Annotated in this window: 49 protein-coding genes and 4 pseudogenes (2 of these 53 running past the window's edge); 34 read left to right on the forward strand and 19 right to left on the reverse strand. The window is 64.8% G+C overall.

Translation table 11 applies throughout. The annotated features are described in order from the left end of the window. Position 1 carries a 1-nt sliver of a glycosyltransferase family 4 protein gene (locus M2351_RS27505; protein WP_264659232.1) on the reverse strand. It extends 1,202 nt beyond the left edge of the window, so only 1 of the gene's 1,203 nt is visible here; the start codon is cut by the window's left edge — 1 of its three bases falls inside, at position 1; the stop codon falls past the left edge of the window. Between the two features lie 223 nt (positions 2-224). Between M2351_RS27505 and M2351_RS27510 the strand changes: the two genes are divergently transcribed. The 6 genes from M2351_RS27510 (at position 225) to M2351_RS27535 (ending at position 9,362) form a co-directional block, all read left to right on the forward strand. Next, on the forward strand, positions 225-1,535 hold the full coding sequence (locus M2351_RS27510; RefSeq protein ID WP_264659233.1) for a glycosyltransferase family 4 protein: 1,311 nt from the start codon (positions 225-227) through the stop codon (positions 1,533-1,535). After that, positions 1,507-3,726, forward strand: coding sequence for an XrtA/PEP-CTERM system histidine kinase PrsK (gene prsK / locus M2351_RS27515; protein ID WP_264659234.1), 2,220 nt, complete (start codon positions 1,507-1,509; stop codon positions 3,724-3,726). Before M2351_RS27510 ends, prsK begins: the two co-directional genes overlap by 29 nt. After that, positions 3,668-5,098, forward strand: a complete 1,431-nt coding sequence (prsR, locus tag M2351_RS27520) for a PEP-CTERM-box response regulator transcription factor (RefSeq protein WP_264659235.1) — start codon at positions 3,668-3,670, stop codon at positions 5,096-5,098. Before prsK ends, prsR begins: the two co-directional genes overlap by 59 nt. A 26-nt stretch (positions 5,099-5,124) precedes the next feature. After that, positions 5,125-7,890: an XrtA/PEP-CTERM system TPR-repeat protein PrsT gene (prsT, locus tag M2351_RS27525; protein ID WP_264659236.1), complete on the forward strand. Its 2,766-nt coding sequence runs from the start codon at positions 5,125-5,127 to the stop codon at positions 7,888-7,890. Next, the gene (locus M2351_RS27530) at positions 7,887-9,071 is read left to right on the forward strand and encodes a GNAT family N-acetyltransferase (protein ID WP_264659237.1); all 1,185 of its coding nucleotides are present in this window, start codon (positions 7,887-7,889) and stop codon (positions 9,069-9,071) included. The genes prsT and M2351_RS27530 overlap by 4 nt, the downstream gene beginning before the upstream one ends. A 144-nt stretch (positions 9,072-9,215) precedes the next feature. Then, positions 9,216-9,362, forward strand: coding sequence for a hypothetical protein (locus M2351_RS27535; protein ID WP_264659238.1), 147 nt, complete (start codon positions 9,216-9,218; stop codon positions 9,360-9,362). 78 nt (positions 9,363-9,440) lie between these two features. On the opposite strand, the gene M2351_RS27540 is transcribed toward M2351_RS27535, so the two are convergent. Both M2351_RS27540 and M2351_RS27545 read right to left on the reverse strand, forming a co-directional pair. Further along, positions 9,441-10,856, reverse strand: coding sequence for a transposase (locus tag M2351_RS27540; RefSeq protein ID WP_264659239.1), 1,416 nt, complete (start codon positions 10,854-10,856; stop codon positions 9,441-9,443). Positions 10,857-11,157: 301 nt separating this feature from the next. Next, positions 11,158-11,526, reverse strand: a complete 369-nt coding sequence (locus M2351_RS27545) for a PAS domain-containing protein (protein ID WP_264659240.1) — start codon at positions 11,524-11,526, stop codon at positions 11,158-11,160. A gap of 981 nt (positions 11,527-12,507) precedes the next feature. Between M2351_RS27545 and M2351_RS45010 the strand changes: the two genes are divergently transcribed. Beyond that, complete coding sequence (locus M2351_RS45010) at positions 12,508-14,034, forward strand: carbohydrate-binding domain-containing protein (RefSeq protein ID WP_319801933.1); 1,527 nt, start codon at positions 12,508-12,510, stop codon at positions 14,032-14,034. Positions 14,035-14,107: 73 nt separating this feature from the next. On the opposite strand, the gene M2351_RS27555 is transcribed toward M2351_RS45010, so the two are convergent. Both M2351_RS27555 and M2351_RS27560 read right to left on the reverse strand, forming a co-directional pair. Next, on the reverse strand, positions 14,108-14,761 hold the full coding sequence (locus tag M2351_RS27555) for a PEP-CTERM sorting domain-containing protein (RefSeq protein WP_264659241.1): 654 nt from the start codon (positions 14,759-14,761) through the stop codon (positions 14,108-14,110). Positions 14,762-14,844: 83 nt separating this feature from the next. Next, positions 14,845-15,243: a hypothetical protein gene (locus tag M2351_RS27560; RefSeq protein WP_264659242.1), complete on the reverse strand. Its 399-nt coding sequence runs from the start codon at positions 15,241-15,243 to the stop codon at positions 14,845-14,847. A gap of 218 nt (positions 15,244-15,461) precedes the next feature. On the opposite strand from M2351_RS27560, the gene M2351_RS27565 reads away from it, so the two are divergent. Then, complete coding sequence (locus M2351_RS27565; protein ID WP_264659243.1) at positions 15,462-15,593, forward strand: hypothetical protein; 132 nt, start codon at positions 15,462-15,464, stop codon at positions 15,591-15,593. 541 nt (positions 15,594-16,134) lie between these two features. On the opposite strand, the gene M2351_RS27570 is transcribed toward M2351_RS27565, so the two are convergent. Continuing rightward, a complete protein-coding gene (locus tag M2351_RS27570) occupies positions 16,135-16,437 on the reverse strand; it encodes a helix-turn-helix domain-containing protein (RefSeq protein ID WP_264659244.1) in 303 nt (100 codons plus the stop codon). 175 nt (positions 16,438-16,612) lie between these two features. Here M2351_RS27570 and M2351_RS45280 point away from each other — a divergent pair. Both M2351_RS45280 and M2351_RS27585 read left to right on the forward strand, forming a co-directional pair. Beyond that, positions 16,613-17,735, forward strand: a pseudogene (locus tag M2351_RS45280) (ISAs1 family transposase). Between the two features lie 385 nt (positions 17,736-18,120). Further along, the gene (locus M2351_RS27585) at positions 18,121-18,813 is read left to right on the forward strand and encodes a helix-turn-helix transcriptional regulator (RefSeq protein ID WP_264659247.1); all 693 of its coding nucleotides are present in this window, start codon (positions 18,121-18,123) and stop codon (positions 18,811-18,813) included. Positions 18,814-19,161: 348 nt separating this feature from the next. Here the strand turns inward: M2351_RS27585 and M2351_RS27590 are convergent, their stop codons facing one another. From M2351_RS27590 to M2351_RS27610, 5 genes are all read right to left on the reverse strand, one after another. Then, complete coding sequence (locus M2351_RS27590; protein WP_264659248.1) at positions 19,162-19,515, reverse strand: hypothetical protein; 354 nt, start codon at positions 19,513-19,515, stop codon at positions 19,162-19,164. A 58-nt stretch (positions 19,516-19,573) separates the two neighbouring features. Then, positions 19,574-20,056, reverse strand: a complete 483-nt coding sequence (locus tag M2351_RS27595; RefSeq protein WP_264659249.1) for a hypothetical protein — start codon at positions 20,054-20,056, stop codon at positions 19,574-19,576. A 332-nt stretch (positions 20,057-20,388) separates the two neighbouring features. Continuing rightward, complete coding sequence (locus tag M2351_RS27600) at positions 20,389-21,663, reverse strand: DEAD/DEAH box helicase (RefSeq protein WP_264659250.1); 1,275 nt, start codon at positions 21,661-21,663, stop codon at positions 20,389-20,391. Between the two features lie 439 nt (positions 21,664-22,102). Beyond that, positions 22,103-22,522, reverse strand: coding sequence for a DUF6481 family protein (locus M2351_RS27605; protein ID WP_264659251.1), 420 nt, complete (start codon positions 22,520-22,522; stop codon positions 22,103-22,105). Positions 22,523-22,655: 133 nt separating this feature from the next. Beyond that, the gene (locus M2351_RS27610) at positions 22,656-22,865 is read right to left on the reverse strand and encodes a cold-shock protein (RefSeq protein WP_264659252.1); all 210 of its coding nucleotides are present in this window, start codon (positions 22,863-22,865) and stop codon (positions 22,656-22,658) included. Positions 22,866-24,119: 1,254 nt separating this feature from the next. Here M2351_RS27610 and M2351_RS27615 point away from each other — a divergent pair. From M2351_RS27615 to M2351_RS27630, 4 genes and pseudogenes are all read left to right on the forward strand, one after another. Then, positions 24,120-24,380 (forward strand): type II toxin-antitoxin system RelE family toxin, encoded by a 261-nt coding sequence (locus tag M2351_RS27615; protein ID WP_264659253.1) that lies wholly within the window; start codon positions 24,120-24,122, stop codon positions 24,378-24,380. Further along, positions 24,373-24,699 (forward strand): helix-turn-helix domain-containing protein, encoded by a 327-nt coding sequence (locus M2351_RS27620; protein ID WP_264659254.1) that lies wholly within the window; start codon positions 24,373-24,375, stop codon positions 24,697-24,699. Before M2351_RS27615 ends, M2351_RS27620 begins: the two co-directional genes overlap by 8 nt. A gap of 46 nt (positions 24,700-24,745) precedes the next feature. Beyond that, a complete protein-coding gene (locus M2351_RS27625) occupies positions 24,746-25,645 on the forward strand; it encodes a recombinase family protein (RefSeq protein ID WP_264659255.1) in 900 nt (299 codons plus the stop codon). A 265-nt stretch (positions 25,646-25,910) separates the two neighbouring features. Beyond that, a pseudogene (locus M2351_RS27630) lies at positions 25,911-26,672 on the forward strand (IS256 family transposase); the annotation flags it as partial. Positions 26,673-27,170: 498 nt separating this feature from the next. Here M2351_RS27630 and M2351_RS27635 read toward each other — a convergent pair. Further along, positions 27,171-28,445, reverse strand: a pseudogene (locus M2351_RS27635) (recombinase family protein); the annotation flags it as partial. Between the two features lie 131 nt (positions 28,446-28,576). Here M2351_RS27635 and M2351_RS27640 point away from each other — a divergent pair. The 9 genes and pseudogenes from M2351_RS27640 to M2351_RS27675 all read left to right on the forward strand — a co-directional run. After that, positions 28,577-29,041 (forward strand): annotated as a pseudogene (locus M2351_RS27640) (transposase); the annotation flags it as partial. Between the two features lie 378 nt (positions 29,042-29,419). Beyond that, positions 29,420-30,040: a recombinase family protein gene (locus M2351_RS27645; RefSeq protein WP_319801938.1), complete on the forward strand. Its 621-nt coding sequence runs from the start codon at positions 29,420-29,422 to the stop codon at positions 30,038-30,040. Positions 30,041-30,091: 51 nt separating this feature from the next. Beyond that, the gene (locus M2351_RS45015; protein ID WP_319801934.1) at positions 30,092-30,334 is read left to right on the forward strand and encodes a hypothetical protein; all 243 of its coding nucleotides are present in this window, start codon (positions 30,092-30,094) and stop codon (positions 30,332-30,334) included. 130 nt (positions 30,335-30,464) lie between these two features. After that, complete coding sequence (locus tag M2351_RS27650; RefSeq protein ID WP_264659256.1) at positions 30,465-31,496, forward strand: IS110 family RNA-guided transposase; 1,032 nt, start codon at positions 30,465-30,467, stop codon at positions 31,494-31,496. Positions 31,497-32,323: 827 nt separating this feature from the next. After that, positions 32,324-32,767 carry a hypothetical protein gene (locus M2351_RS27655; RefSeq protein WP_264659257.1) on the forward strand — a complete coding sequence of 148 codons (444 nt, stop codon included), beginning with the start codon at positions 32,324-32,326 and terminating at the stop codon, positions 32,765-32,767. Between the two features lie 19 nt (positions 32,768-32,786). Beyond that, positions 32,787-33,230, forward strand: coding sequence for a hypothetical protein (locus M2351_RS27660; RefSeq protein WP_264659258.1), 444 nt, complete (start codon positions 32,787-32,789; stop codon positions 33,228-33,230). A gap of 117 nt (positions 33,231-33,347) precedes the next feature. Then, the gene (locus M2351_RS27665; RefSeq protein WP_264659259.1) at positions 33,348-33,587 is read left to right on the forward strand and encodes a hypothetical protein; all 240 of its coding nucleotides are present in this window, start codon (positions 33,348-33,350) and stop codon (positions 33,585-33,587) included. Between the two features lie 138 nt (positions 33,588-33,725). Beyond that, positions 33,726-34,433 (forward strand): Crp/Fnr family transcriptional regulator, encoded by a 708-nt coding sequence (locus tag M2351_RS27670; RefSeq protein WP_264659260.1) that lies wholly within the window; start codon positions 33,726-33,728, stop codon positions 34,431-34,433. A 646-nt stretch (positions 34,434-35,079) separates the two neighbouring features. Continuing rightward, the gene (locus M2351_RS27675; RefSeq protein WP_264659261.1) at positions 35,080-35,415 is read left to right on the forward strand and encodes a hypothetical protein; all 336 of its coding nucleotides are present in this window, start codon (positions 35,080-35,082) and stop codon (positions 35,413-35,415) included. 123 nt (positions 35,416-35,538) lie between these two features. On the opposite strand, the gene M2351_RS27680 is transcribed toward M2351_RS27675, so the two are convergent. Together M2351_RS27680 and M2351_RS27685 are read right to left on the reverse strand one after the other, a co-directional pair. After that, positions 35,539-35,748 (reverse strand): hypothetical protein, encoded by a 210-nt coding sequence (locus tag M2351_RS27680; protein ID WP_264659262.1) that lies wholly within the window; start codon positions 35,746-35,748, stop codon positions 35,539-35,541. A gap of 752 nt (positions 35,749-36,500) precedes the next feature. Further along, positions 36,501-37,610 carry an IS110 family RNA-guided transposase gene (locus M2351_RS27685; protein WP_264659263.1) on the reverse strand — a complete coding sequence of 370 codons (1,110 nt, stop codon included), beginning with the start codon at positions 37,608-37,610 and terminating at the stop codon, positions 36,501-36,503. A gap of 418 nt (positions 37,611-38,028) precedes the next feature. Here M2351_RS27685 and M2351_RS27690 point away from each other — a divergent pair, with 418 nt between their 5' ends. Then, the gene (locus M2351_RS27690) at positions 38,029-38,544 is read left to right on the forward strand and encodes a hypothetical protein (protein WP_264659264.1); all 516 of its coding nucleotides are present in this window, start codon (positions 38,029-38,031) and stop codon (positions 38,542-38,544) included. A 396-nt stretch (positions 38,545-38,940) separates the two neighbouring features. After that, positions 38,941-39,189 carry a hypothetical protein gene (locus M2351_RS27695; protein ID WP_264659265.1) on the forward strand — a complete coding sequence of 83 codons (249 nt, stop codon included), beginning with the start codon at positions 38,941-38,943 and terminating at the stop codon, positions 39,187-39,189. Between the two features lie 31 nt (positions 39,190-39,220). Here the strand turns inward: M2351_RS27695 and M2351_RS45020 are convergent, their stop codons facing one another. After that, positions 39,221-39,607: a recombinase family protein gene (locus M2351_RS45020; protein WP_319801935.1), complete on the reverse strand. Its 387-nt coding sequence runs from the start codon at positions 39,605-39,607 to the stop codon at positions 39,221-39,223. 411 nt (positions 39,608-40,018) lie between these two features. Next, entirely contained in the window at positions 40,019-41,188 is a 1,170-nt protein-coding gene (gene metK, locus M2351_RS27705) for a methionine adenosyltransferase (protein WP_264659266.1), read from the reverse strand. 264 nt (positions 41,189-41,452) lie between these two features. Between metK and M2351_RS27710 the strand changes: the two genes are divergently transcribed. The 3 genes from M2351_RS27710 to M2351_RS27720 all read left to right on the forward strand — a co-directional run bounded on the left by M2351_RS27710 (position 41,453) and on the right by M2351_RS27720 (position 44,068). Further along, positions 41,453-42,145, forward strand: a complete 693-nt coding sequence (locus M2351_RS27710; RefSeq protein ID WP_264659267.1) for a TVP38/TMEM64 family protein — start codon at positions 41,453-41,455, stop codon at positions 42,143-42,145. Positions 42,146-42,204: 59 nt separating this feature from the next. Continuing rightward, a complete protein-coding gene (locus M2351_RS27715) occupies positions 42,205-43,443 on the forward strand; it encodes a glycosyltransferase family 4 protein (protein WP_264659268.1) in 1,239 nt (412 codons plus the stop codon). Between the two features lie 265 nt (positions 43,444-43,708). Next, positions 43,709-44,068, forward strand: a complete 360-nt coding sequence (locus M2351_RS27720) for a hypothetical protein (RefSeq protein ID WP_264659269.1) — start codon at positions 43,709-43,711, stop codon at positions 44,066-44,068. Between the two features lie 4 nt (positions 44,069-44,072). Here M2351_RS27720 and M2351_RS27725 read toward each other — a convergent pair whose 3' ends face one another. The 3 genes from M2351_RS27725 to M2351_RS27735 all read right to left on the reverse strand — a co-directional run bounded on the left by M2351_RS27725 (position 44,073) and on the right by M2351_RS27735 (position 49,861). Further along, positions 44,073-47,387 (reverse strand): carbohydrate-binding domain-containing protein, encoded by a 3,315-nt coding sequence (locus tag M2351_RS27725; protein ID WP_264659270.1) that lies wholly within the window; start codon positions 47,385-47,387, stop codon positions 44,073-44,075. Positions 47,388-47,556: 169 nt separating this feature from the next. Beyond that, complete coding sequence (locus tag M2351_RS27730; RefSeq protein ID WP_264659271.1) at positions 47,557-47,886, reverse strand: ParM/StbA family protein; 330 nt, start codon at positions 47,884-47,886, stop codon at positions 47,557-47,559. A 619-nt stretch (positions 47,887-48,505) separates the two neighbouring features. Beyond that, the gene (locus M2351_RS27735; RefSeq protein ID WP_264657647.1) at positions 48,506-49,861 is read right to left on the reverse strand and encodes an IS701 family transposase; all 1,356 of its coding nucleotides are present in this window, start codon (positions 49,859-49,861) and stop codon (positions 48,506-48,508) included. A 62-nt stretch (positions 49,862-49,923) separates the two neighbouring features. Between M2351_RS27735 and M2351_RS27740 the strand changes: the two genes are divergently transcribed. From M2351_RS27740 to M2351_RS27765, 6 genes are all read left to right on the forward strand, one after another. Beyond that, a complete protein-coding gene (locus M2351_RS27740) occupies positions 49,924-50,202 on the forward strand; it encodes a hypothetical protein (protein WP_264657648.1) in 279 nt (92 codons plus the stop codon). An 885-nt stretch (positions 50,203-51,087) separates the two neighbouring features. Next, positions 51,088-51,270, forward strand: coding sequence for a transposase (locus tag M2351_RS27745; protein WP_264659272.1), 183 nt, complete (start codon positions 51,088-51,090; stop codon positions 51,268-51,270). A gap of 227 nt (positions 51,271-51,497) precedes the next feature. Then, positions 51,498-52,742 (forward strand): tetratricopeptide repeat protein, encoded by a 1,245-nt coding sequence (locus M2351_RS27750; RefSeq protein WP_264659273.1) that lies wholly within the window; start codon positions 51,498-51,500, stop codon positions 52,740-52,742. Between the two features lie 513 nt (positions 52,743-53,255). Further along, positions 53,256-55,073, forward strand: a complete 1,818-nt coding sequence (asnB, locus tag M2351_RS27755) for an asparagine synthase (glutamine-hydrolyzing) (RefSeq protein ID WP_264659274.1) — start codon at positions 53,256-53,258, stop codon at positions 55,071-55,073. Positions 55,074-55,101: 28 nt separating this feature from the next. Next, positions 55,102-55,311 carry a hypothetical protein gene (locus M2351_RS27760; RefSeq protein WP_264659275.1) on the forward strand — a complete coding sequence of 70 codons (210 nt, stop codon included), beginning with the start codon at positions 55,102-55,104 and terminating at the stop codon, positions 55,309-55,311. Positions 55,312-55,462: 151 nt separating this feature from the next. Continuing rightward, positions 55,463-57,671, forward strand: partial view of an HAD family hydrolase gene (locus M2351_RS27765; RefSeq protein WP_264659276.1) — the 5' portion only. It continues 278 nt past the right edge of the window; the window shows 2,209 of its 2,487 coding nt (coding positions 1-2,209); its start codon is at positions 55,463-55,465; its stop codon lies off the right edge, out of view.

Below are 57,671 nucleotides of genomic sequence, written 5' to 3' on the forward strand. Positions count from 1 at the left end.
TGCCCGGATCTCCGCACGCATCACGTCCGATCGAGCATTACCGCAGATAATCTTCCGGGGGGATGGCGTCATCCGGCGTACTATTTTCGGGTACATCCGGTTGCCAGAAGAGGCAAAGAACATTGCTCAAATAAGGGTTACCTTTAGCCCAGAAGCATCAGGGTTCTTCGCCCCCATCGCAGCGCACCGACCACGCGATGGAAACCAGGCGCTGAGGAGCATCCATGACGAACGACACATCGGCCCGGTCTTTGGCAGACCGGTCTTCGGCAACGGGCCGTCCTTTGCGCGTTTTAACCATCACCACGCTGTATCCCAACGCCGTCACGCCCAGCCATGGTGTCTTCGTCGAGAACCGCCTGCGGGCGCTGGCCGCCAGCGGGGCGGTGGACCTAAAGGTGGTGGCCCCGGTCCCCTGGTTTCCCTCGGCCAACCCTCTGTTTGGCCATTATGCGACGCACGCCCGCGTGCCCGCGGCGGAGATCCGGCACGGCATTGCGGTCAGCCACCCGCGCTATCCGGCAATCCCGCGGGTTGGGATGACCGTGGCCCCATCTTTGCTTTATGCCGCGCTGCGGCGCGCGCTCAAGCGGACCCCGCCAGGGCCGATCGATTTGATCGATGCTCATTACGTCTATCCGGACGGTGTGGCGGCGGCGATGCTGGGGCGCAAACTCGGCGTTCCGGTGGTCATCACCGCGCGTGGCACCGACGTCAACCTGATCCCGCGCCACGCTCTGCCGCGCCGGCAGATCCAATGGGCGGCGCGGCAGGCGGCGGGGCTGATCACCGTGTGCAGCGCTCTGAAGGACGCCCTGATCGATTTGGAGGTGGAGCCCGGCAAGATTCGCGTCATCCGCAACGGCGTGGATTTGCGGACCTTCCATCCGGCCCCGGAACCGGACGGCCGCGACGCGGCCCGCAACCGTTTCGGCGTGCGGCGCAAGCTGCTGCTGTCGGTCGGCCAGCTGATCGAGCGCAAGGGGCACCGCTACGCCATTGAGGCGCTGACCCGGCTGCCGGACTGGGAGCTGATCATCGCTGGCCATGGCCCCGACCACGCCATGCTGACCACCCTTGCCGAGCGGCTGGGCGTTGGCGAACGCGTGCGGTTGCTTGGCGCGGTGTCGCACGATGCCCTACCGGCCCTGTACACCGCCGCCGATGCGCTGGTCCTGGCTTCCAGCCGTGAGGGCTGGGCCAACGTCCTTCTGGAGGCCATGGCCTGCGGCACGCCGGTGATCGCCACCGCGGTCTGGGGAACGCCTGAGGTCGTCAGTGGCCCCGAGGCCGGCGTGTTGATGCGCGACCGCTCGGCCGACGCGGTGGTCGAGGCGCTCGAGCAGCTTGCGCAAACGCATCCGGGTCGTGCCGCCACGCGCGCTTATGCCGAGCGCTTCTCCTGGGACCAGACGACGCGCGACCAGATTGACCTGTTCACCCGAATTGTTCAGGCGGGAGAAACACCGGGGACAGGAGCGCGAACCCCATGGCCAGGGCAGGGGGATGCTGCCGACGCCGCATCGACCGGCTGACGGCACCATCATGGACTTCGGCGACGTCATCGCGTTCCTGGTCTATGCTTTGCTGATGCTCGCAACGGCAACGGGCGGCATCAGGGGAACCGGCTGGCTTTTCACCACGGCCGTGGTCGGCGGGGTTTGGGCGGCGGCGGCGGCTTTGATGCCGTTGCTCGGAGAGCCGGCTTTGTGGATCACGCTGCTGGCCGATCCGTTGCGCATGGCCGGCTGGACACTTGTGCTGCTGTCTCTGTTGTGGCGGCTGCACGACACCAGAGGGCGCGCGCGTTATTGGCACCCGCTGGTGCTGGCCGTGGCTGTCCTCACCATGGCGCAGGTGGCGATCCAGGTGGCGGGGCAGATGATCTCCACCAATCTTCCCGCCGCCACTGTATCCTCGGCCGACTTGACGATCGCTGATTTGGCCGTTAGCCGGCTGGCTGGCATCAAGGTGGACGTCATGATCCGTCTTGTGCTGGACGTCATCGGGCTGCTGATCGTGGACAACGTGTTCCGCCAGTCCGGCGAAGCCGTGCGGTGGGCCTGCAAGCACCTGCTGATTGGTGTTGGGGGCATTCTTTGCTACGACCTGTTCTTTTCCGCCCAGGTGTTGATGTTGCCCGCCGTGGACCCCGTGCTGTGGACGGCGCGACCGTTGGTGGATGGGGCGTCGGTGCCGTTGGTCCTGGTGTCACTGCCGCGCCTGAAGCGACAGGGCGTGACCGGGCGCGCGGCCGCCAGCCCGGCGCTGATCGTTCATTCCACCATGCTCCTCGGCAGCGGCGTCTACCTGATGTGCATGGCCGTGTTCGGCTATCTGCTGCGGGAGACTGGTCTGGCCTGGGGACCGGCGTTGCAAGTTGCGCTGCTGTTCGGTGCCCTGCTGCTGCTGGCAACGGTCCTGGCGTCCCGTCAGGTGCGGGTGTGGCTGCGGCTGACCATTTGCCGCAATTACCTGCCGCTGATGCACGATTACCGCCGCGAATGGCTGCGCTTCATCGCCACGATGAGCGCCTCCTCCGCGGACCGTGATGACCTCCATGAACGGGCCATCCGCGCCGTCGCCGACATTTTCGAATGCACCTCCGGCGCCCTGTTCCTGCGCAGTCGCGGCGATGTGTTCGCGTTGGTCCAGCGCTGGAACTGGCCGAGCGCGGCCGGCATGGTCTCGCTGCCCGAAGCGGTGGCCGCGCGGGTGAAGGGCGAGTGCAAAGCTCTGGAGGTGTCGGCCCTGAGCGGTGACGGGGTGCCGCATTTGGAAGCCGTGGATCGGCCTTGGCTGGTGGTGCCGCTGGCCGTCGGGGAGACGGTTCTGGGGGCCGTGTTGCTCGGCCGCCCGCGTGTGCCGCGCCGCCTCACCTGGGAAGACGAGGAGCTTCTGGCGGTGCTGTGCGTGCAGCTTGGCGGCTACATCGCCGAGCAGCAGACGACTCAGGCCCTCGGCGAGGCGCGCCGGTTTGAGCAGGTCACCAAGGGCGTCACGTTCATCGCCCACGATCTGAAGAACTTGGTCAGCCAGTTGCACCTGATCACACAACAGGCCGACCAGCACGCCGATGACCCGGAATTCCGCCGCGACCTGATCGCCATCGTTCGGCACAGCGCTGAGAAGATGCAGCGGATGCTGCAACGGTTGAATGAGCAGCGCAGTGGAACTGGTCGGGCAGCCGAACCGGTGGACCTTGCGGCCCTCGTGCGCGGCACCATCGACATCAAGCGGGCGCTGTTCCCCACCGTGACCATCACTGGCCTGGACGCGGGCCTGCCCGTTGCTGTGGAGCCGTTGGGCTTCTCCGCGGTTCTGGAGAACCTGGTGCAGAACGCGTTCGAGGCGGCGGGACCGACCGTGCCGGTGCGCATCCGCTGCGCGCGCGCCGGCGACCACGCTCTTCTGGAGATCCGCGACGATGGCCCGGGCATGAGCGACACCTTTGTCCGCAGCCGTCTGGCCACGCCGTTCCAGTCCGGCAAGCTCGGCGGCTACGGTATTGGGCTGTATCAGAGCCGTGACCTGGTGGAGCAAGCCGGCGGCCGCCTCATCATCGACAGCCGGCCGGGCGCCGGCACGACGATCCGGATCGAACTGCCGCTCGCTTGCGACGCTTCCCTCTCCTTGTCCTCTGCCGCAACCACCCAAGAGACGATCCATGACCAACAGCTGCGATCCGACGAGCGCCGAACCCGGAGTGTTGCTGATCGTCGATGACGATCCGGGCATCGTCACCGGCCTGCGTTGGCTGTTCAAGCCGTACCGGGTGGTGACCGCGCACTGCCGCGCCGCGGCGCTGGAGATGGTCGAGCGGCACAAGCCGGCCGTGGTGACGCTCGACCTCGGCCTGCCCCCCGATCCCGATGGCGCCACAGAAGGGCTGCGCACACTGGAGGAAATCCTGGCCCGCGCGCCAGAAACCAAGGTCATCATGGTGTCCGGCAACGGGGACCGCGCCAACGCCATAGCCGCCGTGGGCATGGGGGCCTACGATTTTTATCAGAAGCCCATCGAAAGCGAAACGCTGTCGCTGATCGTGCAACGGGCCTTCCACGTCCATCGGCTGGAAGAGGAAAACCGCGCGCTGCGCGCCGTCAGCCGCTCCGGTCTGTCCGGGATCGTGACGGCGAGCGCCGCCATGCGCCAGGCTTGCCGCACGGTGGAGAAGGTGGCCCCCACCGACGTCAACGTGCTTCTCCTGGGCGAGAGCGGCACCGGCAAGGAGCTGTTCGCCCGCGCCACGCACGAACTGAGCCGGCGCACGCGCAAACCCTTCATTGCGCTGAACTGTGCGGCCATTCCCGAGACTCTGCTGGAATCGGAGCTGTTCGGTCACGAGAGGGGCGCTTTCACCGGCGCGGTCCGGCAGGTCAAGGGCAAGGTCGAGCTGGCCAGCGGCGGCACCTTGTTCCTGGACGAGATCGGGGATATGCCGGCGTCGATCCAGGCAAAGTTGCTGCGCTTCCTTCAGGATCGGCGGATCGAGCGGCTGGGAGGGCGCGAGTCCATCGCGGTGGACGTGCGCGTCATCTCCGCCACCAATCGCGACCTGGAGGCGGCCATCAAACAGGGGCAGTTCCGAGAGGACCTGTATTTCCGTTTGCTGGGCATCGGCGTGCACATCCCGCCCCTGCGCGAGCGCGACGACGACCCGATCGTGCTCGCCAACTACTTCACCGAGCGGTTTTGCCGCGAACAGGGCCGCCCGCGCCTGCGCTTTACGCCGGATGCCGTCGCGGCGTTGCGCCGCCACGCCTGGCCCGGCAACGTACGAGAGTTGGAAAACCGCATGCAGCGGGCCGTCGTCCTCGCCGACGGCACCGGCATCACCGCCGAAGATTTGGGCCTCGCCATGGCGCCCACGGCCGAGTCAGGGCCGCGCACGCTGCGCGCGGCGCGCGACGCGGCGGAGCGCGCGGCACTCCAGGATGCCCTGCTGATGGCGCGCGGCAATCTATCGGAAGCGGCCAAGCTCTTGGGGATCAGCCGCCCGACCATTTACAGCCTGCTCAAGGAGCACGGCGTCGACCAGGCCGACGCGGAGGCTCCCAAGGACGCCACCCGAGTCACCCAAGGAGCTGCAGCATGAAGCACACCTCACTGGCGCGGGCCGGCTTGGGGGCCGCCCTGATCGCCTTGGCCGCCGCGGGGGATCCCGGCGCTGCTCACGCCGCGCGCGACACAGCGGCGGAGAAGTTCTTCATCGACGCCGGAAGCCAGCTGAAGGAAGGCAACGTCAACGCCGCTGTCATCCAACTTCGCAACGCGCTGCAGCGCGACCCTGACTTCGCGGAGGCGCGCGAGCTGCTGGGCGAGCTGGGCGTGCGGCAGGGCGATTTGGCGACCGCCGAGAAGGAACTGCGCCGCGCCCTGGAACTGCGGCGCACCGAGCGCACGGAGATTGCGCTTGGCCGTGTGCTGGTCCGCGAGGGCAAGCTGGAGGAGGCGTTGACCGTCGTCGGCATGGACGCCTCCACGGACGCTCTGCGGGGCGGGAAGCTGACCGTGCGCGCCCAAGCCCTGGTCGGGCTGAAGCGCGTGGACGAGGCTGAGCCGATGCTGACAGAAGCGATCCGGCTGGCCCCAAACGCTGACACCTATCTGGAAACCGCGCGCGTGGACCTTCTGCGCGACCGCCGGGACGCTGCCGCCAAGCACCTGGACATGGCGCTGGCCAGCGATTCCAGCTTGGCCGACGCCTGGTTGCTGAAGAGCGACCTGCTGTTCCGAAGTGGTGATGTTCCCGGCGGGCTTGGCGTTCTGGAGGAGGGCGGCAAGGCGGCCCCCAAAGACGCGCGCCTGCCGCTGGTTCGTGCCATGATGCTGATCCAGACCGGTCGGCAAGACGAGGCCGACGGTGACGTGCAGCGTGTCGTCGCCCTCGCGCCCAAGAGCCCCCTGACGGCTCTTTTGCAGGCGGCGCGGGCCTTCTCCCGGGGCAACCTCGAGGAGGCCGAGCGCTTGTATGGCTCGGCCGAGAGCCAGTTGCGGGGCAATGCCCACGCGGAGCTGATCGGCGGCTTGATCAAGGCGCAGCGCGGCCAAACCGCGCAGGCGGAAATCCTGCTGTCGCGCTTCATCAGCTCCAACCCGTGGCGTCAGGACATTCGCCGGCTCGTCGCCACGCTCCGGCTCACGATCGGCAATTACCAGGGGGCCATCGACCTGCTGACCGCCATGCTGGAGGTGGCACCGGACGACGCTGCGCTGCGGCGGCAACTCGCGAGCGCTTATTTGCAAGCCGGTGACCACGGCAAAGCCGCCACCGAGTTCCGATCTCTGACGCAACGGCCAGGCCAATTGGCGACGGAAGCGCGCCAGGCATTGTCGGTGCTGGAATTCGCATCGGTGTCCGGGACGGCGTCTTCCGACGGTGACAAGACCGTTCCCAACGCACTCGACACGCTGCTGGTCAATGACCTGCTGGTCTCGCACCACTACAAGGCGGCGTTGGAGAAAGCCCGCGCTCTGACCACCGCAGCGCCCGACAGCGCCGAGGCCGTCACTCTGCTGGCCTCGGTTCAGATGGCGCAGGGTGACGTGTCGGCGGCGGTCGAGAGCTTTAAGCGCGCGTTCCAGCTCTCGCCCGGTTCACCGCCGGCTACCTCCAATCTGGTCCGCGCCTATGTCCGCTTGGGCAAGCCCGGTGAAGCGGAAGCCTTTCTGAAGGAGCGGCTCGCCGCCGATCCGGACGTGAGGGCCCCAAACACGGAGATGATGGTTCGGCTTTACACCCAATTCCTGGTGGACCAGGGCCGGAGAGCGGAGGCCATCACCCAGCTTGAGCGTGCGGTCGCGGGCCCCACCGGAACCGCCACCACGACCCGCGATCTGTCGATCATCCTCGCCACCCAGTATCTGGCCGACAACCGCAAGATTGACGCCATCGCCCTGCTGGACGGGGTGCGGGCGCGCTACCCGCGCGATGCGGCGGCGCTGGACATGGTTGTGCGCGGCTTAGCCGAGGCCGGGGCTGAAGAGCGCGCGTTGGACGCAGCGCGGGCCTGGAGCGCCCTCGATGGCACCGACCTCCGGTCTCGTCTGTTGCTCGCCCGTCTGGCTGCCCGCCTGAAACGGACGGACGAGGCGCGCGCTGCATTCGCCGATGTGCTGCGTGTCGATGCGAAAAACGCGCCGGCGGCGAGGGGCCTTGTCGAACTGGAACTGAAAGCCGGTCGGGCGGAAGAGGCTCTGGCGGTGGCCCGGCGCATGGCGCTGGCCGCTCCGGTCACCGCGGCAATTCTGGAAGCAGAGGTTCTGGCTTCCACCGGCAAGCGCAAGGAGGCGGCCGCCTTTCTGAGCCAGGCCTTGGCGCGGACGCCCGATCCCGCGCTGCAGCTGGCCCGCTTCAACGTGCGCCGGGCCGATGGTGATCTGGTCCAGGGGAGGGCCGAGCTGACCGACTGGCTGAAGGTGCGGCCGGCCGACGCCCCGGTGCGCACCGCCCTCGCCGAACAGGCAATCGCTGAGGGCGACTTCCGGACGGCCGTGACTCATTACGAGCAATTGGTCCGTCAAGCGCCGGACGAGGCGATGCTCCTCAACAACTTGGCGTGGGCGAAATTCAAGCTGAAGGATCCCGACGCTCAAAGCGTGGCGCGCCAAGCCTTGGCGCTCGCGCCCACGTCGGTCGACATCACCGACACCGCGGGCTGGATCATCGCCAACTCTGGCAAGCTGGACGAGGGGCTGGACCTGTTGCGCCGCGCCGCCATGGCTGCACCAAAGCGGCCGGAAATCCAGTACCATCTGGCCACCGCTCTGGAAATGGCAGGGAGGAAGGGAGAGGCGCGTACGGTGCTGAAAGCCATTCTGGCCTCGGAAACGCCCTTTGCCGAACGGGATGAGGCGCGCGTTCTGCTGGCCAAAATCGGAGATTGACCCTGCTTCCCACACCTTTTGAGCCGGCACCGGGCGTTTTCACCCTGTCCACTCTGGACACGGTGCGGCCGGAACGCGTTGAGCCAACCATCACCCCCTTGCGGGATGTCGCGGCCCTGGAACGCGAATGGCGCGACTTGGAGGAACGGGCGAACGGCTCGTTCTTTCTGTCGTGGCTGTGGATCGGGACGTGGCTGGAAGGCTTGCCAACCGACACCACACCGCTGGTCCTACGGGGTGCGGTGGGTGGGCGAACCGTTGCGCTGGGCCTGTTCCTGCCGAAGCGAGGGGGAGGGCTGGCGGGCCGCCAGCTCTTCCTGCATGAAACGGGCGACACCGGATACGATGGCCTAACCATCGAATACAACGGCCTCCTCACCGACCGTCACTGGACTGGAGCGGCGTTGAGCACGTGCTTGTCCTGCTTGCTGCGCTGGATCGGTCCAGCGCGGGCGGTGCGGCTATCCAACTTGACCGAACCGATGGCCCGCGCCATGAGCGCCGCCACCGTTGGTGTTGGGGGTGGTGCGGTGACGCGCCGGACGGTGGTCGTCTACCAGGTTGATCTTCGCCCGTTCTGGCACGGCGCCGGACCGGCCTACCTGGCGACGCTTGGCACCAACACGCGTGCCGCCCTACGGCGGTCGCTGCGGCTGTACGCCGAGCGGGGCGCGCCAACTCTATACGAGGCCCAAACCGTCGCGGAGGCGATGGCTTTCTACGAAGCGCTGAAGGCGTGGCACACTGCCCGCTGGGTCGCGCGTGGCTGGCCAGGCGCCTTCACCATGCCGGCGATAGACGCTTTCCATCGGCGCCTGATCGCCCGAGGCGTGCCCACAGGTGCTGTGCGCCTGTGCCGTGTCTCAGCCGGAACAGAGATTATCGGCTATCTTTACAACTTCGCTTGGAAGGGCCGGGTATACAATTACCAAAGCGGCTTCCACTTCCCCACCGACAATCGCCTAAAGCCAGGCATGGTCAGCCACTATCTGGCCATTGAGAACGCGCTTGCCCGTGGCGACACGCTCTACGACTTTATGGCTGGCGAGAGCAGCCATAAGCCCCGCCTTGCCCAGCCCACGGACGCCATGGTTGATCTCCTTCTTCTGCCGAGGGCCTATCTTGCTCGCGCGGTCGAGCTCGTGCGGTACGTCAAAGCCGTTCTGCTGACGAGAAAGTGACACCCCCGCGCACGCGTGTCCGGCGCCTCCGTAACAGTGAAATCGGGGCACCTCTATCTGCCTTCCTCATTTGTTCCGTGAACAACAGGTCTGGCTGGCGCATTTACCGTAGTGACGGCATGCGTCCCCAGGAGCTATCCCTTGATGAATGATCTTGCGGCCAGGATTGTGACCAGCGACGCCTCCCGATCATCGGAGCCGCTGCGAGCGCCGACCTGCGTCACCGTCATCGTGGCCCTCAGCGTAACGCTGTGGGGGATGGTGTTCCTGTGCATTTTGGGGCTGTCCTAACGAATCCAATTCGTTCAGCCAATCTCCTGCTGGAGGCCGCGTTTTCAGCCTGATCTTTCCCAACGTATATTCTGAGCGTCACCGACGCCCCCTCAGGAAATCCCTAGCAGCCCGTCGATTTACCGACCTTAGATTGAGAAAGTACCGAGGAAGGCCGCCACGATCTGGACTGGTTCGTCGGAGCGCGTGGCGTCTGGTGCTTGGATGAGCAGAATCGCGCAGATCGCACACCCACCGGCCCAAGACTCGCGAAGGATGAGCCAAAAGGCCATTGTCGCCTGCCGTGGCGTGCCAACCCCGAAGCGGCGCCGGATCACCAATCCGAGATTGTCGGCGGCGACCTGAAGCGAGTAGCGTTTTTCCACGTTGGCCACACCGCGCAGCCAGGTCCGGCGCAGACCGCCGATGTCCAGGATGAGCGCGAAGCTGCGCTCCACCTTCTCGGCGCGCAGCTTGAAGGCGTGGTGGGCGACGCCGCTCAGCAGCCGGGCGCGATTGTTGTAGACGGCGCGCCGTGTCGCCATGCCAGCGGGCAAAGTCCGTGCTCCGCTTCTCCGCGATCCGGCTTTTCCAGGCGCTGTCCTCCAGCCCTTTGAGCACCTCGCGCGAATGGTAGCCTTTGTCGGCCACGACCTCGCTTGGCCGCTTCGGACTGGGCGCGGCGTCGAGCAGGCCGAGCATGACTTCGGCCTGCTCCAGCGTGCCCGCCAGTGTGCGCGTGTCGCCGTGGTCGGCGGCATGGATCTTGGCCGCGACGATCACCCCGCTGTCGAGATCGACCGCATGCTCCGGCTTGTAAGCGAGGTGCGTGGTGCCGTCCTTCATCTTGGCGATGCGGGCCTCAGGGTCGGTCGGCGACGCCCAGTCGGCGTTGGACAGGCACTTGCCCTTGCGGGTGCGATCGAGGCGGATGAGGTCCTCCGTCGTCGGCGTCGCGATGCCGCTCTCCCGGGCCAGGCGCTCCAGCATCCGCCGGTAATCCTCACCGGTGTCGCGGCGCACCAGACGGCGCAGCGCGGCGTTGGCTGCTTGGGTGGAGGCGTCGATGCCCAGCCGCTTGCCTTTCATCAGATCGTGCTTGTCGGCGATCTCCAGGATGAGGCCGAAGACGGCATGATGGATCTCCAGCGGCAGGCGCGAGCGCGTCAGGCTCAGCGTCGTATGGTCGGGCGCCGCCTCGTCCGTGCCCAGCCGCAAGAAGCGGTGCAGCGACAGTGAGGCGGCGCAACGCCAGGCGATCTCGCGTTCCGACGCCAGCCCCTCGAACTGGCCAACGAAGAGCATGCGGAAGTAGCGCCCGGGCGGGATCGACGGGCGGCCGACCCCGTCGGCGTAGTAGGGCTGGCAGAGCATCTCGACCGTTTCGTCGAACTCCGCCGCCGCCAGCACCTCGTTGCAGTGATCGTAGAAAGCATGCCGCGGAGCGAGCGCCACCGCCAAGCGGCTGCCCGTCCCACCGGAGGTCCGGCGATTGCTCAATCGCCCCATCGCCATGCCGCGCCTCCCCATCCACACACGACAGACGGGTAACGCTTCAGCCAAGCTTCAGTTTCTCAACGGACTGCTAGACACACGCCCGAAATCCGCCCGCCGGAAGCTGCCGAAAAATCAGCGGAATCAAAAGTGTCTGTCCAGACCACGAACTCACGTCGGGCGTTGGATCAATCCTCTTTCGTCCTCCATCCCTCGCATCTGGGAGCGGCGGTCACGAAGCGGGACCTATGTCATGGGCAGGGCAGCAGAGGTCGATGCGGTCTTTTTAGATCGCAAGAGCACTAAGCAATCCAGATTTCTCTTATTCATGAAAATGATTTTCTTTCATTGCGACCCCACCGATGTTTTCTGCGCCCAGAAATTCCAAAACAATCGCCCAATGCATTGCAGGAATTCTAAAGTTACTCAATGGGATACTCCTCGTGAGAAGCCAGTGGTATGTCCCATCATACTTCCTATATCGGTAAAATTCTTCATACACATTCTTGTATAAAACGGATTTGCGCCATTGCGTCTTGGCGAGAAGTCTATCCCTTGGATGGACTCCCCATAACCAGCCATCGCCAAGAAAGTCCGCTTGTTTCAGCCCAGAAAATTGTTCAGCCTTGGGATCGGCGAATACAATACTTCCATTTATGTCTGCGACGAGAATGATCCTAAATGGCTCCATTGGCACCTCCATCAAAAGACGCGCTCAGCGGGAGCGATGGTTGGGACGATATGTGTGCGGCATTTATTTGTACGCGAATAGCTGGCAACGCCAATTACGTCGGATATGATTGGCCATTCTCCTGAAAAATGTAATATTCCGATTATGAGTACTCCTTTTCGGCGCCCTGACCTCGTCGTGAACACTGCCCCGTCTGCAGTGGGTGCCGGTGGAACGAAGAAATTTGACCCAAGTCTGTCAAGGTGGCGCATGCGGACCACGAGTCCGGCACGTGATCCAATGGGCACGGCTGGTCGCCCTACCGATGGCCCGCCGGCTTCGCACCCCAAGGGCGCCAAGAGACCGCCCACATACTGGCGCGCCCCTCAGGTTAGCGTGCCTTTACGCGATTGAACCGTCGGGCACGCCGCTGCGCCAAATGGTCCAAACGGCACACCGCTCCGCTGCCTTCGCCCGTGTCGGTGCCGTTGGCATCCGCCACGGTCACCGGCTCATACGTTCGCATTCTAATAATTCTGCCCGTAGTAATAGCATCACTTGAATGCCGAATCGCACCAATGGGCAATCTCATATCACGATTATTGGAATAGACACGCTGCAGCGTTTTTGGGAATCTCCAGTCACAAGGCCGCAGGTCGCTCGTGAGGAGAATTTCGCATCCATCGATTTCCAAAGATCGTAATGTTTATGGATCCCTTGATCTCATGGCCGTCTCAGCATTGGGCGGCCATTTTCTTTCGGTATAAGAGGCTAGCTACGCCAAGAAAATTAGCATACAAACTATTGCGATGAGCCGCCGATGGGCTCACTGCGTCTCCACCTACCGTTGCGCCACGACACGCGGCAAGCTTCCGCGCGCACAGTATAATAAAAATTTATTAAATTTTATCATTGATTTGACTCTCATGCTTTTCCCGTGTGGGACCTAACGTGCGGCCGTTCGAAGGAATGTCACTAGTCTGAAGTGAGCATAGGAAAGCCATGAGCACTCTCACTGTCGGTTCCGGCAAGATGTACAGCCGGCTGAGCGACGCGATCGCCGCCTCCAAGGACGGCGACGTGATCCAGGTGCAGGCGGGCACCTACACCAACGATACGGCGACCATCAATCACAAACTGACCATCCAAGGCGTGGGTGGCATGGCGCACCTGCAGACGACGGGGAACATTGCCAACGGCAAAGGCATCCTGGTCGCCAACGCCGACCTGACGCTCGACCACATCGAGTTTTCTGGCGCCGCGGTGGCCGACGCCAACGGAGCGGGAGTCCGCTATCAGGCGGGCAATTTGTCGATCCAGAACTCCTATTTCCACGACAACCAGAACGGCATTCTGGCCAATCCGTCGGCCACCGGCACCATCACCATCAACGGGTCGGAGTTCGCCCACAACGGCAGCGGCTCGGGATACACGCACGGCATCTACGTCGGTGACATCGCGCGGCTGACGGTGACCAACTCCTACTTCCACGACACCGCGGTCGGCCACCACATCAAGAGCCGCGCCGAGGTCACCGACATCCAGAACAACCGCATCGTCGACGGCGACGGTGGCACCGCCAGCTACAGCATCGACGTGCCGAACGGCGGCGCCACCACGATCCGCGGCAACACCATCGTGCAGAGCGCCACGAGTCAGAACCCCGCGATCATCGCCTACGGCGAGGAAGGCGGCCTGCATGGCAACAGCACGCTCTCGGTGACCGGCAACACCATCGAAAACTTCCATTCCGGCGCCACCGGCGTGATGAACGCCAGCGGCGTGTCGGCGGTGGTCTCCGGCAACAGCACCTACAATCTGGGCACGCTGCTGTCGGGGCCCGGAAGCGTGTCGGGCACCAGCACCCTGAGCCAGCCGGTGACGCTCGACAGCTCCAGCCCGTGGCAATCCTCGTCGCTCGGCCATGCGGCCACGACAATCACGGTAAACGCCTCGGGCAGCCCGGCAGGCGGGGTGAACGCGCATTTCAAGCTTCTGGTGGACGGCCAGAAGATCGGCGAGGCGACCGTCGGCACGGCGTCGAAGGACTTCAGCTTCGCGACGAACCTGACGGCCGACCAGGCGCACAAGGTCCAAGTGCAGTACGACAACGACACGGTCATCAACGGCCAGGACCGCTCGCTCTATGTCAACAAGGTGACGATCAACGGCCACGCCGTGTCCCCGACCGACGGCATCGTCACCTACGACAAGGGTGCCTTGGACGGCAAGGACGTGGTCAAGGGCCAGTCCGGCCTGTGGTGGAACGGCACGCTTGTTGTCAGCGCCGACAAGAGCTTCTTCCCCGCCACGACCGCCACCGCGACGGCCCTTTCCCTCGACGGGCAGCAGGATGTCTATCAGCACCTGCTGGCGCGGCCGGCCGCCTCCGGTCATGCGGCGGAGATCGCCTTCGGCCCTACAGAGGACGTCCTGCCCCACACCGTTGCCCACACCCTCGCCCATACGTTGGACCTCGGCCACACAGACGTGGCGCTGACGCACCACGACTGGGCGGTAGTGGGCTGACCGGCCTTCCCGAAACGACGAGCGGTGGCTCTGCCGGACCGCCGCTCGTCGCGCGGTGCCTCGGAGGGCGCGCTCAGGCGGACTTACGCCGCCGCAGGAAGCCCAGGCCGATCAGGCCGGAGCCGAGCAGCGCCAGCGACGCGGGTTCCGGCACCTGGGTCGGCGGCGACGAGTAGTTGCCGCCGGTGAGCAGCAGGTGGGAGAGGGTCGGCTGCTGCCCACCGTTGTTCGTGAAATTGATGTCGAAGGTGCCGCTGCCGGTGTACGGGCCATTCGTCAGGAGCACGTCGTCGAACAGGTAGGCAGACGCGTTGTTGCCGCCGAACAGGCCGACGCCGAGGTCGATCAGGAGCGGCAGGTTGGGCGTGCCCGCCGCCTCGGCCCAGGTCACCGTCCATGTCCCGCTGTTCCCAGCGGACGCGGTGACGGTGAAGGTCACGCCGCCGATGCCGGTCGGCGTGCCGGAGTCGTCCGACTTGTCGAGATAGACAAACCCCGAGGTCCCCAGAATGGTGTTCATGCTGTCCGTCTCAGTGGTCGGCCCACCGCCTTGGGCAACACCGTCGCCGCACTTTGTGGGCGCGTATGTCGTTCCGTTGATCGTCAGGCTCACATCCGAGGTCATACACGCGGCGGCTTCGGCTTTTTCGGTCAGCAGCATCGGAGCCGCGACAACAAGAGCCGCCAGGGCCGCGGACCGCACACAGTTCAATTTCAGCGTGTTCATATTGATTCCCCCTTTTCCTGGATCCGTTCGGATAGGACAACGCCATCGCTGCCTGTCCTCAATATCAGCAATCCCCGTGCCAATTACTGCAAAAGTATGAAAACATTAACTTTTTTTCGCTTCGAAAAATCGATGTGTAAAGATCTCTGATCAACGAAGCGGGCACACCACCGGATGGTCAGCAGCCATTCTGTTTGAGAACCATTTTCATTTCTTTCAGCCGGCCCCAAATCAAAAGAGATCGCCACGCGCATGAATTGCCCCTGCTTGATTTCGGTAACATCAACATAGAAAACTTTTCGTTGTGGATGCGCCGAGGCACGCGGTGCGGTGTGCAGACCTGGATCGCATCGCGTTTCGGCTTGTGGCTGCAATGCAATATGATTTCGGCTATGGAATCGCTTAGAGATGACTGGCATGGAATGTGGAATAGGCGTGCGTGATACACCGAAACCGTTGATCGGCTTCAGCGCATCGAGCACATTTTGTCATGGATGGTCTTGCGTCGTCCAAGGAACGGCAAAAATCTGTGTCGTTCAGGCGAGCAGAAGACGGTTGATGTAGGGGCCAGCCCCTTTGGCCTGGCAATCAGCAAGGGACGGTAACGGATGGCGTCCACCGGCAGAAGGCTGTACTGAATTTGGAATGAGGCGTGGAGCGATCTCCGGCACACATCCTTTATGTCTCCAGGAGCAAAGCCATGGTGAACCGCCGCATGGCGCTCTTCGCCAACCTCCATGTCAATGATGACGCCCGCCCCGAAATGCATCGCCTTCCCAAGCATTGCCGTCCAACAAGCGGCAATCGCCTAAAGGCCAGCGTTACCGCGTGACACCCTCCTCAATCGCGGTGTACGACGGCGTTGCGGGCCGACGCTGCCTCACCTCCCGAATTCAAGGATCTTGGCAGTTCGACTGTTGTCCGCAACGCCGCCATTTTGTGCACCCACCATTCCGGCCGCACTCTGTTTCCCGCCCTCTTCCTCCGTCGGGACAGAGCTTGGTTTGCTCGGACCGGCCGGAAGCCCGCCATGCGAAGTCCGCACACTTTGGAGGTTGCATTCACGGCTTACAATTCGCACGTTGGACTCAAGGCTCGCAATTTCGGATAATTTCGGCCGGCATACCCCCCTATGACTGCACCACAGCGCAGCGCTCCTCAACGCCCCATCCGCGCCGGTCACCCTCAGGCACCGCGTCCGGTCGCTGTTGGTGCTTGCAATCATCCGCGGCCGTGCCCGTCATCGCCGCCGATACCTGCGCAGATTGATCGCGACTGGAAATGGACGGTCCAATTGCACCAGAGCCGGCGCGATCTGCCACGGAGCGACCGCTGAAGCCGAAGCAGCGCCATCGGCCATGGCGTTATAGACGTTATGAAAGTTCGGCTGTGACCAGAACAACACCAGGGCCGGGTTCATTAAGAAATCGAATGCCGGCCCTTTCCAACGCCATTTTGATTCCGAGCACGGTCTTCAAACGCGGCTTACACACCGCACGCTCAAAATAAACTACCGAGCATCGAGCAATACCTGCACGCTCAGCAAGATCCCCCTGATCCCATCCGAGAAGGGCTCGAGCCGCCAAGCACTGCTTTGGAAGTATCGCAAGGTTGGTCATGGAACGATTATAAGTGTGTTTCTCGAACAGCTCAACATGAGATTTTTCATTATCCATTTTGTCTTAGGACCGCCTGCATTCTTACGACGCAGGGCTGTTCAGCGCTCTGATGGAGCGGGTGAGTCGGATTTGCCACGCCTGACGCCGCCGTGATGGCGGGACGGATTTTCCGGATTCGCGCCGCCCCCTTTGCATGATTCTTTCCTCGGCAACCCAGCCAATCGGGGTTGCCATGACGACCTTCGCCCACCTGCTCGATCTGCTTGGAACCATCCCGGACCCGCGTCGTCGCCAAGGCCGGATGTACACGCTGCCACACCTCCTGTTGTTCTCCCTCCTGGCGGTGGTCGCGGGGGCGAACTCCTACCGGGGCATCCACTCCTTCATCGACGTCCATCTCGACCGCCTGAAGGCAGCGTTTGGCCTACGCTGGCGGCGGGCGCCCGCCTACACCTCGATCCGACTGGTGTTGCAGACCCTCGATCCGGCTGACGTCGAGCGTGTCTTCCGCATCCACGCCGCCGTTCTGGCTGATCAGATCGGTTGCGAAGGCGTGCGAGTCGTCGCCTTCGACGGCAAGACTCTGCGGGGAAGTTTCGACCACTTTGCCGACCGGGCCGCCGTCCACCTGGTGAGCGCGTTCGACGTGACCTCCGGCCTGATCCTCGGCCACATCGAGGTGGGGGAGAAGGAGAATGAGATCCCGGCGGTTCAGACCCTGCTCGCCGCCCTCGGCCTGACCAACCGGATCGTCACGGCCGATGCCATGCATTGTCAAAAAAACCTTTGAGAATGCTCGTGATGGTGGAGCGATCCTCATCGCCCAGGTGAAGGGCAACCAGCCCGGCCTGCTCACAGCGGTTCGGGCGCTGTGCGACAGCGTCGCCCCGACCGACGGCGTCGCGACGAGGGACCGTCACCGTGGACGGCAGGAAATCCGCACCGTGGAGATCTTCGCGTCGCCCGAAAACGCTCTCGACCCGGACTGGCAGGGCCTGTTGACCACCATCATCCGCGTTCGCCGCGAGCGGATGGACCGGTCGTCGCGCTCCGGTCTGTGGGCCTCGCCCGCCGACGAGACGGCATTCCATGTCAGCAGCGCTCCCGTCACGGCGTCCGTGGCCGCCGCCGCCATCCGCGGGCATTGGGGGATCGAGAACCGCGCCCACTATGTCCGCGATGTCTCCATGGCCGAGGACGCCTCCCGCGTTCGCAAAAACCCCGGCATCCTGGCGCGCATCCGGTCGTTCGCCACCAATATCCTGCGCGCCAACGGCGCCGAAAATGTTCGCGATGCGCGATACCGCCTCGCCATCGGCGGCCTGGACGCACTCCTACGATGCCGCGTCATGTAGCGTTGAACAGCCCTGTCTTACGACGGGGGCCGCGCCCATGGAGTGGAGCAGCCATGCCCAACGACGAAAGTTTGTGAACCGGGAAGTTTCGCATTCGGTCGACGACGAGCGGTTCCCGCATCCACCGACCTTTTGCTTGCCGAATTTCTTGCATTTATGCAAAATACCTATAACAGAAGTCACAAGCATAACGCGTGCCTTGTTAACTAAGCAATCGGGACAGCCATGAAAGGCCCAGCCACGAGCGCGCGGCTTGGCTCTGAGATAAAGAAGGCGCTAGAGCGCGCTACAAAGGACGACGACAGTCCATGTCGAACCTCGTTGAGCGGATTGCGCGGTCATGGCTAACCAAACGCGGTTACTTCTTGTTGAAGACTGAGCAACAATGACCCCTGAACAGTGCAAGACCGCGCGCAAGCTGCTGGGCTGGAGCAAGCGCGACCTCGCGCGGTTCTCGGGGGTCATGGCGCGTACCCTTGATTCTTGGGAATGCGGCACGCATCCCAGCCTGGAGCGCATGGTTTCAATGGTGCGGCGCGCTTTTGAAGAGGCCGGCGTCGTGTTGGTTCCAGACGGCGGTGAGCGGGCCGTCGTCATGCTACGCAACAACGACGGCACCCTCAGTGGGATTCCGGCGCCCGGCGGTCGTATAACACCGGAGAAGTGCAAAATCGCCCGGAAGCTCTTGGGACGGTCGCAGGCCCACCTCGCCCAATTGGCCTGCGTGGATGCAGCGACGGTGGCCGGGTATGAGACCGACAAAGGTCTGACATGGAACCGGACGGTTCGACGGATACAGGCCGCGCTGGAGGCGGATGGCATTGAGTTCCGAAAGAACGGATCAGTGCGGCGAACCGGTGACTGCGCCACAATCGCGATGCAGTGTAAGGCGGCACGGGCGAAGCTTGGATGGACCCAGGACAAGGTTGCGCGCGCTGCGGACGTCACTCAGTCGCTCGTCAGTGCGTTGGAGCGCGGTTCGTTCATCCATGGTGGTAAGGGCGCGCAGCGCATCATGTCTGTCCTTGAAATCGCTCTCGCCCGATTGGAAACGGATGATCCGTCGCGTTCACCGTAAGCGAGGCAAAGCGCGCGGCGTCTCGCTATGTTTATGACGAAGGCGGCCAATGGGCGGTTGGCGCCGTGTTGCGTCGGTTCTTACCGATGGTTGGGAACAACGCCAAGGGCGCAGACACCGCACTGCGCTTCCTCACCGGTTTGACATCGCGTGCAATCTGCCCGTTCGGGTGGGTGCCGTTTACTCAGCAGAGCGATCCGAGCGCAGGGCACCAGCTTCCGCGGGGTATTCCTGTTACTGACAAAATTCTCCAGCCGACATTGGTCGGAGCGAGCTTCAGGTCAATGATCCAGCGAGAGACATCCAAGCCCCTGCATGCGTGCCAACAGCCTTTGTAGAACGTGCCCCCTATCCAACGCCCCCCACTGACTTGTCCGAGAAACAGCCGCCCCTCATGTCGCTTCCTCCTGAAAATTTTCCCCACATCTGAGGAAAGTTGTATCGACAACCCATAGGGTTCCGCGAAAGGCTTTCGGCTGAAAACTTTCTTGCAGCCGAAAGCTTTCCCGGAAGGAGCCCGGCGCCATGGGCGATCGCGACGAGGATCCGCTCGGCAACGCGCGCTGGGTCGAGGCCGAACGGCTGGCCACGCACCTCGACCGCATCCTCGACTGCTCGGCCCCGCACAGCGCGGCGCGGGCCGCCGCCGCCGACGACCCGCTGGCCGCCGGTTTCACCGGGCACAGCCTGCGCGTCCTTCATTCTCGACATCAGCCGCGAAGGGGGGTGAGTCGAGGGTTGCAACGGCGGGGGCAAGACGTCACTGGTCAGCGCCATCGTGTGGGCCTTGACCGGCCACCAGCTCATTCCCCAGGCCGGCCCGGTCAAGGATGTCAACGACACCCATCCGCTTTATGAGCCGGCCGCCCCCGAAGGGCAACTCAAGGACACCCGCCTCAAGGTGGCGCGCCGCTGGCCGCCGGTAATCGCGTATCCATGGAACATCCCGTCCGAGGACATCACCGCGGTCAAAGGCCGAGCCGAGGTGATTGTGACCTTCACGGACGACGCCGGCAATACGACGGAACTCCACCGCTCTCTTTCCGAAGACGGCGTCATGGAAGAGCCGGACTTCACCGCACTGGGCGTCCCTGACATCGCCGTCGAGATCGCCGTGATGATGCCCAACCGCATCCCGTTCATCGGCGTGAACGCGAACGAGAACGAAATTGCCGCTCTGGTGAAGCTGCTTGGGCTTGAGCCCCTGGGCGGGCTCGCCGATCACGTCAGCGTCCTGATCCACGGCAACACCACCTTCATGAGGTCGCCGAGCGCCAGGGATATTACGGACGCGGAGCGGCGCTTTCAGAAGCATGTTGGACGAACCAACGAGGCACTGCGCGGGCTTTCGGTCACCGTTGCGCCGAAGGCTGCGCTGTACGTTGCGGCTCGCGATGCGCGGGATCGCAGGCACGGCAGTTCGCCCAGGAACTGGCCGGACAAGCCGCGAAGAGGCTTCAAGCCGTTGCCCTACAATTTCCGCAGATGGGCGCCCGGTGCCCGCTTGGGTTCCCCAAGAAAAAAGGCGCGGTCCCGAAGGGCCGCGCCTGATCTGGTTGTCTTGCCCGAACGCGTTTACCAGCGTCCGGCGCGGGCCTGCGGTCTGCCCTGGCCGCCGTCGCGCTGCCACGGCCTCGCTCCGCCGCGAATGGCCGGGCGGCCCGCCGGCCGTCCGGTGCCGCCGGAGAAGGAACGTTGCGGCTCCATGCCGGAGATCGTATGGATCGCCAGCGTCGCCCCGGTGAAGCGTTCGATGCGGGACAGGGTCTCGCGGTCGGCGCGGGAGGCGAAGGACACCGCGATGCCTGAGGCACCGGCCCGGCCGGTGCGGCCGATGCGGTGGACATAATCCTCGGCCGAGCGCGGCAGGTCGAAGTTGATGACGTGGGTGATGTCGCGCACGTCGATGCCGCGGGCGGCCACGTCGGTCGCGACCAGCAGACGGACCTGGCCGGTGCGCAGCCGCTGAAGGGTGCGGTTGCGCTTGGACTGGTCCATGTCGCCGTGCAGGGCGGCGGCGGCATGGCCGGCGGCGCTCAGCTCCTCCGCCAGTGCGTCGGCGTCGCGCTTGGTCGCGGCGAAGATGATCGCTTTGCCGACCTCATCCTGGCCGGCGAAGTGCATCAGCAGCCGGCGTTTGTGGTCCATATCGTCGGTGTGGTGCAGGCGCTGTTCGACGTTGATCGCGGTCGCCTGGCTTTGGACGGCGACGCGTTCCGGGTTGCGCAGCAGCTTGCCGGCGAGTTGGCTCATGCGGCGGTCCAGCGTGGCCGTGAACAGCAGCGTCTGGCGACTGGCCTTGCAGGCGTCGGCGATCCGCTCGACGTCATCGAGGAAGCCCATGTCCAGCATGCGATCCGCCTCGTCGAGGATCAGCACCTCGACGGCGCTGAGGTCGATGCGCTGGCGTTCGATGTGGTCGATCAGGCGGCCGGGGGTCGCCACCACGACGTGCACCGGGCGCGACAGCATGCGAAGCTGCTCGCCGTACGGCATGCCGCCGACCACATCGATGATGTTCATGCGCAGCGGCTTGGCGTATTTGCGCGCCGCTTGGGTGACCTGGCTGGCCAGTTCACGCGTCGGGGCAAGCACGAGGATGCGCGGAGCGGCGACGGCGGGAGGGGGCAGGTCGGCCACGCGGGTCAGGGCCGGCAGCATGAAGGCCGCTGTCTTGCCGGTGCCGGTTTCGGCGGTGGCGAGAATGTCGCGGCCGGCCAACGCCGGAGGGATGGCCGCCGCCTGAACGGGTGTCGGCGTGGTATAGCCATGCTCACCCAGAACCTGGGCGATTTTGGAATGAATGCCGAGATCAGCAAACGTCTGTTCGGAAACGAAATCTTCGGACAAGGAGTGGGACCTTCCACAAGCATGACGGCGCAAAGCGGACCACGCCCCCGGTTGGGGAACGGTCAAGCGCCGGCGATCTCGCCAGGAGGAGGTCGAAAGAGGGAGTTGCGACTTGCTGAGGAGCGCGGCAGGGTGCCACGCCAAGAAACCTACCGCGTCTCTCTCAAGAGACGTGTTAAGCCTCCAGCGATCAATGTCTATAGAATAAGACGTGACGCGATAATATCAAGATCATTCGGCAATCAGGCGCGAAACCAGACGCTTGTCAGCCATGCACAGGCTTTTCCGCATAGGTGGTGACGACTTGGAACCCGATGATCACGGCTTTCCTCATCGTCTGTTTTTCATCTCCCTCCATCCGGTCCGGAGCCGTTCGGCGTCTGGACCGGACGGCTTTGGCGGTGCCGCCTGGACACCGCCTTCTGGACACTGCGGACCGTCAGCGCTTCCTTGCCTTTCGGGCTGCATAGCGGGCGTCGCGGGCAGCCTTCGCCTCCACGGCCATGGCCACTTGGCGCGCGGCCTGCTCGGCGGTTTCCTGGGCCTCCAGCGCCTCGCGGGCGGCCCGCTCGGCCTGTTCCGCTTGCAGGGCCTCCTGCTCGGCAGCCTTGCGGGCGTCGCGCGCCGCGTTGCGCTCGGCCTCGCGAGCCTCACGGGCGATGCGCACGGCCCGCCGGGCCTCTTCCCGCTCCGCGAAGGCCAGATCGTTCACATTCGATTGCGCCTTGAACTTCTCGAGCAGGGCCTTTTTCGCGCCCGCAGCCGTGCTCAGACGCTCGGAAAGCCCTGCGTTTTTAAAGCCGTTCATGTTTTTCCATTTCGTGAATCCGGCCGCGCCCCGGGGCAGGCCGTCAGGCAAATCTTGTATCGGTCACGGTCGCCTAAGGCGGCGATGCTGCACCGGCTATGGGGAGGGGGCGGCGGCGTCGTTTCTGGATCCCGGTACAAAAAAGGGCGGCCGGAGCCACCCTTCTTTCCCGAACCTGCTGCACTCAGAGTGCGCGCAGGTTCTCGGCGGCAACCTTGCCACGGCGAGGGTCGCGAACCGCGTCGAAGGACAGCTTCTTGCCCTCTCCGAGGTTGCTGATCCCGGCGCGCTCGACGGCGGAGATGTGGACGAACACGTCAGCCGTGCCGTCTTCCGGCTGGATGAAGCCGTAGCCCTTGGTCGAATTGAAAAACTTGACTGTTCCGATGGCCATGGGTCAGTTCCCTTCCTGGCGTTGCCCTGCACAATATTGCGCAGGTCATCAATTTCACTTCGGGAAGAAACTCAAACCCTTGGACGGGATCGGAATAACAAAGCCCAGAGCAACGTCGACCAACCGAGAGTGGGGTGTGGCCTGATATCTTGCAAGCAAAAAATGCCGGTGGGCGGCCATGCGTAATTCGATTGCCGGACAATCGTCTCGATATGGGGCTTGTATTGGCGTTTTTCTCTGACGCCGAAACCACTTGCCGCATAGGGCCAACGCGAACCACCGCCACCATATTCCGAAGGCACGCAACGGAGTCGGTCGGGCGAGGTTGACGATGCCCTGATCGGTGCTGGAGCACCAGGACCGTCTGCATCCCGGCGGGGCTGGGCAGACCCTTTCCTGCGGGTGCGATTGCATCAACCAGCGTGCATGGTTTGCAGTTGGACGCTTTCCTCAAAAATATCTTTTCGTACCAGCAGCTTATGAATTCACTCCGATCGGTCACTCCTCGCAGAGTCGTCGAGTTTAACGTTCAAAACTTTCAAAGAAAGTTTTCAGGAGAAAGCGACACACGCGGCGCAAACGGCTGCGTAACGCCACCCGACGGACCGGGAAAAAAGGCCGATCTCCGGTGGAGGCCGGCCTTTTTCTTGCCCGCACCGACCGGAAGCGCCGCTTGGCCCAAGGCTTTGCCAACGATGATACCAAAGCCGGCGCTCCCTACCGACACAGGGCCTTTGCTCGTGGCGCTTCCGGTTTGTCCTTGTCGAATGGATCCGGATGGAAGCCTGCTCCGCACGGCTGTGGCCCTGCCGCCGGCGACTGGCCTTTTGTCGCGCGTCGGCATGCCTTCGTTCCGGGCGATGCCTCCATGTTCATCCGGGTGGATAAGGCTGACAGACATTTTGTACAAAGGGGGCGGGCGGGCACTTTTCCGCCGCTGTCGCTCCGGCTTTATGAGCGGACTCTCGCGGTTTTCGGCCGTTTTGGCCCGTCTTCCGGCTTTAAGACCGAACGTTTTTCCGGCTTCATGACCGGACTCCCACCCATCCCATGACCACCCTCTCGCCCCACCTTGCGAGCGACGCCGCCGTGCGCGTCCGGCTGTTCAGATGACCTGTACAGGTGGCCAAACGATCGTTTCCTGGCAACCAATAAAATTGTACAATGGCGGCGAGTGTACGCCAATAGAGAACAAGGCGCTTGACACAGCGTTCTCTTTAAGAGAACGTTGCGACCGTTCTCGCGGAGATGATGATGCAGGTTCAGATCCTGGCGAAAGCGGCGAAAGACCTCAAGGCGCTGACGCCGCCGGATCGCGCCCGCATTCTCAAGAAGGTCGAGCAATACGCCGCCGACCCGGCCTCGCAAGCCAACAACGTCAAAGCCCTGCAGGGCTCCGATCTGTTCCGGCTGCGCGTTGGCGACTACCGTGTGCTGTTCACCGTCGATGCCGCGGGCACTGTGACGATCATGCTGGTGCATCGCGTTCGCCATCGGAGAGAAGCCTATGACTGAGACCGTCACCATTCCCCGGGCTGAGTATGAGGCCCTCACCGCGCGGCTCGAAGACCTGGAGGACATCCTCACCGCCATGCAGGCGCGCGGCGGACAACCGATGCCGCTGGAGTGGGCCAAGCGCATTGTGGAGGGGGAGAACGCGGTCCGCGTGTGGCGCGAGTTTCGCGGGCTGTCCCTGCGGGCGCTCGCCGGGAAGGCCGGGGTGAGCGCGGGCTATGTGTCGGAGATCGAGGCGGGCAAAAAGCCCGGGTCGGTGGAGGCGTACAAGGCGCTTGCCGAGGCCCTGGACACCTCGGTCGACTGGTTGGTCCTCTGATGACGACCAAGCAGCACACGGGCGCGCCGGACCGACGAGGCCGGCGATGGCCCTGATCGGCTACGCCCGCGTGTCCACTGAGGATCAGGCCACCTTCAGTCAGCTCGACGAGCTGAAGGCCGCCGGCTGCGCGGTGATCTTCGAGGAGAAGGCATCGGGCGGCAGCCGGGCGCGGCCGGAACTGGCCAAGGCCATCGCCCAGGTGAGACGGGGCGACATCCTGGTGGTGGCGCGCATCGACCGCTTGGCCCGTTCGCTTTCCCATCTGCTCGCCGTGATTGAGGGCCTGGAGGCGGTTGGCGCCCACTTCAAGTCGCTGCGCGACCCGATCGACACCTCCACGCCGCAGGGCAAGTTCGCCTTGCAGGTGTTGGGGGCGGCGGCGGAGCTGGAGCGTGCCCTGATCCGCGAGCGGACCAAGGCCGGCTTGAACGCCGCCAAGGCGCGCGGGCGGGTGGGCGGCAATCCCGCCCTCAAGCGCCGCGATCCCGACGCCATCGCCCAGCTCGCCGCCATCCGCGACCGCCAGTATGTCGCCGACCTCTTGGCGACCATGGAGGCTTGGCTGCCCAAGGTGCGTGCCCTGCGCCCGGGGAACTCCTGGGGGAAGGTGGCCAAAGCGCTCGGTCGGCTTGGGTCGACCGACCGGCCCTGGACGGCGGACCGGCTGTCGCGGGCGGTCCACCGGCTCGTCGCGGAAGGGCTGGCCGAGCCGGACCTGATCGCGCCGGCGCCGCGCAAGCCGCCCAAGGACGACCTCCTGCTGGTCATTGCCGGTATCAGAGGGGCCGACCCGACCATCAGCCTGCGCGCCATCGCCGCGCGGCTGGAGGAGATGCGCATCCGCACGCCACGCCGTGGCACGACCTGGTCGGCGTCTTCGGTCAAAGCGCTGCTCGACCGCGCCGAGCGGTTCGGTCTCGTGATGCCGAAGGCCAACCGCTGACCCACCAGCAACGTGAAAACATGCTGCCGTTTTGTTCGCTCATGAAGCCGGAGGCGTTCGGGCGCGTTCGGTAACGTCCAGGGGCGTGGTGGAAAAAGCGCGCATGAAGGATCGGGCTGGGGCCGGGCGAAGCTCCCACACAGCGTAGCCCGGCCCCAGCCCGATCCTCCGCCTCGCAGGCGGTGTGTTCGGCGGCAGGAGGTGGTCATCGCGCATCTTTGGTAAGGTCGAGTTGCGACACGCGATCCCGACCAAGGACACGACGATGACCGACGACAGAATGGCACTGATCGAGCAAATCCAGAAGAGCACAGACGGCGATTTTCTGCGCGCCGTCGCCGAGCACACGTTACACCGGCTGATGGACTTCGAGGTCGAGGCGCTGATCGGCGCGGCGCGCCACGAGCGCAGCGACACGCGCACCACCTACCGCAACGGCTCGCGGCCGCGCCAGCTCGACACCCGGCTCGGCACGCTCGACCTGAAGATCCCCAAGCTGCGCCAGGGCTCCTACTTTCCGGCCTTTCTGGAGCCGCGCAAGACCGCCGAGAAGGCGCTCACCGCGGTCATCCAGGAAGCCTGGATTCAGGGCGTCTCCACGCGCAAGGTCGATGACCTGGTGCAGGCACTCGGCATGACCGGCATCTCCAAGTCCCAGGTCTCGGCGCTGTGCCAGGACATCGACACCCGCGTGCAGTCCTTCCTGGAGCGCCCGCTGGAGGGCGAGTGGCCGTACCTCTGGCTCGATGCCACCTACCTGAAGGTCCGCCAGGACGGCCGCATCGTCTCGATCGCCGCGATAATCGCCACCGGCGTCAATCAGGATGGCCGCCGTGAAATCCTCGGCCTCGGACTGGGGCAATCAGAGGCGGCGACCTTCTGGATCGCGTTCCTGCGCTCGCTGGTGCGCCGCGGGCTGAAGGGGGTGAAGCTGGTGATCTCCGATGCCCATGAGGGGCTGAAGGCGGCGATCAGTCAGGTGCTGAGCGCCACCTGGCAGAGGTGCCGTGTTCACACGATCCGAACGCAATCCACCAATCGGCTCAGCTGTCGGGTCCCGGCCGGGTGGCGGGCTGTGCAGCGGGATGACATGGCGGATCTCCAAGCTGTCGTCATGGACGATGATGCGCTCGATGACGAGTTGCAAGATGGCCTGCTTGTCAGCAAGAGAGGCGTCGTCCAGCCGTTCCCGAACACGCGCGCAGAAGGCCGTCAGCTCGCCCACGACCTCTTGCGCCTTGGCGCGTTGGCCACGTAGAACGCGCTGTTGCTGCTGTTGGTGTTCCAGCGCGCGCCGTTGGTCGGCGACCTGCTGGCGCCGCTCGGTCAACTCCTCCAAGCTGATCACCGCCGCCTGATAGGCATCAAGCAGGCGTTGGTCGGCGCGGGCAAGCCCGCCAAGGCGCCCGGCGATCCGCTGCTCGGCCCGCTGCTCCTGGGCTGCATGGTGGTCGGCCTCGTCAGCAAACTGCTGGAATTGGGCCACCAGCTGATCGGGCGCTTCGAGCAGGCCGCGGACATGCTCCCAGACCGCGCGTTCGAGATCGTCGGCGTTCACGCAGGCGCGCGGACAGGGCTGTGCACGGGCGGTTTCCAACCAGTCCTTGCCGGCGCACCGGTAGTAGCGGCGCCCGCCGGGGCGGACGGTGCCGAACATGGTGAGGCCGCAGGCGCTACACGTCAGCAAGCAGCGCAGAAGGTAAGTGTGCTTGGTGTTGTTGCGGAACGACAGCGTGGCATTGCGCGCCAACTGGGCTTGCGCCCGGTCCCAGGTCTCCTGGTCGATGAGGGCCGGCACGGCGATCGGAATCCACTCCTCCTTTGGCCGGAGCCGGCGGCACCCGACGCCTGAGTAACTGGGCTTGCGCGTGCGGGGTTTCGTGGCCGGCACGTACTCATAGCGGTTCGAGTAGGCGGTGCCCGTGTAGACCGGGTCGGACAGGATGTGATGAACGGTCGAGGGCGACCAGGGACGTCGGCCGCAGCGCGGAAACCAGGGACCGAAGTTCAGGCGCTTGAGGATCTGGCGCAGGCTCATCCGCTCCTCGGTCAGCCAGCCATAGAGCAGACGGACGAGGTCCGCTTCGGCGTCATCGATGACCAGACGCCCGGGCGCCCCCTCGTGCCGCGGCAGGTAGCGGTAGCCGTAGGGGGCACGGCCCCCGACGAATTGGCCAGCCCGCGCCTTCTGGAGCTTGCCGCGGCGGAACCGCTCGCCCAGCAGGGCGCGCTCATACTCGGCCACGGCGCCCTGGATCTGCAGGAGGAGCTGATCGCCGGGATCGTCGGAGATCGCATGGTTGAGAAAGGCCACCGCGCAGCCCGCCCGGCGGAACTCTTCCAGAAGCAGTGCCTGGTAGACATAGCGCCGGGCCAGACGATCCGGGGCCAGGACGGCCACGATCTCCACCTCGCCGTCGCGCACCGCATCGCGCAGAGCATCCAGCCCCGGCCGATCGAGGCGAGAGCCGCTGTAGCCTTCGTCGCGAAAGACGTGGCGGTCGCTCAAGTCATGATCGTTGGCGCCGGCCCAGGCGCGCAGGGCGGTGAGCTGGCTGTCGATGGTCTGCTGGCGTTCCTGACGCTCGGTGGAGACGCGGGCATAGATGGCGGCGCGCATGATGCTTCTCCCTCGGTCAAGCCGGCGGTCGCCGCTGGCCGTGATTCCGCAACGGGGACGAGAAGGCGGCGGTAGGTGTCGGCCAACCGATCCGGCCCGTCGCGGGTCCGGACGAAGACGGAGTGGATGGTCCAAATCGCTGGCGTCGGGGGCTGTCGATGATGCGGCATGGGCAGACATCTCCGTAGTGGAGGTGTCCGCCAAACAGTCGGCCCCGGTGGTCACTGGCGACGGTGTCGCGATTTGGCCAGGTGCGGCCAAGCAAACGCCAGCGTGACCGTGAAGTGGATTCGGTCGATTGCGTTCGGATCGTGCATTTCCTTCGTTCGCTGCTCTGCCACGTGCCCAAGGGGCAGCAGACCGTGGTGTCGGCCGCCGTGCGCCAAGTCTTCGTGCAGCCCGACCGCAAGAGCGCCGGGGAGGTCTGGCGCCATGTTGCCGATCAGCTGCGGGCGCGCTTTCCCAAGGTGGCAGCACTGCTCGACGACGCTGAGCACGACGTGCTCGCTTACATGGACTATCCCGAAGCGCACCGCACCAAACTACACTCGACGAATCCTCTTGAGCGTCTCAACAAGGAAGTGAAACGCCGCACCGATGTTGTTGGGATATTCCCGAACGAGGAAAGCGTGCGACGGTTGGCCGGTGCGATCTTGCTGGAGCAAAACGATGACTGGCAGCTCCAGCACCGTTACTTGACACTCGAAACCATGGCGGGGATCGCCGCATCCGACGAGCCCGCCATCACACCGCTTCCCTCAGCAAAGGCGGCCTGACCGACGGATGCACATGACCACCTTCCAATTTCCACCACCTTGACGGACGTGACCGAGCGTTTTTCGTCGGTCTTGAAGCCGGAGAGTCCACCCATCAAGCCGGAACCCCGCCGCAGAAATCCTCATTCCCGAGTCCAGTCATAAAGCCGGAGCGACAGCGGTGGTCCGGTTTCCTGAACGAACTCAGGGCCGGACGCGCTCATCAACAGCTTGTTCCCACGTGGATGGTTCTGCACTTTTCACCCGATCCACTCTCCGCTTTTCACCAGAATAGCTCTGCTTTTCGCACGAACTGCTCTGAGGAAAGAGCCGGAGATCCGCGGAATCCCTGACTCACTTTTCGCATGAACTACCCTGCGGCAACACACAGGATATCCCATAGCCCTTGTCGCCTACGCCCGCGTCTCCACCGAGGACCAGTCCACGGACTCGCAACTGCTCGTCCTACGGCAGGCTGGATGCGTGATTATCTTCGAGGAGCACGCTTCAGGCGGCGACCGCGACCGCCCGGTGCTGGCCAAGGCGCTCGCCAGCCTGAAGAAGGGCGACACGCTGGTGGTGGCGCGCATCGACCGGCTGGCGCGCTCGCTGTTCCACCTTCTGGAGGTGATCGACGGGCTGGAGCAGCGCGGCATCGCCTTCAAGTCGCTGGGCGACCCGATCGACACCACCAGCCCGCAAGGGCGCTTCGCCCTCCAGGTCCTCGGCGCGGCGGCCGAACTGGAGCGGGCGCTGATCCGCGAGCGTCCCATCGCCGGCCTCAAGGCGGCGGTGGCCCGGGGCAGGACGCCCGGCAATCCGGGGCTTCGGCGCCGCGACCCGGCGGCGCTGGAGAAGGCGCGGCGCGGCCGGGAAAGCGCCCGCGACGATTTGGTCATCGCACATGCCCAGAACTTCCTGCCGACCGTGGAAGCGCTGCGGCCGACGGCGCCGTGGGACCAGGTGGTGCGCGCGTTGAAAGGGCAGGGCAGGGACCGGCCCTGGGACGGCAAGCCGTAGACGCCCAATAGCCTAATCCGCGCCGTGCGCCGGCCGGCCGCGACAGGGCTGGTGCGTGGGGATGTGCTCGACCCGGCGCCCAAGCGGGTGGACAGCGACGACCTCGTCCTGATGGTCGCGGGGTTGGCACGCGCGGAGCCCGGCGTCACGCTGGACGCCATCGCGCGCCGGCTGCAGGACATGGGGCAGCGCACCCCGCGCGGCGGGCTGCGCTGGAGCCGCTCGTCGGTGAAGAACCTGCTCGACCGCGCCAAAGAACAGGGCTTGGTGTGTGGGCCCAAACCAGCCGGGTGATCGGGCTCCGCCGGAGCGCTTGGTAAAAGGCCCAGTGACATGGGGTAATCGCGGACGCGTGGGGCTTCCAACCAAAGCGGTGAGTTCTGCGTTACCCGCTTCAAGGAAAGGCACTGCAAGGAGAGCCGCCATGGAGCAGTTTGTCGGGTTGGACGTGTCGCTGAACGAGACCTCGGTGTGCGTTGTGACGGAAGCCGGCAAGGCGGTGTGGAAGGGGAAATGCGCCTCGACCCCGGAGGCCATTGCGGAAACGCTGCGCCGCCACGCCCCTCAGGCGGTTCGCATTGGTCTGGAGAGCGGCCCTCTGTCGACCTGGCATTGGCACGCTCTGCGCGACCTGGGCCTGCCGGTGGTTTGCCTCGATGCTCGGCAAGTCAAGGCGGCGTTATCGTTGCAGATCAACAAAACCGATGCCAACGACGCCCATGGCTTGGCCCAGGTCGTCCGCACCGGCTGGTTTCGCGCAGTCGAGGTCAAGAGCCTGGACAGCCATCTCGCGCGCGCCCAGTTGATGGTCCGCACCCAGCTGGTGGCCATGCGCCGGGACGTCGTCAACCAGATGCCCGGCATCCTGAAGACCTTCGGCCTGATCCTGGGCAAGGTCGGCGGGGCGGCGCTGCCCGCACGGGTTCGGGAGTTGACCACCGGTCAGGCCGGTGTGGCGGTCGTCACCGAGGCGCTGCTGGCCGTCTGGCAACGCCTCACCGAGCAGATCGAGGTGCTTGACCGGACGGTTCTGCGCCAGGCGCGGGACAACCTGGTCTGTCGGCGCTTGATGACCATCCCGGGGATCGGGCCGATCACCGCGCTGAGCTTCACCACGGTGATCGATGATCCCGCGCGGTTTGTCAAGTCTTCAAGCGTGGGCGCCTACTTGGGCCTGACCCCGCGGCAGTACCAGTCGGGCGAAGTGGACTGGGCGGGGCGGATCTCGAAGGCCGGCGACAAGCTGACGCGCGGTTATCTGTTCGAAGCCGCGGGAACCCTGCTGACCCGGGTGGAGAAATGGTGCGCTCTCAAGGCCTGGGGCGTTCGCCTGGCCAAACGCATCGGCCTGAAGAAGGCCAAGGTCGCGGTGGCTAGGAAACTGGCGGTGCTGATGCATCGGCTTTGGGTGGACGGCAGCGAGTTTCGCTGGGCGGGCCAGGAGGTGGCCGCCTGAACCACGTTTGAACGCGAGGTCGAAAGGGTTCCGCCCGCCGCGGAGCGAGGTCCCTGCCGGGACGAAGCGGCAGCCATCCCGTCTATGTGGATGCAAGATCGCTGGGGCATCCCGCCCGCGATCACTGCGTCAGTGACATTGGGAGGCTGCGCTCCTCACGCCATCATGCGGCGGCACCTGCCGACCGCGGAGACAACCATGGATCCGGCAGTGGTCTTGGTCCTCGGAACGGACTGCGACATCAACGAGCCTCGTCGTCTGGAACGGTCGCCCAGGTGGGTCCACAGGCCCGCCCCGTCATTGATGGAGGTGCGAGGCGGGCCTGTGGACTACCTGGACGACCTGGCACAGTGAAATGAAAACCCACATTGGGAAAGTGCTTGATCCTTGGCCCGCGATTAGACAACCACATAGCTGTAGCGGCCTGCAATCATCGGCGGCCCGACCCGATTTCATCGGGCTTTTCCGGCCCACATTCGGTGAGACTGTAAAGGGACGCAAACCCGAAATCAGTGAGATCCAGCCCAAGATATTCGAGACAGACCTGCAATCGTCGCCGCTGGCCCACATTCCTTGAGACCGCCGATTTCCACGCCACAGCAATAGCTTGGCAGAGCGCCTGTCAGACGACCAGAAAGATGATGGAAAGGGGGAATTCGGACGCTGATTTCGGAACGAGTTTTTGGTCGCCTGCTGCGCCCCCGCGGACACGGAACCCAACGGCAAAGAAAACGCTCGTTTTTTGTGAAGCCGATCCCCTGATCGCCATGGACCGTCCTCGGGACGACTGATGGGCGTGGCTTGTTGAACGGAGCAGGGAGGGCGAGATGGCCGAAATTCCACGCCGAGTTGACCAGCGCAGGTCCGACGTTGAAACGTCCGTGCAGCGCGGCGAGTCGCGACGCGGCCAGGCGGAGCAGAGGCGTGAGGCCGCGTTCCAGCGGCAGATGGCCGCTGAGGGTGACCGGGTGATTGCCGAGGAAGCGCGGCTTACGGACGAGGCGCAGAGGCAGCACAGGGAAGAGGTTCGTCAATCCACTGAGAAAGGGCGGCACGCCGCCGAAGAAGCGCGGCACGCCGCGGAGCGGACTCGTCAGGACGCGGAACTGGTTCGGCAACACCGCGAGGAAACCCGCAAGGCTGCCGAGGAAGCGCGGGGATGGGCCGAGCAAGCGCGGGCGGATGCGGAGCACATTCGCACCATGGCCGAAGAGCAGCGGCAAATCGTGGAGGAGATGCGGACAACCCTGCGGCGCGCCGAGGCCCGCTGACGTGAAACAGGACGGGGCTATGACGAACCTTTTGGACTCGGCTCAGGCGGCGTGCGAGCGGGCTCGCACTCTTCAGCAGCGGTCGCGCACTCTGAAAGCACGCTCGGTGGAGTTGCGCCTCGGCGCGGAGGAATTGTTCGCGCTCGTGCTGATGCAATGGGACAAGGCCGTCAAAGCGCGGGACGGGGTGATGAGGGTGCGCATTCATCAGCATTTCGCTTCAGCGTTATCGGCGCCCGTCCCCGAAGGATACCTGGACCGGACAAACTTGCTCCGGTTCATTGTGGGGATGGACGAGAACACCGAAGCCCTGCTCTGGCGCTCCCGCTGGCTCCGGCAGCGGGCGACGAAGACCCTTGCACGGATCGCCGACCTCCGGATGCGGATTGACCAACGGGCATCGTTCCCGGATCAGCCGGCGCCCAGTGGTCACCCCGATCCAGGACCAGAAAGGTCCGGCTGATCCATCGCCGCGCTCCGGTGGCGCGGAAAGCCCGCCCGGTGCATGTGCGCTGCCGTACAGACCGCCGCGCTCGGTTCGTTCATAGCTGCTCCCGCCGTCAGCGGAGGAGAATGGGTGATGGACGACGATCTTCGCGCGCTGCGGGCGCGGCGCCTGGCCCTGATCGAGTGGGCGCGGCGCACGGTCGAGCGATCCCGCCGCACGGTCGAACGGTCCCGGGCTTTGCAGGAGGCGATGGTGCTCAGACGCCAAACGGCGCCGGGTGAGCCGGACGGCCTTGCGCCGCAGCCCACATCCGAAACAGCCACCCAACCGGCCGCGGCGTTGGAGAGCGCTGTCGAGCGCAAGCCCGGCTGAGAGCCGCTGTGTCTCCTTCGTTGCTGCCCCTTGCCGGGGCCGTCCGCCGTCCCATGTTGGGTCCATTGCCCGCCACGATCCTGGCCGCGGACGACTGAGAGAGGCGTGTACTCCCGCTGAACAAGGGGGGCACGCATCATGCCTCAGATCGAGCAATCCGCCGTTCGCAACCGGCTTCTCGCCGCCTTGCCGGCCACCGACTTCGGGCGCTTGGCCGCGGCCCTCACCCCGGTCACCCTGTCGCTCAAGCAGTTCCTCGTGGAAGCGAACGAGCCCATCGCGGCCGCCTACTTCATCGAAACCGCCATGGTGTCCTATCTGGCCTATCTGGCCGACGGGGAGGCGCTGGAGGTCGGGCTGATTGGCTGCGAGGGGATGGTTGGTTTGCCGCTGGTCCTCGGCGTGGACCGCGCCGCGGTCGGGGCCATGGTGCAGATGAGCGGCACCGCCCTGCGGATCAGCCCGGCGGCGCTGCGGCAGGCGTGCAACGACAGTGAGGCGATCCGGACCCGGCTGTTGCGCTACATGCAGGCGCTGCACGCGCAGGTCTCGCAGACGGCGGTGTGCAACGGCTGTCACACGCTGCAAGAGCGGCTGGCCCGCTGGCTGCTCATGGCCCATGATCGGGCCAAGGCCAACCAATTCCCGATGACGCACGAGTTCATGGCGACGATGTTGGGGGTGCGGCGCTCCGGCGTGACCGTCACCGCGGGCGCCCTGAAGCAGGCCGGCCTGATCAGCTACACGAACGGCCACATGACCATCCTCGACCGCTCCGGCCTGGAGGCCGCCGCCTGCGAGTGCTATGGCGCGGTTCACCGGCAGTACGAGCAGTTGCTTGGATAGAATGGCTGCGCATTGGTGGAGGAACGACGAAAGCCGCTCCTCCGGTACGGTAACGTACCGACCCCCGCCGCGCCTTGCTCTTTCCTTCCAGGCGCTCCTGTTTTCAAACCGTATCCTCCCTGTCCTGATGGCCACCCCACAACCCCCGCGGGTGGCCATCTTTTTTCCCCAGACAGACATGGACCTTCCAGAGACCGCCGAGAGTTCCTCTGGTGATCAACTTTCGGCAAGTGACGAACAGCGACCAGCGTCGGTCGAAGCGTCTCACGGAATTCGGTCTGAGCCCGATGATTGCGGGTTCGTCTCACCGAGCACGGGTTCGATCTCACGTAATCCGGGTTTGCCGGGAGCGATCGTCTCACCGAATGTGGACCGGAAACGGCCGATGAAATCGGGTCGGGCCGCCGATGAGTGCAGGCCACTACACATAGCTGTGCAAAAATGGCCAAAGATGACGAGGGAATGGGCGCGACTGCCCGCCGTTTTCCAGAAAACCCGTTCTGCGGCCTACCGAGGGAAATGGCCATGCGTTTGTGAGGCGGCTCACAGTCGGCAACGGCGGCTTTGGATAGCTTCTAGGCATCGACAACGCCGGGGCATGAACCCTGGCCTCAAAAGCCCATCCTTTAGCCCCCAGGAGACGCTCATGATCCGTCATTCCCTGCTCGCCGGTTTCGCCACCCTGGCCCTGCTGTCCGCCCCGGCCATGGCCCAGAACGTCACCAGCCTGAACAACACCGCAGCTGGCATCGGCAACCTGGCGAAGCAGAATACCTTCACGATGCAGCAGGGTAGTGGCCCGAACTACATTGACATGAGCAATACGGCGGCCGGCATCGGCAACGTGGCGAAGCAGAAGGGTATGGTGTTCCAGCAGACCCCCTCAGGGCCATTCGGTGGCACGAACGCCTTCAATGCCAACAACCTGGCTGCCGGCATCGGCAACGTGGCCAAGCAGAAGGTATTTGCGATCCAGAAGTGATGCCGCGCCTTTAGCCCCGTTCCTCACCCTTGGAACCACTTAGCCTCGACCGGACATCCTCCGGTCGAGGCTTTCGTGTTTCTCCGGCCCGAAAAGAGAACGGATGAGCGTGGGCCAGCGACATCAGGCCGCCATGGTGACCGGCAAGGCGAACGCGGCGTAGCTGTCGCGCTGTTCGCGCAGGCTAGCCAGCAAATCGCTCAGGCTGTCGCGAGCAAAGACGTTCGGCGTCTCGTTCAGCTTTGTCTGCGCGATAGCAATGAAATCGTCCAGAACGCCCAGGTGAACCGTGGCAGCTTCAAGTACATCGTCAGAGAAAGAGACCGCCTTCATGATCGATAACTCCAGGTTTTCTCGTGTTCGGTGAGACTATTCAGCCACTCAGGCGGTTAATGAGATGTTAATATAGCCTTTTGTGCCTATGTCTCCTGGTGATTACCTCAGTAGTATTACATGGACGGACGCGACGACAGAGCGCCAGAAAAGAAAAGGCCGCGGCCAGTGCGGCGCGGCCTCGAAGTCTCAGGGAGGAGAAAACCAAGTGAACTTGGTGAATTCAGGTATAGCTTGCGGCAGTTAATGGATTATGAAGGGCAACCGTACACCGAAGGCATACTTCTTTTTTGCGCGAATGCTAAGGTCGGACTTGTTTGTAGAGAGACTGTTTATTCCAGGTCGGCAAGCGTGGCTTTCTGGCAAGACGTTCGAGATCAGCAAGGTAGACGTCCTGATTTCTGCGAAACCGCGTTCGGCACGCACAGGCTTGGCGCCGTACCTCCAGAGTCTTGCGCAAAGCCTACCATTGCCGGCGGTCAATAGCGGCGAGACGATGTCCGGAAAAGACGGTGATCACGCTCGCCGTCTCATCGTTGTGCTCCTCCATCCGACGCTCCACCGTACGCACGAGGGCACATCATAGATACTGTGGCGTTTGTGAAGCGGAAAAGCGGGTTGGGGGGCCAGACCGGCTACCCCGGGCCAAGGCGGGGGCTGACGCGTCCCCGCCTGCGGCGGCTGCGGCCTTGATCCGGGGCGGCCGATCTCGCGGTGGTTCGGCATGGGTCGGTCGGGACGACCGCTGGGTCTCAGGCGGTCGTCTCCTGAGGTTGTGAGGGCGACCAAGCGCGCCGCTGTTTGGTCACGGTCCTGATGGCGGCCATCAGCTTGCGCAGCGCCACGATCAGTGCGACCTTCCCCGGCTTGCCGCGGGCGCGCAGGCTGTCATAGAAGGCGCGCAGCCAGGGACTGGCGTGGACCGCGTGAAGCGTCGGTATCCACAGCGCCCGCCGCAAGGCGGCCTTACCGATCGGCAACAGCCCGGCCCGCTTCGGCGCCTGCTTGCCGGAGTGTTTGAGGGCCGGCACCAAGCCGATGTAGGAGGCCAACGCCTCCGGTGAGCGGAAGCGCGCGGGGTCGTCGAGCTCGGCCACCAGTCGCGCCGCCGCCGTCGTGCCGATCCCCTTGATCAAGGTCAGCAGACGGCCGGCCTGGTGATCTTCGAGCAGCTTCTCGATCATCGCGTCGATGCCGAGAAGGCGGGCGCGCCAGAGCGCCAGGTTCTCGCAGGCATGCCGGATGCGCGCCCGATAGACTTCGCCGCTCTGGGCGGCGATGGTCTGCTTGGCGGGGGCAATGAGCCGACGCGCCAACTCGTCGCCGACGACGTGCCGCGGTCCGTGGCGTAGCTTGGCCAAGCGCCGGGGCGTCGAGGAGGCAATGTCCGCCGCGGTCGGGCACGCCTTCAGGATCGTGAGGGCAAGCGCCGTGGCCAGGAGGGCAATGTGCTGCTTGAACTCGGGGAAGGTGAGGTCCAGCAGGCGGTGAAGTTGCCGCACGCGGTCGCCGCAGTCCTGGACGAGACGGTCGCGGTGGCGGATCAGTTCGCGAAGCTGCTCGGTGGCGTGATCGGGCAAGGTCGCCGGCAGCGGCCGCTTCTGCTGGCCGAGGCGGGCGAGCTCCAGGGCGGCTTCGAGCGCATCGGCCTTGGTGCGCACCAGCGCTTCCTGCTGGAAGCGGGCGGACTGCAGCGGGGTGAGGACGGCCGCCGGAAGGCCACGGGCGACCAAGGCGGCGGCGAGGTTTTTCCAGTAGTGTCCGGTGGCTTCCAAAACCATGAGCTGGACTGGCGCCAGCCGCTCAAGCTCGGCGAACAGTGCAGCGTGTCCAGTCTGATCCGCACTGCGGGCACAGAGCATACAAGAACGGGCGAAAAACTACGCTAAGCGGCACAGCGCCGGAACAAGTGGTCAAGTTGGTCTTGGTCCAGTCGGATCAGACTTGTTCACGTTCGGGATCACTTGCTGAGTGCCTTTGCCCCATTTGAACGAGAGGCTATTTGGGACAGAGCAAACCCCCAGGCTTTTCTGCCGGTCCGCGCAGTCGGATTCAATTGGGGCAGGCTCCCGTTCTATGACATCACTCCACAATGCGTCAGGTCAACGCATCGCTGGCCGCAATTCCGCGAAAAGCAGCAAGCTGGAGAAAAAGCAATAATCTTGCCGAAGTTAGGACTGGTCGATGATCTTGGCCACCGACGGTGAGGCAGAGAAAAGGCATAGTTGGGCTCAGGCGATCAAGATAGACGCCCGATCAACCCATGTAACGGAGAGTACAATGAACGCTTTCAACGTGAACGCGCCTTCCGATGTCCACGCCAATTCTTCGGACCTTTCTCATCACGACACCTCCGTGATGCCGCCCGTGGCCACCGAGCCGCCAGGCCTGGGGACCGTGCCCAGTGATCCGGGGCCGTCGCAGCCCAGCATTCCGGAGGTCACGCCGGTGGCCACCCAGACGCCGGGCGTCGATGCTGTGATCGATCTGCCCGGAGACACCGATCTGTACTGCGGCCCGAACCACGACCTGCTCCTCTTCGGCGACGGCAACGGGCTCGACATCGTGTACGGCTTCGATCCGTCCGACTCCGGCGACCTGATCGCCATCGCGGGCGATGTGAACGGGTCGGGGCTGCAGTCGGTCGAACAACTCGTGATCTCCGACACGCAGTATGGCGCCCTCGTGGACCTCAGCGGCGGCAACGCCATTCTGCTGGACGGCGTCCACATGGCCCAGCTCGATCCCAGTGACTTCGCCATCTTCGACCCGACCGGCGCATCCTCGTTCACCTGAGGTCCAGACCCAACCGACGGCGGCTGAGCACAGCCCGTCCGCCAGTGCCTTCAATCATGGAATTTGACCGGCGCCCTTCCTCGCCGGCGTCAGGACCGACATCCGGCGGGAGAGCATAACCCGCCGGCTCTCGCCCCCACCTGGAAACAGGTGGGGGCATTTTTTGCCTTGGTGTTGCACCGCGCTCGCTGGTGCCCTGCAGGCCGTGGGGACGCTCCGTTTTTCTGCGTTCTCCCTCAAAACCGGCGGCTGGGGTAGGGGGCCGTGGGCGATGGCCGCGTGGGCCGGATCGAATGCTGCTCACTCGTGCACCGTCCGGTGGTGTTCCTCACAGGCCACGGTCGCGAACCGCCCTACGGTCGTGGTGTTGCCAACCCCGACCACAGGGAGGTCACCATGGTCAAAGACAACTTCGCCGCCCTACTGCACAGCATCTCCGGGCTCGCTGACGTGCCCGCGCCCGAGCCTCTCTTCGACCCGTACAACACCGGCGTCAGTTACCTGCCGATTTGGGATCCCTACGGCTATGTCGGCCCATCCTCGGGGTCGATCTACGATCCGGGTCTGGGGCCGATCTATGATCCCTACGACCTGAATGCCAACATTTACCAGACTCTGCCGGACTCCCCCTTGAGCGGGTTCTAGGGCAGAGTACGATGAACTACGCCAGCCGAGCCTAGGCGGCTCTGGCTGGCGTTTCGGGCCTCGCGGCCCAAGCCGGTTCCCGACCAAGTTGTTTCAGTCCGACACGCAGCATGACCAAAGCTGCCGCTTCGTCGCGCCCGATCACCCGACTTCGGTCGCGCGGAGCGAGGCGGCCTTGGTCGTCAGATCCCAGATCCCGCATGATGTCCTGCAGGTCGCCGATGCTGCGCGCCAGGCGGTTGACGCGGGTGACCACCAGCACGTCGCCGGAACGGACGAAGTCGAGAAGGTTGGCGAGCTCGGCACGGCCTTTGGTCGTCGTCCAGGCAGGCGCGCCAACCTTCAGCTTGAGTATTATTGACGTATGTTCTCCCGAAGATTTCAAAATTTGGGTATGTCTTTTGGGTGTAGAGCTCATTTACATGATGTTAAGCAAATCGGCTCATAACGGAACTCACCAAGTTTTCTTGGTTTCCTCCCTCCCAGAACTAGGCTGCGCCGTTCCGGCTGCAGCCTTTTCTTTTTTCCGGCCGCTGCGAGCCTGCCATCCGGAGGCCTGCGGCTGGGTCCGTCCCGTTAGACCGATCCAAAATTGCGCGGAGGGGGCTTGATCCTTGCTGCAACGCAACATAGATTGTTCCCCGGATGCCCTTTGGGCGTTTCCTCCCTAGACTTAAGGGCCGCGCCGCACTGGCTGCGGCCTTTTTCTTTGTCCGCGCCCCCCAGGCGCCAAGTGGGGCACCAAGCCGCAGGCACGAAAAAGGCCGGCCGCCCAGTCAATGCGGGCGACCGGCCTGATCCGTCACAGCGAGCTGTCAGACGCAACCGATTAGAAGAAGGCGGCGCGGAGGTCGCCGACGAGGTCGGTCTTTTCCCAGGCGAAGCCGCCGTCGGGCTCGGCGTCGCGGCCGAAGTGGCCGTAGGCGGCGGTGCGCGCGTAGATCGGCTTGTTCAGGCCGAGGTGGGTGCGGATGCCGCGCGGGCTGAGGTCGACCAGCTTCTGCAGCACGGCGGAGAGCTGGTCCTCGTCGACCTGGCCGGTGCCGTGGGTGTCGACGTAGACCGACAGCGGCTTGGACACGCCGATGGCGTAGGACAGCTGGATCGTGCAGCGCTCGGCCAGGCCGGCGGCCACCACGTTCTTGGCGAGATAGCGCGCCGCGTAGGCGGCCGAGCGGTCGACCTTGGTCGGGTCCTTGCCGGAAAACGCGCCGCCGCCGTGCGGGGCGGCCCCGCCGTAGGTGTCGACGATGATCTTGCGCCCGGTCAGCCCGGCGTCGCCGTCCGGCCCGCCGATCACGAAGCGCCCGGTCGGGTTGACGTAGAAGTGCGCCTCGTCGCACATCCAGCCCTGCGGCAGCACGTTGAGCACGTGCGGGCGGACGATCGCGCGCACCTCCTCCTGGGTCAGGCCGTCGGCGTGCTGGGTGGAGACGACGATGGCGGTGGCGCGCACCGGCCGGCCGTTCTCGTACTGCAGCGTCACCTGGCTCTTGGCGTCGGGGCCGAGCTGCGGGGCGGATCCTGAGTGGCGCGCCTCGGCCAGCGACTTCAGGATGGCGTGGGAGTAGTAGATCGGCGCCGGCATCAGCGCCGGGGTCTCGGTGCAGGCGTAGCCGAACATGATGCCCTGGTCGCCCGCCCCCTCGTCCTTCTCGCCGGCGGCGTCGACGCCCACCGCGATGTCGGCCGACTGCGAGTGGACGAAGCACTTGACGTCCATCGTCTCCCAGTGGAAGCCGTCCTGCTCGTAGCCGATGTCCTTTACCGCCGCGCGGGCGACCTGCACCAGCATCTCCGGCGTGATGCTTTCCGGACCGCGCACCTCGCCGGCCAGCACCACCTGGTTGGTCGTGGCCAGAGTCTCCACCGCCACGCGGGCGTAGGGGTCGTGCGACAGGTACAGGTCCACGATCGCGTCGGAAATGCGGTCGCACACCTTGTCCGGATGACCCTCGGACACGGACTCGCTGGTGAAGACGTAGTTGAGCTTGGCCATAGAACTTTCCAGCCTTTGGTGATATGCGGTACAATTTAGAAAAATTGCTCAAGGCTGTTCAACCGAAAAACCGTTCAAACAGGGTACGAAAAAAGGGCCATGTGCCAGTGGTCGGCGTGGTTTCCTCTGTCTTGGAGCGGGGAACGATGCCGGTGTAGGCATCCGGCGCCGCGCCGGGGCCCCTTGCGACATCGTCACTCGCGGCGGGCAGGCGCCCGTGTTATGGAAGTTCGATTCTTTCCGATGCCATCCGGGACTGGACCCATGGCCGAGCGCCGTTTGCCTTCGCTGTCCTCCCTCCGCACTCTGGGGCGCGTCCTGCTGGTGGTGCTGCTGCTCTGCGGCGGGGCCGCCTGGTGGACGTGGCACGGCGCCTTCGGGATCGAGGCGCTGCAGGACATGCTCCGCCACCATCCAGCGGCGCCCGTCCTGTTCCTGCTGGTCCACATCCTGGCCAGCCTGCTGTTCTTCCCACGCTCCATCCTGGCCATGGTGGCCGGGCTGGTGTTCGGGACCTGGTGGGGCGGCGTCCTGGCCGCGGCCGGCAGCGTGATCGGCGCCTCGACCGGATTTCTGATCGCCCGCTACGTCAGCGACGGCTTCGTTCCCGCCGGCATGACGGTGCGCTGGGGCGATACCCTGCGGCGGATCGAGCAGGGCGGGTGGAAGGCCATCGCCATGCTGCGGCTGATCCCGGTGCTGCCGCACTCGGGGGTCAACTACGCGCTCGGCCTGACGCGCGTCCGGCTCGGCGCCTACGCCTTTGGCTCGTTGGTGGGCCAGCTGCCGATGACCGTCGCCTTCGTCCAGTTCGGCGCCGCCGGCGACCACGCGATGGCCGGCAAGCCCGACTGGGTTGTGCCGACCGTGGTCGGCGCCGCCCTGCTGGTGGCGGCGACCGCCCTGCCGAAGGTCGGGCCGAAGCTGTGGGGCAAATGCGGCCTCGGACGTTCCTGAAGCCAGCGTTCCTGAGGGGCGCTGCCGCAGCCGGTCACGACACCCAGCCGGGAATACGCATGAACATCGTCTTCATCCACCAGAACATGCCCGGCCAGTACAAGCATCTGGCCGCACGGCTCGCCGCGGATCCGGCGAACCGGGTCGTCTTCATCACCAAGCGCACGGACCGGGACATCCCGAACGTCCGCCGCCTGACCTACCAGCCCAGCCGGGCGGCGCGGAAGGACGCCCACCCCTACCTGGTCTCGACCGAGAACGCGGTCCTGCACGGGCAGGGCGTGGCCCGCCTGCTGATGGGACTGCGCGGGGAGGGCTTCGTGCCGGACATCATCGTCGGGCATCCGGGCTGGGGCGAGACGCTGTTCGTCAAGGACGCCTTCCCCACCGTCCCCTACCTGAACTACTGCGAGTTCTTCTACCGCGCGCAGGGGCTGGACGTGGGCTTCGACCCGGCCGCCCCGGTCAACATCGACACGGTGCTGCGGCTGCGCATGCGCAGCACGCCGCTGCTCCTGGCGCTGGAGGCCTGCGACCGCGGCATCTCGCCAACGGTCTGGCAACGCGACAGCCACCCGGAGGCGTTCCGGTCCAAGATCGACGTCGTCCACGACGGCATCGACACCGGGGTCCTGCAGGCCGACCCCGCCGCCCGGTTCGAACTGCCGGACGGCACGGTCCTGACGCGCGACGACGAGGTGCTGACCTACGCCGTGCGCAATCTGGAGCCCTACCGCGGCTTTCCCAGCTTCATGCGGGCGCTGCCCGCCATCCTGGAGGCCCGGCCCAAAGCACGGGTGCTGATCGTCGGCGGCGACGAAATCAGCTACGGCGCGCCGCCGCCCCCGGGGGAAACCGCCCCGGGCGAAGGCCAGGCCAGGACCTGGCGCGAGGCCATGCTGGCCGAGGTGCCGGTCGATCCGGCGCGCGTCCATTTCCTGGGGCATTTGCCCTACGACCGCTATCTCGCCGCGCTGAAAGTGTCGCGGGCGCACGTCTACCTCACCTATCCCTTCGTCCTGTCCTGGTCGATGACGGAGGCGATGGCGCTTGGCTGCGTGCTGATCGGGTCCGACACGCCGCCGGTCCGCGAGGTCCTGCAGCACAGCGAGAACGGGTTGCTGGTCGACTTCTTCTCACCCCGGGCCATTGCCGACCAGACGATCGCCGTGCTGGCGGACCCCGGCGCCTTCGCCCATCTCGGCCGTGCGGCGCGCGAGACGGCGGTGGAGCGCTTCGACCTCGCCCGCTGCCTGGACCGGCAGATCGCGCTGATCCACGAGACGGCCGGACGCTGACGGGGCGCGGTCCCCATTGGGGAAAACCACACTTCGAGCGGCAGAATTTCCCCGGTCAGGCGGCAGAAACCGCCGGTCACCGGGACGAATTTGCCCAGTTCACGCTTGAGGCGCCGCCGGGGCGGGAATTTCGGGGGGGCAAGTCGTTAAAGGTGTATTGATTTTGAACCAATTTTTGAACGAATGGATGGCTTCCGGCCCTCTGGCATAGGCCTTGCCTGATGGGTCCCGCCACTCCGGCGCCCCTCAAACGCGAGCGACCGCCATGTCCCTGACCGAAGCCCCGTCCCTGGTTGGCCCGACCCTGGCCGCCGTCCCGGCGGAACTCGTCCGCGCCCGCTCCGGCGGCCCGGTCTTCGCGTGGGAGGCGACGAAGACGCTCGTCGCCGTGCTCACCTTCACCGCCATGTTCCTGCCGCTCGCCTTCCCGTCGAAGGCCGGCACGCAGGCGCGGCTCGCCCAGGTCCCCGCGGCCCAAGCGCCCGCGGTGGAAACGCAGCCGCTCACCGTCGCCGCGAAGCCCTCGGCGCAGCCCGCAAAGGCCGCCGCGGCTACCCCTGCGGCCCCGGCCCGGAACAGCGTCGTCCCCCAGCCGGCCAAAAAGCCGGCTCCCAGGAACACCTGAGACCTTAAAGGGAGATGAAGGCGAGGTAGCTATCGGCGCCGCTGGTGCCGGCGGTAAGGGTCATGGCGCCCACAGCCTTGCCGGTGAAGGTCATGCTGGCGTCGATGGTGCCGTTGCCGTCGATGTCAACGTGCACCGTGGCCCCCTTGTAGCCGGCGGTTCCCCCCATCTCCTCCCAGGTCAGCCGGGAGGTGCCCGGACGATAGCCCCACACCGTCGCCCATTCGCCCTTGTCCAGGTCGGTGACGGTGGACCAGGTCGTCTGTCCGTTGCGCGCGTCGACGAAGAAGGTGTCCTTGCCCGCTCCGCCGGTGAGAAAGTTCGATCCCGCGCCGCCGTCGAGCACGTCGTCGCCCGCAGAACCGTCCGCCGCGTCGTCGCCGCCGAGCAGGTTCAGGAAGTCGCTGTCCCCCGACCCTCGGACGACCTCGTTGCGGTCGTTGCCGAGGAAGCTCCATGTCAGGGACGCAATCGGCCCGTCGTAGGCGTAGGCCGTCGCCTCGCCCGCGATGCCGTTCTCGATCCGGCTGAGCTGGACGGACGGGGGTGCTAGTGCCGTGAGCGGCGGGGCGGACACAGGCGTGGGCGTCGGATCCGAAACGGGTGCCGATGAGGTGGGGGAGGGATCCGGCACCGTTGTCGGAGGCGCGGTGGCCTCGGGAACTGCGGGTGGCAGCGCACTGCCTCCGCCGCCGGATGGGTCGGGCACCGGCGTGCTGCCCGGGGGCATCCCCATCAGCATCCAGGTGAGGTCGTGGATGCCCGCGGTGAGCGCCGGCGACGGGGCGAGCAGGCTGTAGTCGTTGTCATAGGGATCGGCGAACAGCGGGTCGGCGGCCAGGTCGTGGGCGCCGTAGGCCGTGACGCGGTGCACGACGTTGTAATCGATGGCGTTGGCGCCGGCGGACAGCAGTGTGACGTAGCTGCCCAGCGGGACCACACCTTCGATGATGTTGCGGGTGATGGTGTTGTTGGCGGGAATGATGGGGCTGCTGCCCGAGGTTACCCACTCGATCCGCAGGAAGCTCTCGTTGTTCGACCCCAGCACGCCGATGTTGTTGGTCACCGTGTTGTCGTGGCCGCCGTGAATCATCACGCTGGCCCAGGACGTGTCCTTCAGGAAATTGTCCTGGACGGTGACGCCGCTGGTCATGTCGTCCAGATAGACGCCGAAGCCCTTGTAGTCGCGCAGCCACGCGCCGGTGCTGGTGGTGGCGATGCCGCCAGCGTGCTCGATCCAGTTGCCCTTGACCAGCGTGTTGGTGATCAGGCCAGACCGCCCGAGCAGCTCGATGGCGCCGGAATCGGCCGTTTTCTCGCCGGTGTTACGGACGCGGTTGTAGAGGATGGAATTGTTCAGGCTGACGGTGGCGGCGTTCCAGTTCTTGATCGAGATGCCGTAGCGGGAGCTGTGGTCGATGTCGTTGTAGGAGATCACCGTGTCGTTGATGCCGGCACCCATGATGCCGCCGGCGTAGGAGCGGACCTCGCCGATGTGCTGGATCCGGTTGCCGGTCACCGTGTTGCCGTCGGACTGGCCGTCCAGCAGGACGCCGCTGATGCCAAGATGGTCCAGGTAGTTGCCGCTGACGAGGTTGCGGTCGGAGCCCTGGGTGACGTGGACACCGGTGCCGACGTTCACGAAGCTGTTGCCGACGATCTGGTTCACGCCGCCGCCGACCACGTCGAGCGCGTAGCCGTCGGTCGTCGTGTCGGTGAAGGTCAGCCCCTGGAGAGTGACGCCGGCCGCGCCGTTCAGGCGCAGCAACGTCCCGAGCCGCGCCACCGAGACGCCGGAGCCGTCGAAGCTGGCACCAGCCCCCACATCGATGACCAGCCGCCCGTCTGAAGCCCGGTAGGCGAACTCGCCGGCTTGGTCCACGTAGGCGGCGTTACCGAGCAGGCGGAAGGTGGAGCCGTCGCGCAAGGTGAAAGGCGCGTCCGATGTGAAAGTGATCGTCCGCGTCGTGGTGTCGATGCCCGCCACCGTCAGGATGGCGTCCTGCAGCCGCTCCGTGTCAAAGACCTGGATCCTCAGGCCGGGCACGAGGTCGGCGGCGGTGACGTCGCCGGTGTGATAGCGCAGCGACCGGCTGCTGGCGCCGGCCGCCACCGCGTCGGCGACGAACCAGCCGGTCGTCGGGTCGCTGGGGTCATAGGCTGCCTTGGAGGCGAGCGCGTAGCGCACCCCGTTGACCGTGACGTCGAAGCCCGGCGCGGAGGCCAGGGTGGCGGAATAGACGCCGTTGCCTTCGCTGACGAAACTTGAGACCGTCTGGCCGCCGCTGATCACCACCTGCTCGCCCGGGTAGCCCAGGATACGCACGCCGCTGTCCGCGCTGGTCAGGTCCAGCGTTTGCGACAGCGCGTAGGTGCCTTCGCGGACGTAGGTGGTCTTGACGGCGCTGCCGCGCATGGCCGCCTGCGCCCGTTCCAGGCTGGCAAAGGGCCCGTCTGTACCGTCGGCGTTCGGCTCGGCCAGTCGGCCGGACCACGTGTCCTTGCCGTTCTTGGCCACGTAGTAGGCCGCACCCGAGGGCGCCTCGGCCGTGGAGGCCGTGCCCTGGAAAACCGGGGCTACGACCGTCTGGGTAACGGATCCGTCTGCGGCGGGCGTCGCGGCGAGACTGCGGCCGTTCACCGACAGGCCGGAGATGGACAGGGCGTTCGCGGCGGTGCCGGCGGCCGGCAGGACCTGCACCGTGTGGGCGACGGACGGGTCCAGGGGCGCCGCAAAGGTAAAGGGTGTTGTGGCTGTCCCCGTGACCTCGCCCTGGCCCACCACGACGCCGTCGACCAGCACCGTGAAGCGCGCCGCCGTGCTGGCGGAGGAGGGGAGGGCGGCTTGGACGGTGATCGGCACCGTCCGGGTGATGACCGGCTCCGGGGCGGGGAGCGGCTTGACCATCGGTCCGCCGAAGACCTCCTCGCCGAGCCCGAAGGAAAGCGCGCCGCCCCAGTACAGCCCCTCCTGGCCCTTGACCACGTCTTTGCCGTCGTAGGCGCCCTTGTCGTAGGTGGCGCGCGGGTCGGTCGCCTTGATCTCCTGACCGTCGACGGTTATGGAGCCGACGAACAGGTTGCGGTCCACGCCGTTCACCACAGCGTCGTTGTCGTACCAGACCGTGATGCGGTGCCCCTCGTCGGGGTTGACCGCGACTTGGAAGCTGTAGGCGGCGCTGGTGGTGGCGGCTACCCAGGCCTCGCCCACGACCACGTCGTCGACCAGCAGCTTGAAATGCGGCGCTTGCCCCGCCGACACGCCCCAGGCGTTCACAATGATTGGTACGGCGAGGGTCTTGTCGGTGGAGGCGGCCATGATCAACCTGAGCCATGCGGGCGTGGGGATGCTTCATCGGGAAGGTTGTGGACCAACTTCCCATGTCCCAAAGTTGACCTACCACTATCGATTGGATGTGTGACAAGGGTCCCAAAATGGCCACAGGGGCAATTGGTCACAAAATTTGAATGTTTATGGATAATTTTAATTAATGGGAGGAGCGGCAATAAGCCGTGCGCGTTGCTATGGCGATTTGGCCTCTCCGAGCTTCAATGAGAGTGGCATGCAACTCGCGGACGGAGGTCTCCAGCCGTGCCTGATCGACGCCGACGACCCATTTCTCGCCGTTCACGTTGACCACCAGGGCGTCGGCATCTCCCTCCGCCCGGCCCATTTTGAGCGGCAGATCGGACGAAGGACCGGCGCCGGCCGGCAGAATGCGGGTCACCGCCGGGCCTGGCTTGCCGGAATCCGTTAGATCGCCGGAGGCCAGCTTCAAATTTGAATAGCCGCTATCGAGACCTCGGACGAATGGCATGGTGGGCCAAATCCTCTCTGGTGACCTGCGGGTAACCTGCGGGTGACCTGGGCGATCAGCCACCGAGGGCCGACTGCGGAGTTCGCGCGTAGGGTGACCATGAGGTCACCCTGCGGTAATCTGGAGGTGAGGATAGGAGATCGGACGGTCTGTTCGCGCCGCCGAAAGACACCGGTTTTCGGCGGTATCGAACCTGAAGGTGACCGGCAGGTGATCGGGAAGTAACGAGTGGCTCAGGAGCGCCAGAAACCCACGGTTTGGGGGGCTCTAAAGATACGATCTGCAACAAGCACAGTGCGGCGGAAACGTTTTGAGACGTTTCCATATGTGCCCGTAGCATATGGGTCAGGCACATATTATGTGCTCACCCCCGGTCCCCATTTCGCAATGTGCGGAGACGGGAGCAATAATTGAGGTGGAAATCCTGCTCAGGTCAAGTTTGTATGTGCCTGACCAATATGGGTCAGGCACATAATATGTGCTTGGCCCATGTCCTAAACGGAACGATCCTTCGCACGAGTTTCCGCTATGTGCTTACCTCGGCTTTGCGCATCGTGGGACATCCGTCCGTTCTGGGACGGTGGTCATCCGGCCAAGCGGAGTGCGGGATTGACGTGGCTCATGGAGCGTAGCAGACGGATTCGATGAGGCGGCGCAGGAGCGGAGGGGCGGTTTTCGTCATCTCGGTGGTTTCGGACGAGATGGCGAAAACCTGTTCGAACCACAGGTGCCGGCGCAGGCGGGCCAACGCATCAGCGAAGGTCGGCGCCGGCTTGGGGTACCACAGGGCGCGCCGCGGCGACAGCGCCAGCCGGTCGGCATGTTGGTGCACGTACAACGTGATCAGCGAATACAGCCCGAACAGCAGCGGCGTCGTGCGGAACACCGCCGGATCGGTCCACTGGCGCTGCGTCGCGATCCCGATGTGGGCGCGACTTTCTTCGTAAGTGGTTTCCATGGACCAGCGACGATTGAACCATTCCAGCACCGTGCGCGGCGGCACCGTCGGATCGGTACACAGGAAGGCTTCGGGCTCGCGCCGGCCGTCGGGATAGCGGACCAGCACCCACAGGATCGGCACGACCGGCTTACCCGCATGATACCACAGCGCCGTGCCGCTGGCGTACTCGATCCAGCCACCGGTGCGCCACTGGGTGCGGCTGGCCTGGACAGCGCGCCGCCAGACCGTCTCCGGGTCGCTCAGCCGAGCGCGCAAGCTCGGCTGCCGGGCTCCCTTGACCGCCGGGCGGCCATAGTGTTGCTCGGCCGGCGGGGGATCGAACAGGGCGGCATCCAAGCGCAAGCGCGTGACGACAATGATGGATGGGCTCAGCGCGTCGAGCAAATCCAGCGCGGCGAACCCGCCGTCCATAACGGCGACCACCAGCCGCTCCGGCAGCCAGCGGTGCAGGCGCCGCAGGACGGCGCGTGCCCAGTCGTTGACCGACCGGTAATGTCGTCCGTGCTCCTGGCACCAGGAGCGGCTGGGCGTCAGCGCGGTGAGCACCGGCAGGCCCCAGATGCGGCCGGCGAACGGCACCTCGACCAGCAGCATGGCGGTCAGCCAGCGCAGGCCGTGGCTGGTGACCCGTCTCTTCTTGGACGACCGCACCGCGTCATAATACTGGCTGGCCGGGCGGATGCACGGGCCGCGCCGGCGCTCCAGAGTGTGATCGACGCCGATGACGACCGGTCCGTCCGGAACGAAGGCGCCGACCAGGGCGTGCAGCAGCGTGCGGGCCAGCACCAACCCCGACCAGGCGTTGCGGTTGAGCACGCGGTGAAACGTCGCGAACCCCGGCTCATCGGCCAGACCGAGGGCGCGCAGCGCATTGGCGACCGTGCGCGGGCCGACCGCCAGCACGGCGCCGACGGCGAGTGCCGCCACCGTGGCGCGGGTGCGTCCGGAGAAGGCCTCCAGGTACGGCCAGAGCCACGCGACGAAGCTTTTGGGGAGGACAATGGGGCGTACCATGGTACACCTCTGGCGGCGCCGGATGTATGACCACCCAACAGACTTGCGCACGCGTGATCGCGATGCCCACGACCGACCCCGTCCTGGAGCGGATTGCCACCTATCCCTGGCCGCGCGGCGGCCTCACCGTCCGCCGGATCAACCGCGGCTACTCACTGTTCAGCGCCCGCACCGGCGCGCCAGTTGCCCGCTTGCGGCCACTGGGCGAGACCAACCGCGTCGAAGTTCTGTGGTGGCGGCGCGAGGCCTGGGGACCGGCTGGACCCTTCGGGGCGGTGTTCGACCTTGAGGACGCTCTCGCCTTCATCGCCGATGAACCGGCCTTCTGGATCCGGGCATGAGGGAAGGAATGCCGTCCCAGATCGCGCAAAGCCGAGCTTACTCGATATGGGTCAGGCACATAACATGTGCCTGACCCATCGGTTACCGAAGCCGCGGAGCGCGAATCCGCTCTATGTGCCTAGGGGGGATGGGTCAAGCACATGGGTAGGAATGTGCCTGACCCAGGGCGGGGATAAAATGGCCTTGGTGGATGAAGTCAGAAGCCTGAGGGAGCGCTCGGGAGCGAGCTTTTCGGAGGTGCCGCGAGCCCTCGTGCAGGACGAAATCCATCTGGCGGAAGAGGAAGCGCGGACGGTGACGGAACAGTTCTGTTAGGAGGTTGACGCGGTTCGGGATGCTGGCGCGGATGGCCATGGCCGGAGCCACCTATCAGCAGGTGATCGATTGAACGCGTAAGGAGGCCTTTCTGGCATCGATCCCCAAGCTCCCCTGATGCCCGGATCGCGAGGCGCGCCAGTTCATGGCGGCGCGGTAGCGCCCCTTGGATGGGAGGCCCTGGACAGGAGGCGGCGATGCACGGCTTGACGATCGGCAAGGTTCAAGAGCGGGCCCGCGAGCGCGAGGAGGCGGACCGTCTTCGGTGATGCAGGCACAGAACATGCCGGCGGAGCTGATCCGTGGGTGCCTGCTGCTGTCGGAGGAGGTTCGAACCAACCGCCAGGTTCCGCTGTTGGGGCGGCTCGATCCGGTGTTCGTGTCGGACCATCGTTCAGCTCTCGGTCTACGGGACCATCCTGAACGTCACGACGCCCCCTAAATGGCTAGGCGTCGCTGGTCGCCACGTTGGACGGGGAGACGGTCGCAGCCCCGCCGTGGACTGAACGTCCGGCTCAGAAGCGGCGGCCAGCCGACGCCGCGATTTCCTGCACAAGCTGGCCCGGTCAATGCTCGCCAAGGCTGTTCACAACGCCGCGTGGGGCCAACTTCGGCAATTTATCACGGACAAGACTGCACGTGCCGGTGCGATGCTGGTCGCCGTCGATCCGCGCGAAACCTTGCAAACCTGCCCGGACTGCGGGACCGTCGTTGCCAAGATGCTGCCCGACCGCACGCATCGCTGCGACTGAGGATGCGTGCTGGATCGGGAACGTAGCGGCGGCGCAGGTCATGCTGCATCGAGCAATTGCTCGGGGCCGGGACACGGCCTTCGATCGTCAAGTCAGCGGGTTGCCGCATAGCTCCGAGAAGCCGTCGCCGTCAGGCGACGGAGTTGTCACTAAGCCCAATTTGACGATCCAAGCATGGCGTCGTAGGCTCCCCCGGAAAGCGCATGCCCATAACAAAATGGTCTACAATGCCCATTGTCTCTTCTGTTGATCCAATCGACTTCGACAACTGGCGCGCGCGGATCCGGCGGGACATAGCGGTCAACTACCACTACTGCATGGCAAGAGCGTTGGTTCGGCAGGGAGATGCGGCGACGGCGGAGCAGCATCTTCAACAAGCTTTGGCTTTGGAACCGGATTCCGCGCGGGTGCGCTTTGAACTGGTTGATGTGCTCCGATCATTGGGTCGGACAACGGAAGCGGGCACGCTGGACCAAGCAGGACGAGCGGTCGATTCTGAGTATGAGTGGCTCGGTAGGATCGCCAGGGCGGAAGAGGCGCATCCATTTACCCCGGAACTCTCAAAAAACGAGCTTCATCGGACTCTCTCAGAATCAACATCGGTGGAGATCCGAAACAAAGCTGGCGCGGCCCTTGCGGAAATGCAGCTGGCTTCCGCTCTGATAGCCCATCAAGCTGGTGACGACGCAGCGTACCGGACGCATTTGGCTGCAGCCGTTGCGTTGGGTTCGACGAACCCCCAAACCCACCGATGCTGGGCAGCCGTGTGCCGATGCGAAGGCCGCTTGACCGAGTCCGTCGACGCGATTCGCACCGCCCTGTCCTATGCTGAAGACCGGGCTTGGCTGTCGATTGCCAAAGAAGCCATAGAAATTCTGCGGGCGAACCTCTGCCTTCAAGAAGCGCTCGTCCTCAGCGACCGGTTGGCCATCGAGACTCCTGACGATGTGCATAACCTCGTCACCAGGAGCCTTATCTTGCTCGCGCTCCGGCGTACAGGCGATGCAGTGGACGCTGCCCAAACCGTGAGGGATACCCACCCAGACGCATCGCTGGCTTGGACGTTCCTGTCCGTTGTGCAGGCGGCGGCTGGTAACCCGGCTGCCGCTGGGTCGGCTGCGCGTCGCGCTGCCGCTCTGGATGCGGAGGATGCTCTGGCCCGGATTGCCCTTGGAACGGCCCTGGCCCTTGACGGTCAAGCGGTCGCCGGCTTGGCAGAAATTCGGGCCGCGAACAGAGCCGCTCCCCTTACCGAATGGGGAAAGACGGCGGAAGGCGTTGCGCTGCTGCTGACTGGGGATAGGCAAGCGGCCGAAGCCGTCGTAAGTGAGGCGACTTTGGTCGGTGATTCCGCTGTCACCCGGTCTCTGGTCCATTTCCACGCCCGCCTGCGGCCCTACACCGAGGATTTCCTTCTGAACGTCTATGATCGGATGGGACTATCCAGGCCGGCCGGGCCGGACGCGGAATGAGCATCGTCCACCGCGGAGCACGGTTGGCTCCATCTGACTTCCTCCTCGGCCTAAAGGCCGAGGGTTCCGGTCCCGTGCGGCAGTCCCGCTTCGGGATCGGACCTGGTTTCCGTTCAGGCGGCCGCGCGCAGCGGCGCCGTCCCTTCAACCGGATTGCTCGAGCGTGTCCAACGGTGGTCGTCCCACCGCAGGGTCACGGTCGATGGGAAACCGCCCGCTTCCTCCTCGGCCTCAAGGCCGAGGAGGAAGCGGGCGCCTCTGGTGAAACGCGCTGAGTTTGCCGCGATACCGCGGCCTCCGTCTCGGGAGGCAAGGGGGGCGGAGTGCCCAACTCCGGGATCAATTCCGAAGCCGGTGTGGTCCGGCAAAGCGTCAAATTAAGGATTTTGAAGGCTTAGCCAGCTTACATGCGCAGCGGAGGCCAGACCGTGCATTTACGGCCGGGAGCTTCCACCGATGCCGAACGGGAGAGTGTTTCCTGCGAGCGCATCGCATTGATGTGAGGTGCGGTCCATGTGCGGCATAGCAGGGGTGTTGAACTTGGACGGACGGCTTTCCGCCGAGGCCTTGTCCGACATTGTGCGTGCGATGACGGATAGCATGCCGCACCGCGGGCCAGACGACCAAGGCATTTGGGTTGCGCCTGATCGGCGCTGCGCTTTGGGTCACCGCCGCCTGAGCATCATCGATACCTCGGCCGCTGCTCACCAGCCAATGGCGGACAGCGCGGGGACGGTGCTCACATACAACGGCGAACTCTACAACTATTTGGAATTGCGCGAGGAACTTGCCCGGGATGGCGTGGTTTTCCAGACCCGCTCCGATACCGAGGTGTTTCTCGCCGGATTGGCACGTTATGGCGCTGAGTGGTTTCCAAAAGTGGATGCCATGTTTGCGCTGGGGGTCTTCGACGCGCGGCGCGACCGCTTGATCCTGGCCCGCGACGCATTTGGCGAGAAACCCCTCTATTACACCGTCCAGAATGGGTTTCTGGCTTTCGCGTCAGAGCTTCAGGCGCTGACCCGCATCCCCGGCTTCAATCCCACAATAGACGACGACGCTGTCGCGCTGTACCTGTCGTTCCAATACGTTCCCGCGCCGAGGACAATTTACCGCTCTTGTCGGAAGCTGCCGCCGGGGAGCTACTTGGAAGCCGGCCCGGCTGGCGTTGGCGAGCCGGTGCGCTACTACCGTTTCACCACAGGGAATGCGACCGAGGCCGCTGTTTCGCTTGATGATCAGGCGGATGCTCTGGAAGAAATCCTGGTGCGTTCGCTGCGTCGCCGGCTGCTGAGCGATGTGCCGTTGGGAGCTTTCCTATCGGGCGGCGTCGACTCCTCGGCCGCCGTGGCGCTCATCACCCGCAAGCTCAACAGCCCAATCCAGACCTTTTCCATCGGCTTCGAAGGAACAGCCAGCACGGAACATGAGGCCGCCCGTGCCATTGCGGAGCATTTGGGTACGGACCACCGCGACCAGCTTGTGGCACCGAGGGATGTGGCGGAGATGTCATCCTTCATCGCCAGCCGTCTTGATGAACCGAATGGTGACAGTTCCTGTCTGCCGACCTTTCTGCTGTCCGAGTTGGCTCGCCGTCATGTCACCGTAGCAATCTCCGGAGACGGCGGCGACGAAGTATTTGGCGGCTATGACCGCTATTTCTATTGCGAAGCTGCCGTTGCCCAGAACCAAGAGCGCATTGCGGCCGGCACTTGGCATGCGGGGCGCGACTATTACTCATCTCGCATTTTAACCTTCGACGACCGTGATCTTGCCCTCCTTTATGGCGGTATGCCGGCCGCCTCGGCGACTGAACTGACGCCACTGCGTCGGTTCATTGACGACGATGGCCGGCCGCTGGTGAATGTGCTGCGCGAGCTTGACGCCGCCAACTACCTGCCCGGTGCGGTCCTGGCAAAGGTTGACCGCATGAGCATGCAGCACAGCCTGGAGGTGCGAACGCCCTATCTGTCGGTCGAAGTGGCGGATTTTGGGGCGCGGTTACCAGCATCTCAGGTCAGCGCCGGACATAACGGCAAACTGGTGCTCAAGCGTCTGGCTTCGCGCTATCTCCCGGCGGATTGGATGGCACGGCCGAAAATGGGCTTTGGACTGCCGATGACCAACTGGGCCGAAGGAAGCCTGCGTGCCCGGACACTGGCGCTGTTGTCGGAACCGGACGCGCGCCTGCCACAATGGCTCCCGCTAGAAACAATCCGATCGTTTTTCGACCAACGCGGGGATGCGGTCTCTGTCTATCAGCTCTGGGCTCTCCAAATTCTGGAGCATTGGCTGCGCACCCACCCGGCTGTGCCCGCGTTCCGGGCATGATCCCCATTCCCTGAATTGCAGGTTCTCAATGGCGCCCTTGATCAGCAATGACTTTGAACCAACCAACGATGTGGTTTTCAGAGATCAGGTGGAAATCGCAGAGCAGAAGACCATAGCGAACTTGTTTCATCGTGCGATGAAGCACCCCTTCCTTATTGAATTCTTCGTCCGTCAATCGGTGTTCCTGGTCATCAGTCGTACCGATGCCGCACCGATGGCACTGGTCGCGGACCGATGATGATTGCCATGCCGTCTGCGGAGCATCGGGGAAGCCAAATGGCTCTTCACAGGCGACGCGGCGTGAGTAATCAGCGTCTCTCCTATCAATTCTCTGGTCAGCAGCACGCTGACGAGTTCCGGTTTTTCGAACGAGGCGAGAGTGCAGCCTGATGAATTATCCTTCGGCATCGCTTCTTGAGTCGAGCGCCTGGTCGGGCGACGAGGACGGCGTTTGGCGCCAGGATGCCGCTCTGGCAGCAATCGATCTCACCGATGTCGATCTCGTTTCGCTCGACGTTTTTGATACGTTGCTGCTGCGCCGCTGTGGGCCGCCGGAAGCCATTTTCCCGCTGGTCGCGCGCACGGCTCGGACGCGCGAGCTGCTGGACAAAACGATCACCGACGATGCCTTCACCTTGCTACGCCGCGAGGCGGAAGCCCGGGCGCGAGGGCGCCTGAAAGCGTCTGGAGATCGAGCCGACATTGCGCTTGCCGACATCTATGAAAACCTGCGCCTACCTGGCAGTGATGCGGCAACGCTGGCTGGGCTCGAACGCACCATTGAACGGCAAGAGACTGCCGCCAACCCCTATGTCGCCGACTTCTTGCGGCATCTGCGCCGCCGCGGGATGCCGGTGGTCCTGCTATCGGACATGTATTTGCCCGCTAAGGACATCACCAGCATGCTGGAAGCAGCCGGTTTGCCTTGCGGCGAGGCTTACGACCGGCTCTATGTCTCGTGCGAGAGCGGCGCGACAAAGCTCGGCGGTGAGTTGTTCCGGCGCCTACTGGCCGATCATCCGACCATTGATCCCGCACGAGTGCTGCACGTCGGAGACAATCCGATGGCCGATCAGGCTGGGGCACAGGCTGCTGGGATCCCAGCCATTCTGTACGCCGCGCCACCCCGGTGGACCGCTATCACTGCCCGCGAACGGCGGCTCGGTCTGGTTCAGCAGGGGCCATTGATGACACTGCGAAGCATGGCTGTCCGCGCTGGTGACTGTGAAGGGGAGAGCCGCTTCTGGTTTGATTACGGCGCCTCGGTCATGGGGCCGGTTGCCGTCCATTTCGCCCAATGGGTGGTGCGGGATACCGCAGAGCGCGGCATTCGGCGGATTGCCCCTCTGATGCGAGAAGGCGGCCTGCTGGCAGAACTGATGGCGGGGGAGGTCCGACGCCTCGGCCTGAACATTGACGTCGCGCCGCTGCATGTGTCGCGCGCGGCACTTCTGCTCCCCAGTTTCGACGAGTTCGGACTGGCGGAGTTGGAAGCGATCAGCGCCGATAGTGTCTATCGCACCGTAGGGGACCTCGTTGAACTGCTCGGGGCGGAGCCGCTGCCAGACGTGCTGGCCGCGCACGCCGGAGTGCCCCTGATTGACTTGCTGGGTGCGCACCGGCGCGACGGTGCTGGCGCATTCGCCGCGCTACGGAACTGGTTGCTTGCCCCAAAGCAACGGGCCGGAATTCGCGAGCGCATCGATGACGCGCGCGGCGTGTTTGTTGATTATATGCTCCAGGAATTGGGAAGCGCCGAGCGGGTTGCGCTGGTCGACATCGGCGCGCGGGGGACTATGTTCGAGCGCATCGCCCGCGTCGGCGACCTGAGCGAGCGCTACGGCCAATCGGGCTATTTGTTCTACGCAACGCCCGCTGCATTGCATCGTATGGCCAGCGGTGTGCACATCCGTGCTTACATGCCGCTGCTGGCCGACCAGCTCGAACGAGCCCGGGTGATCTACCGCAGTCCACACTTTCTTGAAGTGTTGCTCAACGGCGAGGCCGAGACGACGGTGAGTTACCGCCGTGCCGCCGATGGACGGGTGATCCCGCAGACCGAGCCATCCGCCATTCCCGAGTGGCAGCGATTGGCTCTGCGCGCTTGTCACGCGGGGATCCGGCACTACGCCGATGTTTGCGGGCGCTTGGGCGCGGGCTGGGAGAGCGAAATTGATCCAGAGGTGGTGCTCGGCATCCTCTTCCGTGCCATCCATCTCCCAACCCCCGAGGAGGCGGAGCGCCTTGGTGGCCTGACGTACGACGTGAATGACGCCACTCGCGCCACCCACACTCTGTGTGGCGCTACGGCACGGCGCACAGTTGCGGCCTTGTGTGAGACCATCCGGCCGGCTCTGTGGCTGAGCTTTGCGCTGCAGACGCGGCCATCGGAGGTTCCCTGGCCGCAAGGAGCCCTGACACTGGAACAGCCTGGCCACCTCGAAGACCTGATCGACGGAGCACGCGGGGATTTCGGGCATCGGGCTATCAGCCGTCAACTCATCGACATCGTGCGAACAGCGGGGAGCAAACGTCTGATTGTTTGCGCCGCCGGCGGCAGCGCCGGCATGGGCCCCACCTTTATCGAGACGGCGCGCG

The organism is Azospirillum canadense (genome assembly GCF_025961225.1).
GTDB classification, from domain to species: Bacteria; Pseudomonadota; Alphaproteobacteria; order Azospirillales; family Azospirillaceae; genus Azospirillum; species Azospirillum canadense.

Bases quoted from the DNA above. Each gene is read 5' to 3' on its own strand.
- M2351_RS27660 (WP_264659258.1), top strand. From the start codon at position 32,787: ATGACGAACCTTTTGGACTCGGCTCAGGCGGCGTGCGAGCGGGCTCGC.
- M2351_RS27685 (WP_264659263.1), bottom strand. From the start codon at position 37,610: ATGCTCTGTGCCCGCAGTGCGGATCAGACTGGACACGCTGCACTGTTC.
- M2351_RS27725 (WP_264659270.1), bottom strand. From the start codon at position 47,387: ATGGCCGCCTCCACCGACAAGACCCTCGCCGTACCAATCATTGTGAAC.
- M2351_RS27670 (WP_264659260.1), top strand. From the start codon at position 33,726: ATGCCTCAGATCGAGCAATCCGCCGTTCGCAACCGGCTTCTCGCCGCC.
- M2351_RS27735 (WP_264657647.1), bottom strand. From the start codon at position 49,861: ATGGTACGCCCCATTGTCCTCCCCAAAAGCTTCGTCGCGTGGCTCTGG.
- M2351_RS27620 (WP_264659254.1), top strand. From the start codon at position 24,373: ATGACTGAGACCGTCACCATTCCCCGGGCTGAGTATGAGGCCCTCACC.
- metK (WP_264659266.1), bottom strand. From the start codon at position 41,188: ATGGCCAAGCTCAACTACGTCTTCACCAGCGAGTCCGTGTCCGAGGGT.
- M2351_RS27585 (WP_264659247.1), top strand. From the start codon at position 18,121: ATGACCCCTGAACAGTGCAAGACCGCGCGCAAGCTGCTGGGCTGGAGC.
- M2351_RS27745 (WP_264659272.1), top strand. From the start codon at position 51,088: ATGCTCGCCAAGGCTGTTCACAACGCCGCGTGGGGCCAACTTCGGCAA.
- M2351_RS27690 (WP_264659264.1), top strand. From the start codon at position 38,029: ATGAACGCTTTCAACGTGAACGCGCCTTCCGATGTCCACGCCAATTCT.
- M2351_RS27740 (WP_264657648.1), top strand. From the start codon at position 49,924: ATGCCCACGACCGACCCCGTCCTGGAGCGGATTGCCACCTATCCCTGG.
- M2351_RS45020 (WP_319801935.1), bottom strand. From the start codon at position 39,607: ATGAGCTCTACACCCAAAAGACATACCCAAATTTTGAAATCTTCGGGA.
- M2351_RS27675 (WP_264659261.1), top strand. From the start codon at position 35,080: ATGATCCGTCATTCCCTGCTCGCCGGTTTCGCCACCCTGGCCCTGCTG.
- M2351_RS27540 (WP_264659239.1), bottom strand. From the start codon at position 10,856: ATGGCGATGGGGCGATTGAGCAATCGCCGGACCTCCGGTGGGACGGGC.
- M2351_RS27510 (WP_264659233.1), top strand. From the start codon at position 225: ATGACGAACGACACATCGGCCCGGTCTTTGGCAGACCGGTCTTCGGCA.
- prsK (WP_264659234.1), top strand. From the start codon at position 1,507: ATGCTGCCGACGCCGCATCGACCGGCTGACGGCACCATCATGGACTTC.
- M2351_RS27625 (WP_264659255.1), top strand. From the start codon at position 24,746: ATGGCCCTGATCGGCTACGCCCGCGTGTCCACTGAGGATCAGGCCACC.
- M2351_RS27730 (WP_264659271.1), bottom strand. From the start codon at position 47,886: ATGCCATTCGTCCGAGGTCTCGATAGCGGCTATTCAAATTTGAAGCTG.
- M2351_RS27655 (WP_264659257.1), top strand. From the start codon at position 32,324: ATGGCCGAAATTCCACGCCGAGTTGACCAGCGCAGGTCCGACGTTGAA.
- M2351_RS45010 (WP_319801933.1), top strand. From the start codon at position 12,508: ATGAGCACTCTCACTGTCGGTTCCGGCAAGATGTACAGCCGGCTGAGC.
- M2351_RS27650 (WP_264659256.1), top strand. From the start codon at position 30,465: ATGGAGCAGTTTGTCGGGTTGGACGTGTCGCTGAACGAGACCTCGGTG.
- M2351_RS27710 (WP_264659267.1), top strand. From the start codon at position 41,453: ATGGCCGAGCGCCGTTTGCCTTCGCTGTCCTCCCTCCGCACTCTGGGG.
- M2351_RS27610 (WP_264659252.1), bottom strand. From the start codon at position 22,865: ATGGCCATCGGAACAGTCAAGTTTTTCAATTCGACCAAGGGCTACGGC.
- M2351_RS27545 (WP_264659240.1), bottom strand. From the start codon at position 11,526: ATGGAGCCATTTAGGATCATTCTCGTCGCAGACATAAATGGAAGTATT.
- M2351_RS27680 (WP_264659262.1), bottom strand. From the start codon at position 35,748: ATGAAGGCGGTCTCTTTCTCTGACGATGTACTTGAAGCTGCCACGGTT.
- M2351_RS27565 (WP_264659243.1), top strand. From the start codon at position 15,462: ATGGTGAACCGCCGCATGGCGCTCTTCGCCAACCTCCATGTCAATGAT.
- M2351_RS27615 (WP_264659253.1), top strand. From the start codon at position 24,120: ATGCAGGTTCAGATCCTGGCGAAAGCGGCGAAAGACCTCAAGGCGCTG.
- prsR (WP_264659235.1), top strand. From the start codon at position 3,668: ATGACCAACAGCTGCGATCCGACGAGCGCCGAACCCGGAGTGTTGCTG.
- M2351_RS27715 (WP_264659268.1), top strand. From the start codon at position 42,205: ATGAACATCGTCTTCATCCACCAGAACATGCCCGGCCAGTACAAGCAT.
- M2351_RS27665 (WP_264659259.1), top strand. From the start codon at position 33,348: ATGGACGACGATCTTCGCGCGCTGCGGGCGCGGCGCCTGGCCCTGATC.
- M2351_RS27590 (WP_264659248.1), bottom strand. From the start codon at position 19,515: ATGAAGGACGCGCAGGCTGTGCCCGGTGAAACCGGCGGCCAGCGGGTC.
- M2351_RS27555 (WP_264659241.1), bottom strand. From the start codon at position 14,761: ATGAACACGCTGAAATTGAACTGTGTGCGGTCCGCGGCCCTGGCGGCT.
- M2351_RS27535 (WP_264659238.1), top strand. From the start codon at position 9,216: ATGAATGATCTTGCGGCCAGGATTGTGACCAGCGACGCCTCCCGATCA.
- M2351_RS27695 (WP_264659265.1), top strand. From the start codon at position 38,941: ATGGTCAAAGACAACTTCGCCGCCCTACTGCACAGCATCTCCGGGCTC.
- M2351_RS27750 (WP_264659273.1), top strand. From the start codon at position 51,498: ATGCCCATTGTCTCTTCTGTTGATCCAATCGACTTCGACAACTGGCGC.
- M2351_RS27760 (WP_264659275.1), top strand. From the start codon at position 55,102: ATGGCGCCCTTGATCAGCAATGACTTTGAACCAACCAACGATGTGGTT.
- M2351_RS27720 (WP_264659269.1), top strand. From the start codon at position 43,709: ATGTCCCTGACCGAAGCCCCGTCCCTGGTTGGCCCGACCCTGGCCGCC.
- M2351_RS27570 (WP_264659244.1), bottom strand. From the start codon at position 16,437: ATGGATAATGAAAAATCTCATGTTGAGCTGTTCGAGAAACACACTTAT.
- asnB (WP_264659274.1), top strand. From the start codon at position 53,256: ATGTGCGGCATAGCAGGGGTGTTGAACTTGGACGGACGGCTTTCCGCC.